Annotated in this window: 56 protein-coding genes and 1 other RNA gene (1 of these 57 only partly in view); 24 read left to right on the forward strand and 33 right to left on the reverse strand. The window is 36.8% G+C overall.

Annotated features, from left to right (window positions below; translation table 11 throughout):
* Positions 1-163: 163 nt before the first annotated feature.
* From ACOH2D_RS08245 to ACOH2D_RS08255, 3 genes are all read left to right on the forward strand, one after another.
* A complete protein-coding gene (locus tag ACOH2D_RS08245; protein ID WP_348037782.1) occupies positions 164-577 on the forward strand; it encodes a GreA/GreB family elongation factor in 414 nt (137 codons plus the stop codon).
* On the forward strand, positions 577-954 hold the full coding sequence (locus ACOH2D_RS08250) for a hypothetical protein (RefSeq protein WP_348037780.1): 378 nt from the start codon (positions 577-579) through the stop codon (positions 952-954). Before ACOH2D_RS08245 ends, ACOH2D_RS08250 begins: the two co-directional genes overlap by 1 nt.
* A 162-nt stretch (positions 955-1,116) precedes the next feature.
* The gene (locus ACOH2D_RS08255; RefSeq protein WP_348037778.1) at positions 1,117-1,944 is read left to right on the forward strand and encodes an NYN domain-containing protein; all 828 of its coding nucleotides are present in this window, start codon (positions 1,117-1,119) and stop codon (positions 1,942-1,944) included.
* A gap of 1,071 nt (positions 1,945-3,015) precedes the next feature.
* Here the strand turns inward: ACOH2D_RS08255 and ACOH2D_RS08260 are convergent.
* From ACOH2D_RS08260 to ACOH2D_RS08300, 9 genes are all read right to left on the reverse strand, one after another.
* Positions 3,016-4,557, reverse strand: a complete 1,542-nt coding sequence (locus ACOH2D_RS08260; RefSeq protein ID WP_449534933.1) for an acyl-CoA carboxylase subunit beta — start codon at positions 4,555-4,557, stop codon at positions 3,016-3,018.
* 182 nt (positions 4,558-4,739) lie between these two features.
* Positions 4,740-6,185, reverse strand: coding sequence for an acetyl-CoA carboxylase biotin carboxylase subunit (locus ACOH2D_RS08265; RefSeq protein ID WP_348037774.1), 1,446 nt, complete (start codon positions 6,183-6,185; stop codon positions 4,740-4,742).
* Positions 6,186-6,359: 174 nt separating this feature from the next.
* Positions 6,360-6,845 (reverse strand): acyl-CoA carboxylase biotin carboxyl carrier protein subunit, encoded by a 486-nt coding sequence (locus ACOH2D_RS08270; RefSeq protein WP_348037772.1) that lies wholly within the window; start codon positions 6,843-6,845, stop codon positions 6,360-6,362.
* Positions 6,846-6,892: 47 nt separating this feature from the next.
* On the reverse strand, positions 6,893-7,561 hold the full coding sequence (locus tag ACOH2D_RS08275; protein WP_348037770.1) for a 3'-5' exonuclease: 669 nt from the start codon (positions 7,559-7,561) through the stop codon (positions 6,893-6,895).
* Complete coding sequence (locus ACOH2D_RS08280) at positions 7,558-9,480, reverse strand: DUF294 nucleotidyltransferase-like domain-containing protein (protein ID WP_449534934.1); 1,923 nt, start codon at positions 9,478-9,480, stop codon at positions 7,558-7,560. The genes ACOH2D_RS08275 and ACOH2D_RS08280 overlap by 4 nt, the downstream gene beginning before the upstream one ends.
* Before the next feature lie 62 nt (positions 9,481-9,542).
* Complete coding sequence (locus tag ACOH2D_RS08285; RefSeq protein WP_449534935.1) at positions 9,543-10,220, reverse strand: PrsW family intramembrane metalloprotease; 678 nt, start codon at positions 10,218-10,220, stop codon at positions 9,543-9,545.
* Between the two features lie 9 nt (positions 10,221-10,229).
* Positions 10,230-10,787, reverse strand: coding sequence for an NUDIX hydrolase (locus ACOH2D_RS08290; RefSeq protein ID WP_449534936.1), 558 nt, complete (start codon positions 10,785-10,787; stop codon positions 10,230-10,232).
* A gap of 202 nt (positions 10,788-10,989) precedes the next feature.
* The gene (locus ACOH2D_RS08295) at positions 10,990-11,949 is read right to left on the reverse strand and encodes an aminotransferase class V-fold PLP-dependent enzyme (RefSeq protein ID WP_449534937.1); all 960 of its coding nucleotides are present in this window, start codon (positions 11,947-11,949) and stop codon (positions 10,990-10,992) included.
* The gene (locus ACOH2D_RS08300) at positions 11,949-13,040 is read right to left on the reverse strand and encodes a M42 family metallopeptidase (protein ID WP_348037760.1); all 1,092 of its coding nucleotides are present in this window, start codon (positions 13,038-13,040) and stop codon (positions 11,949-11,951) included. Before ACOH2D_RS08300 ends, ACOH2D_RS08295 begins: the two co-directional genes overlap by 1 nt.
* Before the next feature lie 100 nt (positions 13,041-13,140).
* On the opposite strand from ACOH2D_RS08300, the gene ACOH2D_RS08305 reads away from it, so the two are divergent.
* The gene (locus ACOH2D_RS08305; protein WP_449534938.1) at positions 13,141-13,815 is read left to right on the forward strand and encodes a DUF4294 domain-containing protein; all 675 of its coding nucleotides are present in this window, start codon (positions 13,141-13,143) and stop codon (positions 13,813-13,815) included.
* Entirely contained in the window at positions 13,815-14,441 is a 627-nt protein-coding gene (trhA, locus tag ACOH2D_RS08310; protein WP_449534939.1) for a PAQR family membrane homeostasis protein TrhA, read from the forward strand. The genes ACOH2D_RS08305 and trhA overlap by 1 nt, the downstream gene beginning before the upstream one ends.
* Positions 14,442-14,452: 11 nt before the next feature.
* On the opposite strand, the gene ACOH2D_RS08315 is transcribed toward trhA, so the two are convergent.
* The 5 genes from ACOH2D_RS08315 to ACOH2D_RS08335 all read right to left on the reverse strand — a co-directional run bounded on the left by ACOH2D_RS08315 (position 14,453) and on the right by ACOH2D_RS08335 (position 18,000).
* Positions 14,453-15,076: a transposase gene (locus tag ACOH2D_RS08315; protein WP_449534940.1), complete on the reverse strand. Its 624-nt coding sequence runs from the start codon at positions 15,074-15,076 to the stop codon at positions 14,453-14,455.
* Positions 15,077-15,119: 43 nt separating this feature from the next.
* The gene (locus ACOH2D_RS08320) at positions 15,120-15,932 is read right to left on the reverse strand and encodes an amidohydrolase family protein (protein WP_449534941.1); all 813 of its coding nucleotides are present in this window, start codon (positions 15,930-15,932) and stop codon (positions 15,120-15,122) included.
* A 162-nt stretch (positions 15,933-16,094) separates the two neighbouring features.
* A complete protein-coding gene (locus ACOH2D_RS08325; RefSeq protein ID WP_449534942.1) occupies positions 16,095-16,523 on the reverse strand; it encodes a DUF4268 domain-containing protein in 429 nt (142 codons plus the stop codon).
* A 74-nt stretch (positions 16,524-16,597) separates the two neighbouring features.
* The gene (locus ACOH2D_RS08330; RefSeq protein WP_449534943.1) at positions 16,598-17,272 is read right to left on the reverse strand and encodes a ZIP family metal transporter; all 675 of its coding nucleotides are present in this window, start codon (positions 17,270-17,272) and stop codon (positions 16,598-16,600) included.
* Positions 17,269-18,000: a class I SAM-dependent methyltransferase gene (locus tag ACOH2D_RS08335; protein WP_449534944.1), complete on the reverse strand. Its 732-nt coding sequence runs from the start codon at positions 17,998-18,000 to the stop codon at positions 17,269-17,271. The genes ACOH2D_RS08330 and ACOH2D_RS08335 overlap by 4 nt, the downstream gene beginning before the upstream one ends.
* Positions 18,001-18,057: 57 nt before the next feature.
* Here ACOH2D_RS08335 and ACOH2D_RS08340 point away from each other — a divergent pair, with 57 nt between their 5' ends.
* Positions 18,058-19,215, forward strand: a complete 1,158-nt coding sequence (locus tag ACOH2D_RS08340) for a THUMP domain-containing class I SAM-dependent RNA methyltransferase (RefSeq protein ID WP_449534945.1) — start codon at positions 18,058-18,060, stop codon at positions 19,213-19,215.
* A 253-nt stretch (positions 19,216-19,468) separates the two neighbouring features.
* On the opposite strand, the gene ACOH2D_RS08345 is transcribed toward ACOH2D_RS08340, so the two are convergent.
* The 5 genes from ACOH2D_RS08345 to rlmD all read right to left on the reverse strand — a co-directional run bounded on the left by ACOH2D_RS08345 (position 19,469) and on the right by rlmD (position 23,320).
* Entirely contained in the window at positions 19,469-19,918 is a 450-nt protein-coding gene (locus ACOH2D_RS08345; RefSeq protein WP_348038260.1) for a GNAT family N-acetyltransferase, read from the reverse strand.
* 61 nt (positions 19,919-19,979) lie between these two features.
* Positions 19,980-20,504, reverse strand: coding sequence for a DinB family protein (locus ACOH2D_RS08350; RefSeq protein ID WP_348036151.1), 525 nt, complete (start codon positions 20,502-20,504; stop codon positions 19,980-19,982).
* Between the two features lie 64 nt (positions 20,505-20,568).
* Positions 20,569-21,303: a DUF6048 family protein gene (locus ACOH2D_RS08355; protein WP_449534946.1), complete on the reverse strand. Its 735-nt coding sequence runs from the start codon at positions 21,301-21,303 to the stop codon at positions 20,569-20,571.
* On the reverse strand, positions 21,275-21,793 hold the full coding sequence (locus tag ACOH2D_RS08360; protein ID WP_348036153.1) for a DUF6452 family protein: 519 nt from the start codon (positions 21,791-21,793) through the stop codon (positions 21,275-21,277). Before ACOH2D_RS08360 ends, ACOH2D_RS08355 begins: the two co-directional genes overlap by 29 nt.
* Before the next feature lie 117 nt (positions 21,794-21,910).
* Positions 21,911-23,320, reverse strand: a complete 1,410-nt coding sequence (gene rlmD / locus ACOH2D_RS08365) for a 23S rRNA (uracil(1939)-C(5))-methyltransferase RlmD (protein ID WP_348036154.1) — start codon at positions 23,318-23,320, stop codon at positions 21,911-21,913.
* A gap of 314 nt (positions 23,321-23,634) precedes the next feature.
* Between rlmD and rocD the strand changes: the two genes are divergently transcribed.
* Both rocD and ACOH2D_RS08375 read left to right on the forward strand, forming a co-directional pair.
* A complete protein-coding gene (gene rocD / locus ACOH2D_RS08370; protein ID WP_449534947.1) occupies positions 23,635-24,885 on the forward strand; it encodes an ornithine--oxo-acid transaminase in 1,251 nt (416 codons plus the stop codon).
* A gap of 2 nt (positions 24,886-24,887) precedes the next feature.
* Positions 24,888-25,334, forward strand: coding sequence for a DUF5362 family protein (locus ACOH2D_RS08375; RefSeq protein ID WP_348036156.1), 447 nt, complete (start codon positions 24,888-24,890; stop codon positions 25,332-25,334).
* Between the two features lie 68 nt (positions 25,335-25,402).
* Here the strand turns inward: ACOH2D_RS08375 and ACOH2D_RS08380 are convergent, their stop codons facing one another.
* Positions 25,403-25,738, reverse strand: coding sequence for a CCC motif membrane protein (locus ACOH2D_RS08380; RefSeq protein WP_348036157.1), 336 nt, complete (start codon positions 25,736-25,738; stop codon positions 25,403-25,405).
* 12 nt (positions 25,739-25,750) lie between these two features.
* Complete coding sequence (locus tag ACOH2D_RS08385) at positions 25,751-26,050, reverse strand: DUF2752 domain-containing protein (RefSeq protein WP_348036158.1); 300 nt, start codon at positions 26,048-26,050, stop codon at positions 25,751-25,753.
* Positions 26,051-26,177: 127 nt separating this feature from the next.
* On the opposite strand from ACOH2D_RS08385, the gene ACOH2D_RS08390 reads away from it, so the two are divergent.
* Positions 26,178-26,369: a hypothetical protein gene (locus tag ACOH2D_RS08390; RefSeq protein ID WP_449534948.1), complete on the forward strand. Its 192-nt coding sequence runs from the start codon at positions 26,178-26,180 to the stop codon at positions 26,367-26,369.
* Between the two features lie 2 nt (positions 26,370-26,371).
* Positions 26,372-26,926 (forward strand): DUF8465 domain-containing protein, encoded by a 555-nt coding sequence (locus ACOH2D_RS08395; protein WP_449534949.1) that lies wholly within the window; start codon positions 26,372-26,374, stop codon positions 26,924-26,926.
* A 150-nt stretch (positions 26,927-27,076) separates the two neighbouring features.
* Here ACOH2D_RS08395 and ACOH2D_RS08400 read toward each other — a convergent pair whose 3' ends face one another.
* Positions 27,077-27,988, reverse strand: coding sequence for a hypothetical protein (locus tag ACOH2D_RS08400; protein ID WP_348036161.1), 912 nt, complete (start codon positions 27,986-27,988; stop codon positions 27,077-27,079).
* 104 nt (positions 27,989-28,092) lie between these two features.
* Between ACOH2D_RS08400 and ACOH2D_RS08405 the strand changes: the two genes are divergently transcribed.
* Positions 28,093-29,235, forward strand: a complete 1,143-nt coding sequence (locus ACOH2D_RS08405) for a cysteine desulfurase family protein (protein ID WP_449534950.1) — start codon at positions 28,093-28,095, stop codon at positions 29,233-29,235.
* Between the two features lie 366 nt (positions 29,236-29,601).
* Here ACOH2D_RS08405 and ACOH2D_RS08410 read toward each other — a convergent pair whose 3' ends face one another.
* Positions 29,602-32,064, reverse strand: a complete 2,463-nt coding sequence (locus ACOH2D_RS08410; protein WP_449534951.1) for a TonB-dependent receptor — start codon at positions 32,062-32,064, stop codon at positions 29,602-29,604.
* Positions 32,065-32,076: 12 nt separating this feature from the next.
* Positions 32,077-33,762: a M23 family metallopeptidase gene (locus tag ACOH2D_RS08415; RefSeq protein WP_449534952.1), complete on the reverse strand. Its 1,686-nt coding sequence runs from the start codon at positions 33,760-33,762 to the stop codon at positions 32,077-32,079.
* A 408-nt stretch (positions 33,763-34,170) separates the two neighbouring features.
* Between ACOH2D_RS08415 and ACOH2D_RS08420 the strand changes: the two genes are divergently transcribed.
* The 4 genes from ACOH2D_RS08420 to rny all read left to right on the forward strand — a co-directional run bounded on the left by ACOH2D_RS08420 (position 34,171) and on the right by rny (position 36,648).
* Complete coding sequence (locus ACOH2D_RS08420) at positions 34,171-34,461, forward strand: coiled-coil domain-containing protein (protein ID WP_348036165.1); 291 nt, start codon at positions 34,171-34,173, stop codon at positions 34,459-34,461.
* Positions 34,462-34,483: 22 nt separating this feature from the next.
* Positions 34,484-34,777 carry a cell division protein ZapA gene (locus ACOH2D_RS08425; RefSeq protein WP_449534953.1) on the forward strand — a complete coding sequence of 98 codons (294 nt, stop codon included), beginning with the start codon at positions 34,484-34,486 and terminating at the stop codon, positions 34,775-34,777.
* 52 nt (positions 34,778-34,829) lie between these two features.
* Positions 34,830-34,936, forward strand: a non-coding RNA gene (gene ssrS / locus ACOH2D_RS08430) — 6S RNA.
* A 134-nt stretch (positions 34,937-35,070) separates the two neighbouring features.
* Positions 35,071-36,648 (forward strand): ribonuclease Y, encoded by a 1,578-nt coding sequence (gene rny, locus ACOH2D_RS08435; protein ID WP_348036167.1) that lies wholly within the window; start codon positions 35,071-35,073, stop codon positions 36,646-36,648.
* Between the two features lie 39 nt (positions 36,649-36,687).
* On the opposite strand, the gene ACOH2D_RS08440 is transcribed toward rny, so the two are convergent.
* The 3 genes from ACOH2D_RS08440 to xerA all read right to left on the reverse strand — a co-directional run bounded on the left by ACOH2D_RS08440 (position 36,688) and on the right by xerA (position 40,308).
* Complete coding sequence (locus ACOH2D_RS08440) at positions 36,688-37,830, reverse strand: sensor histidine kinase (protein ID WP_348036168.1); 1,143 nt, start codon at positions 37,828-37,830, stop codon at positions 36,688-36,690.
* A 289-nt stretch (positions 37,831-38,119) separates the two neighbouring features.
* Entirely contained in the window at positions 38,120-39,307 is a 1,188-nt protein-coding gene (locus ACOH2D_RS08445) for a sensor histidine kinase (protein ID WP_348036169.1), read from the reverse strand.
* A gap of 89 nt (positions 39,308-39,396) precedes the next feature.
* The gene (gene xerA / locus ACOH2D_RS08450) at positions 39,397-40,308 is read right to left on the reverse strand and encodes a site-specific tyrosine recombinase/integron integrase (protein WP_449534954.1); all 912 of its coding nucleotides are present in this window, start codon (positions 40,306-40,308) and stop codon (positions 39,397-39,399) included.
* Positions 40,309-40,687: 379 nt separating this feature from the next.
* Between xerA and ACOH2D_RS08455 the strand changes: the two genes are divergently transcribed.
* The 4 genes from ACOH2D_RS08455 to ACOH2D_RS08470 all read left to right on the forward strand — a co-directional run bounded on the left by ACOH2D_RS08455 (position 40,688) and on the right by ACOH2D_RS08470 (position 43,074).
* Positions 40,688-41,293 (forward strand): porin family protein, encoded by a 606-nt coding sequence (locus ACOH2D_RS08455; RefSeq protein WP_348036171.1) that lies wholly within the window; start codon positions 40,688-40,690, stop codon positions 41,291-41,293.
* A gap of 171 nt (positions 41,294-41,464) precedes the next feature.
* The gene (locus ACOH2D_RS08460; RefSeq protein WP_348036172.1) at positions 41,465-42,076 is read left to right on the forward strand and encodes an outer membrane beta-barrel protein; all 612 of its coding nucleotides are present in this window, start codon (positions 41,465-41,467) and stop codon (positions 42,074-42,076) included.
* Between the two features lie 84 nt (positions 42,077-42,160).
* Positions 42,161-42,583 (forward strand): type II 3-dehydroquinate dehydratase, encoded by a 423-nt coding sequence (aroQ, locus tag ACOH2D_RS08465; protein WP_348036173.1) that lies wholly within the window; start codon positions 42,161-42,163, stop codon positions 42,581-42,583.
* Positions 42,584-42,585: 2 nt separating this feature from the next.
* Positions 42,586-43,074 carry a porin family protein gene (locus tag ACOH2D_RS08470; protein ID WP_449534955.1) on the forward strand — a complete coding sequence of 163 codons (489 nt, stop codon included), beginning with the start codon at positions 42,586-42,588 and terminating at the stop codon, positions 43,072-43,074.
* A 122-nt stretch (positions 43,075-43,196) separates the two neighbouring features.
* Here the strand turns inward: ACOH2D_RS08470 and lpdA are convergent, their stop codons facing one another.
* From lpdA to ACOH2D_RS08495, 5 genes are all read right to left on the reverse strand, one after another.
* On the reverse strand, positions 43,197-44,573 hold the full coding sequence (gene lpdA / locus ACOH2D_RS08475) for a dihydrolipoyl dehydrogenase (RefSeq protein ID WP_449534956.1): 1,377 nt from the start codon (positions 44,571-44,573) through the stop codon (positions 43,197-43,199).
* A gap of 280 nt (positions 44,574-44,853) precedes the next feature.
* A complete protein-coding gene (locus ACOH2D_RS08480; RefSeq protein ID WP_449534957.1) occupies positions 44,854-45,348 on the reverse strand; it encodes a DUF1572 family protein in 495 nt (164 codons plus the stop codon).
* 120 nt (positions 45,349-45,468) lie between these two features.
* Positions 45,469-45,798: an amidohydrolase family protein gene (locus ACOH2D_RS08485; protein WP_449534958.1), complete on the reverse strand. Its 330-nt coding sequence runs from the start codon at positions 45,796-45,798 to the stop codon at positions 45,469-45,471.
* A 552-nt stretch (positions 45,799-46,350) separates the two neighbouring features.
* Positions 46,351-47,472 (reverse strand): GTP cyclohydrolase, encoded by a 1,122-nt coding sequence (locus ACOH2D_RS08490; protein ID WP_449534959.1) that lies wholly within the window; start codon positions 47,470-47,472, stop codon positions 46,351-46,353.
* A gap of 9 nt (positions 47,473-47,481) precedes the next feature.
* Entirely contained in the window at positions 47,482-48,474 is a 993-nt protein-coding gene (locus ACOH2D_RS08495; protein WP_449534960.1) for a transporter, read from the reverse strand.
* Between the two features lie 206 nt (positions 48,475-48,680).
* Between ACOH2D_RS08495 and ACOH2D_RS08500 the strand changes: the two genes are divergently transcribed.
* The 4 genes from ACOH2D_RS08500 (at position 48,681) to ACOH2D_RS08515 (ending at position 54,320) form a co-directional block, all read left to right on the forward strand.
* Entirely contained in the window at positions 48,681-48,959 is a 279-nt protein-coding gene (locus ACOH2D_RS08500; RefSeq protein WP_348036180.1) for a DUF4834 family protein, read from the forward strand.
* 30 nt (positions 48,960-48,989) lie between these two features.
* Positions 48,990-51,446, forward strand: coding sequence for a YfhO family protein (locus ACOH2D_RS08505; RefSeq protein WP_449534961.1), 2,457 nt, complete (start codon positions 48,990-48,992; stop codon positions 51,444-51,446).
* A 91-nt stretch (positions 51,447-51,537) separates the two neighbouring features.
* Positions 51,538-52,827, forward strand: a complete 1,290-nt coding sequence (locus ACOH2D_RS08510) for a glycosyltransferase (protein ID WP_449534962.1) — start codon at positions 51,538-51,540, stop codon at positions 52,825-52,827.
* 35 nt (positions 52,828-52,862) lie between these two features.
* Positions 52,863-54,320 (forward strand): lipopolysaccharide biosynthesis protein, encoded by a 1,458-nt coding sequence (locus ACOH2D_RS08515; protein WP_449534963.1) that lies wholly within the window; start codon positions 52,863-52,865, stop codon positions 54,318-54,320.
* Between the two features lie 207 nt (positions 54,321-54,527).
* Here ACOH2D_RS08515 and ACOH2D_RS08520 read toward each other — a convergent pair whose 3' ends face one another.
* Entirely contained in the window at positions 54,528-55,778 is a 1,251-nt protein-coding gene (locus tag ACOH2D_RS08520; protein WP_348038947.1) for a hypothetical protein, read from the reverse strand.
* 568 nt (positions 55,779-56,346) lie between these two features.
* On the opposite strand from ACOH2D_RS08520, the gene ACOH2D_RS08525 reads away from it, so the two are divergent.
* Positions 56,347-57,216, forward strand: the 5' portion of a protein-coding gene (locus ACOH2D_RS08525) for a sterol desaturase family protein (protein ID WP_449534964.1). The gene runs 132 nt beyond the window's last position; only the first 870 of its 1,002 coding nucleotides appear in the window; it begins with the start codon at positions 56,347-56,349; its stop codon lies beyond the right edge, outside the window.

Here is a 57,216-nt window from a genome sequence, read left to right on the forward strand (position 1 = left end):
AAAATTTAATCATCCAATAGAATGATTAATTGCGAATAACATGTGTCCATTAAAAAACAATAAAAATATACACATGAAATGAGCATGCTAAAAATTTAATCATCCAATAGAATGATTAATTGCGAATAACATGTGTCCATTAAAAAACAATAAAAACACACACATGAAATACGGTAAATTAATATTAGAAAAGAAGGAGTACGTGATGATAAAGCGCTTGTTAAATCTCACTAATGACTATAAGGATTCTACACAAAAAGTATCCTTGACTAAATTTGCAAAGGAAATTGAAAGTGCTGAAATTTTGGACGATGACAAAGTGCCTGAGGATGTTGTAAGGATCAATTCAGAAGTTACCATTGCTACTAAGGATGGTTGGAAATATACCTTTCAGGTGGTTTTACCTGCTGAAAGCAATAATTCTCAAAAGAAAATATCCTTGCTATTACCAATGGGTGCCGCTGTTTTAGGATATGCTAAAGATGACAGCATCAGTTGGACTTTTCCAGGAGGTGATAAGGAGATTGTCATTTTAGATGTGAAACAAAACAATATAACAAAATTAAATATAATATAATGGATTCCACACTCAATTACGGAAATGAAACAGATGACGAAATCGTCAAAAGACAAATGCATCGGGAGCTTCAAACTTGGATTTCGCATTTGGAAGCTATGAATACTGAGGCCGACCAATTAGCTAAAATTGCTTCCAATAAAATTAATGATAAAACATTGTGTGATGGTTTATTGGATAACATCAATGAGAATATTAATCTATTGAATGAATTCTATACCTATCGGAACGTCATGAATAACATTAGGGAATGTGATGAACTGGAATGTGACCAATTCTATATGCTCCAACATGATCAAGTATTTGATAAATACATGGAAGGCGTGGACAATTATCGTTCTGTAAAGGATAAAGTCTATCAAAAACTACTCAATTAGTTTTCCCGTTTTGTCCCATAAAATATAAAATAATCCGTAGCCTGTTTAGGCTACGGATTTTTAATAGCAGTTCTAAAAAATCGCTTTTGGGATAATTTTCCTGCAATTATACACTACCTTTAGCATTATATAACTTCATAAAATAAAAATAATTCCCATTCAATGGATCTTAAACTTGCAGTATTAATAGATGGCGATAATATTCCTTCAGCCTATGTAAAAGAAATGATGGAAGAAATTGCTAAATATGGAAACCCGACTATCAAACGTATTTATGGCGATTGGACCAAGCCACACCTTTCTAAATGGAAAAATTTATTGTTGGAAAACGCCATTACCCCAATCCAACAATACGGCTATACGGTTGGTAAAAACGCAACGGATTCTGCAATGATCATTGATGCGATGGATATTCTATATTCGCAAAAGGTCGATGGATTTTGTTTGGTATCGAGTGATAGCGATTTTACGCGATTAGCAACGCGACTTCGTGAAGCAGGCATGAAAGTTTACGGAATAGGAGAGAAGAAGACCCCAAATCCATTTATCGTGGCGTGTGATAAGTTCATTTATATTGAGATTCTTAAGAATCAAGGCGAAGAGGAAGAAGTTAGCACTTCCAATGAAAAATCAAAATCAAATAAGAGTGATATTGATAAGATATCCTCAAAAGATATTAAATTTATTGCTGCTACTATTGATGATGTTGCAGATGATGATGGCTGGGCTTTTTTAGGTGATGTTGGTGGTATGTTGCAGAAAAAACAGCCGAATTTTGATTCTCGTAACTTCGGATTTCAAAAATTGACGCCTTTAATTAAATCCATTAATGAATTTGAAATTGAGCGTCGTGAAGACTCAAAAGGACATAACAAGTTAATCTATGTCAGGATTAAGCAGAATCAACCTAAGCCAGTACCAAAGCCAACAACAAAGTCAAAACCAAAAAAACATTCAGGAAACAACAAGAAGTTGATTGAAAAACAGTAGATTCTTTATGATTTCAGCTTTTTAGATGTGCATGATAATGAGTTTCGATAAATTCATGAAGCACTTCGAAGCTAAATAATAAGTTGTTTTTTTATTTGGGCGTTTGGTTGCCCGAAAAGGTCAACCACCGCGCTCTCGCCCCTCACTTTTTGGTCCGCTTTTTGGCGTCCCAAAAGAGTTCAAGCAAAGGGCTCCATCACTAACGCAGCCCCGTTAGGACTCGGAAATTTAGGCATTTTGATTTAAATGTCTGATTTCTGAAAAATAAAAAGTAAACTGCTTTTCAGTAAAATGGAACCTCTCTAGGTTTTGCTCCACTGCATATCATCTGTAATCATAAAAAATCAGCGTCATCAGCGTTCTATTCGTTATAATAATTTGGGCGTTTGGTTGCCCGAAAAGGTCAACCACCGCGCTCTCGCCCCTCACTTTTTGGTCCGCTTTTTGGCGTCCCAAAAGAGTTCAAGCAAAGGGCTCCATCACTAACGCAGCCCCGTTAGGATTCGAAGATCCCTAGCATTTTGATTTAAATGTTTGATTTCTGAAAATAAAAAGTGAATGGCTTTTCAGTAAAATGGAACCTCTTTAAGTTTTGCTCCACCGCATATCATCTTTAATCATAAAAAATCAGCGTCTTCAGCGTTCCATTCGTTATAATAATAATAATAATAATAAAAATAATTTGGGCGTTTGGTTGCCCGAAAAGGTCAACCACCGCGCTCACGCCCCTCACTTTTTGAGCCGCTTTTCGGCGTCCCAAAAGAGTTCAAGCAAAGGGCTCCATCGCTAACGCAGCCCCGTTAGAACTCGAAGATTTCTAGCATTTTGATTTAAATGGCTGATATCTGAAAAATAAAAAGTAAACTGCTTTTCAGTAAAATGGAACCTCTTTAAGTTTTGCTCCACTGCAATATCATCTGTAATCATAAAAAATCAGCGTCAACCTCCTGAACGGACGGGCAGGTCAGTGTTCCATCCGATTTTAAAATGAGTTCAGTTGTATTTATGAAACTACTATATAGCCTACTATTTGTAACCATGAGGTAGGAGTTTTGAACTAATCAAAAAACATCACAAAGGAATATTTCCATGTTTCCGTTTAGGGCTATCAACTTTCTTGTCTTTCAACATGGCGAAGGCCTTGATTAGTTTGCGTCGCGTATCTTTTGGTAAAATGACTTCATCAATAAATCCACGTTCTGCTGCGCTATAAGGATTTGCAAAAAGATTGGCGTATTCGGCTTCTTTTTCTTTCCACTTCGCCTCTTTATCCCCAGCAGTATCAATCTCCTTTTTAAAGATGATTTCCGCTGCGCCTTTAGCGCCCATGACGGCAATTTCAGCACTTGGCCATGCAAAATTCATATCGGCACCAATGTGTTTGGAATTCATCACATCATAAGCACCGCCATAAGCCTTTCTGGTAATAACGGTAACTCGCGGAACTGTCGCTTCGCTAAATGCATATAATAATTTTGCCCCATGAACAATGATCCCGCGCCATTCCTGATCTGTGCCTGGTAAAAATCCAGGTACATCTTCCAATACCAATAACGGAATATTGAAACAATCGCAAAAACGGACAAATCGGGCAGCTTTCTTTGAACTGTTAACATCTAAAACACCTGCTAAATACATCGGTTGGTTGGCAACAATCCCAATACTTCGGCCACCTAATCGTGCAAATCCGACAATAATATTTTCTGCATAATCTTTATGGATTTCATAAAAAGAATCTTTGTCAATAATCCCGTTGATTACACTGTGCATGTCATAAGGCTTGTTGGCATTCGCCGGAATGATATCTGAAAGTACTTCTCTGACTTCATCTTCAAGATCATAAGGAAATAGAGGAGAAGTTTCAGTATTATTTTGTGGGAAGTAGCTCAAGAGTTTTTTGATGTCTTCCAAACATTCCACATCGTTGGATGATGTAATATGCGCAACTCCCGATTTAGTTGAATGCGTACTGGCACCTCCTAATTCTTCTGAGGTCACATTTTCGTTCGTCACAGTTTTGACCACATTAGGCCCTGTAACAAACATATAACTGGTATCCTGAACCATAAGGGTGAAATCGGTCATCGCCGGACTGTAAACAGCGCCACCGGCACAAGGACCCATGATGGCAGATATTTGAGGAATTACCCCAGAAGCTTGTACGTTTCGGTAAAAAATATCAGCATAACCACCTAAACTGCGCACACCTTCTTGTATTCGCGCACCACCGGAATCATTCAACCCAATAATTGGTGCACCTACTTTCACGGCCAAATCCATGACTTTACAAATTTTCTCGGCATGTGTTTCTGATAAAGAACCTCCAAACACCGTGAAATCCTGTGCGAAAACATAAACCAATCTGCCGTTTACAGTACCATAACCCGTAACCACACCATCGCCATAAAACAGTTGATTTTCCATGCCGAAATCTTTTGTGCGATGCGTGACTAACGCGCCAATTTCCTCAAACGAACCCTCATCCATCAAATAAAAGACACGTTCTCTTGCGGTCAATTTCTTTTTTTCGTGTTGTTTGTCAATCCGATCCTGTCCGCCACCAAGATAGGCTAGGGCCAGTTTGTCGTTAAGGTCGTTTATTTTAGATTCCATAATATTTTATTTCTCGCAAAAACGCGATATTATTGATTATTTCTCGCAGAGGCGCGGAGGCGCTAAGCTTTTGTGTTTAATGTTAAAACTCTCTGTGCAACTCAGTGAGTTCTCTGAGTAACTCTGTGTTATATTTTAATTTCATTCTTGCATTAAACTTGGTTGCTGAGCTTGTCGAAGTATCAATTTCCACCCGGCACCCTCAATTTCTTCTGATCCTCCAAATAGCGTTTCACCGCGATCAAAGCTGCCAAATGCGCTTCTTTCGCATTATTTTCCTTTAGTTTTTCAGCTGAATAATACTTTTTAACAAAGCTTGTGTCAAAATTTCCAGAACGAAAAGCGTCGTGCTCACAAACAAACGTTCCAAAAGGAAGGGTCGTGTCAATGCCTTCAATGTGATAATTATTAATGGCGTTTAGCATTTCATCAATAGCTTCAGCTCTTGTTTCGCCATAGGTGATTAATTTTGCCAACATCGGATCATAATAAATAGGGATATCCATGCCTTCTTCAAAGCCGTTGTCGACTCTGATGTTTTTGCCAATTGGTAATTGATACGCCTCTAAATGTCCAACGCTCGGTAAAAAATCGTTCAACGGATCTTCAGCATAAACACGCAGTTCCAAAGCATGACCTTTAATTTTTAAATCTTCCTGTTTTAGAGGTAAAACTTCGCCTCGAGCCACACGGATCTGTAATTCGACCAAATCGGTATTGGTAATGAGTTCCGTAACCGGATGTTCAACCTGGAGACGTGTGTTCATTTCTAAAAAATAGAAATTGAGGTTTTCATCCAATAAAAATTCTACAGTTCCAGCACCCACATAATCACAGGCTTTTGCCACTTTTACAGCAGCTTCTCCCATTTCTGCACGTAATTCGGGCGTTAAAACGAAAGAAGGAGCTTCTTCAACAACTTTTTGATGACGCCTTTGAATGCTGCATTCCCGCTCAAAAAGATGAATAATATTGCCATGCATATCGGCCATGACTTGAATTTCAATATGACGTGGCGAACTGACGTATTTCTCGATAAATACGGATCCATCCCCAAAAGCCGAAGTGGCTTCGCTAATAGCACGATTCATTTGACTTTCCAATTCCGAGACTTTTTCAACCACGCGCATCCCTTTTCCACCACCACCTGCAGCGGCTTTGATCAAAATAGGATAGCCAATGGCATTGGCAATGTGTTTCGCTTTCTCAACATCCGTAATCGCTTCATCAATACCGGGAACCATGGGGATGTTATAATGTTTGACAGCCTCTTTGGCGGCCAATTTATTACCCATCATTTCTATAGCCTTGGATTTTGGACCGATAAAAATCAGACCATTGGTTTCGCAAGCTTCTGCAAAAGCAGCATTCTCACTTAAAAATCCGTATCCAGGATGAATAGCGTCAACATTTAAGCTTTTGGCGACTTCGATGATTTTATCGCCCAATAAATAGGATTGATTGGAAGGGCCTTCACCAATTAAAACCGCTACATCCGCATATCTGACATGAGGCGACTTCCTATCAGCAGTAGAATAGATAGCAACAGTTTTGATGCCCATTTTCTTTGCCGTCTTCATGACGCGAATGGCGATTTCTCCTCGATTTGCAACTAATATTTTTTTCATTGAAAAACTTGTTTTTCATTCCTGCGTAGGCGGGAATCTCAATTAAACCAGCGAACACAGGTATCCCTTTTTTTAACCACGAATTCACGAATACTGTTCTATTTGGGATCGTGATTTCTGTTTGTTGTTTATAATCTTCAGTAATTTCACTTGTTTCAAAAAAGACATTTCGTCTTACTCAAACTCAATCAATATTTGATTCTTGTCAACCGCATCTCCTTTTTGGACAGAAATCGATTTGATAAACCCGTCTCTTGGGGAGCTGATGACGTTTTCCATTTTCATGGCCTCTAGGATTAAAAGCGAATCGTTTTCCTTGACTTCATCGCCAACTTTTACATTCATTGCAAGAATCAACCCGGGCATTGGGGCCATGATTTCATTAACCAGTTTCGAACTCCCAAGTTCAAAGCCTAAGTGTTTTATTAAAATATCTAAAGCATTGAATATGTTAATGTTATATATGTTATTATTGACTTTTACTTTATATGCTTTTTTAGTAAAATTACTATCTATTATTTCAGCCTTATATGATTTACCATCCTGTAGTATATGGTATTTCAAATGGGAGGTTTCAATGGTGTCTAACGATTTTATATCCTCATTGGATACTGAAAGTTCCAGTGCTCCATTAACCTTCACTTGGTATGTTTTATTCATAGTGTTTTGTCATTAATGGTTGAAAAGTTACGATTTTATGAGGGATATTAAAACCTATTTGATTTAAGAAAATAATGTTCCAATTTAAAGGATTTCGATTTTTTGAGGAGTGCTGTCGTCTTAAGGAATATGAGAGCGGCAATCAGTGCATCACCGGGCGCGGTATGCCGATCTATCAAATTAATAGCATAGGCCTCTGCAATGTCGTCAAGTGAATATTGGGCGCGTTTATCAATAAAATTGGATTTGATTCGAGTGTTGGCATAGAGATCCATGGTATCGATAACTTTATTTTTCAAATTTGGCAAATCCATTCGGTTCAATGCCGCATTGATCATTTGAATATCGAAGCTCGCATGGTGGGCAATTAATACGGCATCTTCAATATAATTCAGAAATTGCTTCATGGCATCTTCCTCAGAAAATTTCGTTGTCATACCATGTTGGCGAATACCGTGAATAGGGACGCTTTCTGGATTAAAATGGGACTGTTTTAAATAGATTTCCAAGGATTCAGCGACTGAAATCTCATTTCCAACAATAGACACGGCACCGATAGACAATATTCGGTCGATATAGAAATCAAAACCAGTGGTTTCGGTATCCAGAGCGACAAACCGTGACAACTCCAAAGTCTTTTTTTCCTTTTTTTCAAAGTGTTGCAGATACGCTTCCCAATAGTCCGGATATTTCTTTTTTTTGAAGGTCCAGATCATCCCTTAAAATTACTTAGATTATACTTCAGTTTGATGGATTCCTGAACCTTTGCTATGGTTTTAAAACACCGTTTCAATTTCATTTTCTCTTCTTTAGTCAATGCTGCTAATTCGATAAATCGACCGTTATCGTTATGGAGCAAGCCATGTTTTGTGCGGAATTTGAGCAGCGCTTTTGAAGTATAGGAACAGGATAGGTAGAATTCTTTATTCTCGGGAAATAATTCAGCCATTTTTTCAAATCGTTCAGCTGTATTATTAATGTTTTTAATTTGATTGGATAGTGCAAATAGGCGGCCGGCATCTACAATAGGCATGATGGCACGTTTTTTAATGTCGAAAAAATCTTTATACTCACCATCTTGTTCTACCAAAAACTGTCTAAAAAAACCAAGTGGTGAAGCGCTCCTAAGTGCATTCGCTGCAAGCTTGGATAAGAACATATGGTTGTTTTTTGTGATTTCGAATATATGATCCGAGAGTTGGTTGGTAAGATTGGCATCGCCAAAACTGATGTCGAAGTCGAAAAAAATAGAGGATAGCAATATTTCGTCATCACCAGTGTTTGAAGTCCATTGAATAAACTGATTTTTCCATTCGTCCAAACTTAAACACCATTTAGAATTTTTTGCCATGATGTCGGCCGGGCAAAAGTCAAAGCCCACAGCATCCAGCCGTTTATTAACTTTTTTTGCGAGCAACAGGAAATACGCTCTTACATTTTCCAATTCCTCGGCTGCAACATTTTCAAACACGATGGCATTGTCTTGATCTGTCTGCAATAATTGCTCTTTTCTTCCTTGGCTGCCCATGGACATCCAGGCAAACTTCACAGGAGGTTGCTTTTCCATTTTCACTATACAACGCTCAATAGTGCGCTTAATGGTCGCATCATTCAGTTCAAATATTATTTTACTGGTTTGGGTCAAAGGAATATCTTGTTCCACAAAACCCTTTAAAAGCACCATTATTTTTTTGCGGATATGCTTTAATTGTTTTGTGGATTGGGAGCGCTTGATGGCTTTCATCAAAATTGTTGGATTGCTGCCCCGCATCACATTGATGTCGTTTTGTGAAATGACACCTATGATTTTTGAATTTGGGGTACCATCTGCTGTGACACATAAATGACTGACATTGTGCTTCATCATTGTGAGTTGTGCCTGGCTGATGGACACACCTTTTGGGTAACACAAAACAGGCCAGCTCATGATCTGGCTTGCATGGTCTTCGATGCTCTTTTCGCCAGTGACAACCTGGTTGCGTAAATCTTCATCCGTTATAATGCCAATGGGAAGACCATCATCTTCAATGACTATGGATCCAATGTGATGTTGCTTCATCAATTGTGCGATGTCTTTAATTTTAGTGTCCGCCTTGGCTGTAATGACCTTTTTTACGTAGCGCACAGGCTGAAGTTCAAAAAGTTCTTTATCGTTTTCCACCACTTCCAAGCGATTGTCATACAATGAGCCATGGATTTCTTTTGAAAAAGGATTTTCAGTATTGGACGCGAAGCTTTCTATGAGAAAGTCAACAACACCTCTGTTTTGGGTTATTAACGGCTTAAAAGTGGCCAATGGGATGCCGTAAAGGATACTTTCTTCTTCAGTAATGGCATCGGTGGCATAGTTTTCATTGGCAAAAAGAGGTCGGAGTCCGAAAATATCGCCTTCATCAAATCGATCGACCGTTTCCAGTTTTGAATTAATCTCCTTTTCCAGTGCAATGGCACCTTTGTGAATTATATAGAATCTTTCGTGAGGAGCCTCGCCTGCAGCATAGACCTTTTTGCCTTTTTCGAGGTAGGTAATTGTTACTACTTTTGCGATAGCATATAAATCCTCTTTTGAAAGTTGGTCAAAAGGAGGGAAGTTTTTTATGAAATCGGCAATTCTTTCAGCTATGGTATTTTTCATTCCTATAAAATTAATCAAAAAAAGTGGCAATCGATATTCAAATTTTCTTTGTTTACTGTTCTTTATTTAGGTCGGAAATAGGATATGTTTTGATGTCGTCTGATGGCTCTCCTTGAAAGTAAAAATCCTATAAATAGGGACACAAATGCACCGATCCAAATTCCAGGTACAAAATCGATGAACAAGAAAAAGTCATAAGCGCCGTGAAAAAGAACGGCAAGAAATAGGCCCGTGAGATTTAAAACGACCCTGTTTTTGGAAAATTTTGCTTTTCCCATAAAATAGCCCATGAGGATGGCGAAGGTCGCATGCGCAGGAACGGCCGTAAACGCTCTAATAATAGCAACTTCCATTCCACCTTGCAGCACGTACATGATGTTTTCTGTCGCTGCAAAACCCATGGATACCATGACCGCATACACAATCCCGTCAAAAGGTTCGTTGTAGTCTTCATTGGGTTGCGAGTAATAACGGATGATGATGTATTTGCTAAATTCTTCTGACAAACCTACCACAAAAAAGGCTTTGATGAATTGTTCAAAAATGCTATCCTGATTGTTTAAGGGGAGTGGGGTTTCAATAATGATATAAAGTAATGTGGTAATGGTGACGCTGACAATCGCACCTAACATAAAATTGTAAAACAATAATCGGGTGGGTTCTTTTTCATGTTTATCCTTTATATACACGTAAAATATAATCACAAAAACAGGAACGATGGCTAACAAAAATAAGGTCATATTTTTTATTTATGATAGTCTACGTTCGATGGCATAGATAACTTCAAGATAATAAGGGGTGTTACTCGATATGAAATGGCCATTAAGATCACTGTTTTCCAATAATTCTCTAAATTCAGGGATGGATACGAACTTAACCTGTGCCACCTCTTCTTTATCCAAGATGAAATCTTCTAAAGTATAATCAATTTTAGCGATAAACGTATGGTGGAATTCGTTGTCCTTGATGCCGTTGGCATAACTCTGAAAACAGTCGTAAACGCCAATTTTTTCTAAGTTGCTTTCTGAAATCTCAATCCCGATTTCCTCTCGTGTTTCCCGTATAGCGGCGTGCTCAATGTTTTCTCCAGCATCGACGTGCCCGGCTACAGAAACGTCCCATAACAATGGATAAATGGTTTTAGAAGCGGCGCGTTGCGCCAATAATATTTTGGCATTAGCATTATAAAACCACACATGCGCCGTGTTGTGGTAATAGCCTTTGCTGTGGATTTCAGATTTTAGGCAACTCTTTCCAGTGGCTGAGCCGTCTGCATTTATAATGTCGATATATTCGTCGTTCTCCATCTTAAGTCATCACGGATTTTAAACAGTTTACAAATTTGTCGAAATCATTTTCCGTATTAAAAAAATGACAGGATAAACGTACATAAGCACCTCTGAAAGAAACAAATATATGTCTTTCGAGTAAAGCTTTCTTAAACCGTTTAACATCGACCGTTTCAGGTAGTTTAAGCCCGAAAAGATGATGACTTCTGAAAGTATCATCTTAAATATAACAGCCTAAAGCTCGTAAGTCTGCTACAGCTTTCGTCGAAATGTCCTTACAATAGTCTTGTACCGCTTGAGGCGTCCATAGAATAACTTGTTTTAGAGCTTCCAATTGCATTTTGACATAGATGAAACTTCCGCTTTCGCCAACAGCATATCTATTGGCTAAAGGCTTATATTCAGATTGGTATTGCGTCAAATCGGCCAACTTGTGACTGTCCAATCGGTTGGTCCAGTTTTCTTCCAAAGGTTCGCCGTTATCAAAATAAGGACCATAATAAGCATATCCGCAGCCATAGGGTCCGAAAAGCCATTTGTATCCCGCACAAATTAAAGCATCTGGTTGGATGTCTTTGACCGAAAATGGCAAAGCGCCAATGGATTGGCTGCCATCAATAATCAACAATGCATTGTGTTGTCGGGTTTTTGCTCTAATCGCTTTTAGGTCGAATAAAACACCGCTCGACCAATGGATATGTCCCATAGCAACCACAGCTGTTGAATCATCAATAGCATTTAAAATAGCTTCATTCCATAATTTACCGCGATTGGTTTTAGTTTCTGGCGCTTCAACTATTTTTAAATGGGAATGATATTTGTCGGCCAATTTCTTCCAGGAATAATAATTACTTGGGAATTGTTCCTGCATTAAAACGACATTATCTCCCGGATTTAATTTGATGTTATTTGCCACGGTGGCGATTCCGTAAGAAACGGAAGGGATGGTTGTAATTCGTTCGTATTCATTTGTCTCAATAATTTGAGCGAACCTTTTCTTTAACTCAATAACCGGTTCAAAAAAATCAGATGGTGGAATCAAATAGGGCCTGCTTTTTTCCAACACAGCTTCAATCCCTGCTGTTTCCACTGCTTTAAACGACGGCGAAAGACTCGCCGTGTTTAAATAGCAAATGTCATCAGGAATATCAAACAGCTGTTTTTGTTGCAGTGCGTTCATTATTTATCAAAATAACTGAACGTGTCGTTTTCCTTGATGTTTAATAAGGATTCATAAATCAATCGGATGACATTTTCAACATCCTCTTTATGTACCATTTCAACGGTCGTGTGCATATAACGCAATGGTAACGAAATCAAAGCGCTCGCCACACCCATACCGCTATAAGCAAAAGCATCGGTATCGGTTCCCGTCGCTCTAGAGCAGGCAGAACGTTGGAAAGGTATTTTTTGAGCTTCCGCCGTATCTGTAATCAAATCTCTTAATTTTTGTTGCACAGCAGGAGCATAGGCGATAACAGGGCCTAATCCTAATTCCAAATGACCTTCTACTTTTTTGTCGATCATAGGCGTTGTCGTGTCATGCGTTACGTCAGTTACAATGGCCACGTTAGGTTTGATGCGTTCGGCGATCATCTCTGCGCCCCGTAAACCGATTTCTTCCTGAACAGAATTTGTAATATAAAGTCCGAAAGGAAGTTTCTTTTTGTTTTCGTGCAATAAACGCGCAACTTGGGCTATCATAAAGCCGCCAATACGATTATCGAGAGCGCGACATACAAATTTGTCGTTATTCAAAATATGGAAAGTGTCAGGATAAGTGATCACACAACCGACGTGAACGCCCATTTTTTCGACTTCTTCCTTGTTTTTTGCACCCACATCAATCGTGATGTTTTCTACTTTTGGTGTTTCTTCTTTGGCTTTGTCTCGCGTGTGAATGGCAGGCCATCCAAAAACACCTTTAACGATGCCGTTTTTTGTATGGATATTGACAATTTTACTGGGCGCAATTTGATGGTCACTACCGCCATTTCTGATGACGTAAATCAGACCATTATCTGTGATATAGTTGACATACCATGAAATTTCATCGGCATGGCCTTCAATAACTACTTTGTATTTTGCATCTGGATTGATGACACCAACGGCCGTTCCGTAGGTATCCGTTATAAATTCATCAACATAAGGTTTGAGGTAATCCATCCATAATTCCTGCCCTGTCCATTCGTATCCTGTAGGTGATGCATTGTTGAGATAGTTTTCTAAAAACTCTAATGATTTGTCGTTTAAAATGTTCTTTTTTGCCATGGGTAAATATTTTGTCTAAAATTAATAATATTAATAGGATTTTAAGGTTAATGCTTATGTAAATTCTTAATTTTGGAATGATTTTAGCGCCATTGCACTGATGAAGTTGATAACCTACATTTTTATTTTTATACCGTTTTTTCTGATGGCCCAAGTTGAGCCTGAAGAAGATTCCACGGCGGTAGACTACTATTATATTGATGGAGATTCGATTCCTGTGTCTATCATTAATTTGGATCCTGTGGTGTTGATGGGCAAGTTGAAATACGGGAGTAAGGAAGATCGCGTACGTTATTTGATTTTGAAACGACGAACAATAAAAGTATATCCTTACGCTAAACTCGCAGCGGAACGCTTGGTTGAACTCAACAGTCGACTGGAAATCTTAAAGCGAAAAAGTGACCAACGCAGGTATGCCAAGATTATCCAGAAATATATCGAAGAAGAATTTTCGGAAGAATTAAAAAAACTGACGCGAAAAGAAGGTCAGATTTTGGTGAAGCTGATTCATCGTCAAACAGGCCAAACGACTTTTCAGTTAATTAAGGAATTGCGAAGTGGCTGGCGTGCGTTTTGGTTTAATAATACGGCAAGATTGTTTGATATTTCTTTAAAGGAAGAGTTTAATCCTTTGAAAGTGAGCGAAGACTATCTCATCGAGGATATTTTAGAACGTGCTTTTCAGGACGGAAAACTGGAGCGTCAAAAATCAGCATTCCCGATTGATTATTTAGAACTCACTAAAAAGTGGTCCTCCAAAACAGTTAAAAACTAATGCGCATACAATCTGATTTTGAAGAAAAACTAAATGTCTGGACTCATGGATTTGGCGCTGTTTTAGGAATTGCTGGATTAGCCTTATTAGTCAGTTTTAAAGAGCACAAATCAGATTGGAGTTTATTTAGCGTGATTGTTTATGGCGTTTCCATTATCATTCTCTTTTCTGCATCTGCCATTTATCATTCGGTTTCTAGTGAAAAGCGAAAGCATTACTTTAGAATCATCGACCATATCAGCATTTACCTTTTAATTGCTGGTACTTATACGCCAGTGACGTTAATCGCCTTAAATAATAGTTTAGGCTGGCCGTTATTTTGGACCGTTTGGGCAATTGCAGGTTTTGGGCTGATTCTTAAATTGTTTTTTACGGGAAAATTCGAGATTATTTCCACCTTACTTTATTTGGTAATGGGATGGTTGATTGTCTTTGATTTCACTAACCTCTCTGAACTGATTGGTCCCAATGGCCTCATTCTATTTATTGCAGGCGGCGCTTTCTACACATTAGGCATTATTTTTTATGCCGTTCATAAAATCCCTTACAATCATGTCATTTGGCATTTATTTGTGCTTGGTGGCGCCATTTGCCATTATTTGATGATTTTCTTTTATGTGTTGTAAAAGCACATTTCTTATGAGCGGAATTTGTCTTCTCCCCATTTTGAAGGGTTATTGATGATATAATTTGAAATAGTATTGAATGACCGTTCATCTCTAATTATATGATCGTAGAATCGGGTTTGCCATCCAAAATCCAAATTTAGGCGGTTGGCGTGTTTGGTCACGGCAGATTTATAGCCGCCAATGAGGGAGGATACAGAGTTTTTTCCAGGATTTCGAAATCGGTTTTCGCCGATGGATTTTTGGGGATTTTCATTTGTATACGCGTGCACATCCGCATCCACATCACGAAGAGACAAGGCATGCCTTGTCTTTACCTCGGGATCATGACCAAGATCACCACCAAGATCATGACCAAGATCAGGGTTTATGATTATGATGCCATGGATATGGTTCGGCATCACCACAAATTCGCCTAGCGTCATGTTTTTTGAGTGGTTTTTTATTTCGTGCCAAAATACATCTGCTAAAACACCAACATTGCTCAAATTCATTTTATTATTGACGACCTCTCCAAAATAATGCTTTCTATCTTTAGTGCAGATGGTTATAAAATATGCTCCTTCCCAACGATAATCCCAAGTTTGCAAGCGGGCAGATGGGATACGATATTTATTATGAAATTTATCAGCCATTGCATTTACAATTTTAAGGAAGTTATCACATCGGTCACATATTTTAGCGCAATTTACTCACATCAATATTGAATAACTCGGCGGCATTCTTCCAAAAGATCATTTCTTTCTTGTCATCTGCCAATTCCAATTGATCCATAAATTTCAAATAAGACTTCATGTTGCTTATTGGCCAATCGGTGCCATAAAGTAGATATTTTGGATCGCCAGCATAGGTAATCATTTCCTCGATTTCCTTTTTCATGTAGCGCTCAAATTTATCCGAGAAATCGCCCAACACCAATCCAGAAATATCAGCATGGACATTTTTGTTTTTATAAACTACTTCCATACAATCTCTAATCCAAGGATTTCCAACATGGCAGATCACAATCTTTAAATCAGGATAATCGACCGCCAAATCATCAATATGAATAGGATGGGAGTACTTTATTTTTCCGTGTGGTGCGTAAGTGTCGCCCGAATGGAACATGACAGGCACATCAAATTCAATCGCCATTTCATACATGACTTTAAACCGAATATCATTTGGATAAAATGGTTCATAACCTGGATAAAATTTTAGGCCTTTGATGAGTCCGTCGTCAAGAAATTCGCTGAGCTCACGTAAATCTTTATAATCATAATTCAAATAACTTACACCGGCTACAACGCCCAAATTATCCCTGTTACTGATGGCTTCAACGACTTTTTTGGTGCTGGGTCTGTGTTCATTGACTTTGTAGGATGACAATACCAATGAATAGTCCACCTTATTATCGGCCATGGTTTTTGTTAATAGATCGAGGCTATCTTCAAGAGAAACCACACGGTCTTCATGGTAGTTATTAATATGGGTATGGACGTCAATGATCATGGTGAATTAAGTTTTAGTGTTTGTTAACAATATCGAGAAAATTTGAGAGAAAGGCAAATTAGTAGGCAGTCTTCAGTCTTCAGTAAGGAGTTGGAATTTAATTTAGAATTTATTTTCAGATTTTGACATCGGTCATCTGTCATCCGTCATTTGACATTAATTTTACGCATCAATAAAATCCTTATAGTCTTCAAAGAAATCTTCAAAAAGAGCCATTTTTTCATTGAAAAATTCCATGACATCTCGCCAATTATTCTTGTTGTGAATGGATACTTTCTGATTTAAGGGAACATAGATTCTTGAGATTTCCTTGCCGTTTTCTAAGAAATATTCTTCTTCATAAACCACTTCTGGTAAAAACTCCTCAGTTAGAATAGTCTTTAGAGATTGTAGTTTATCCCAGTAGTTGATCCGGTTTTCTAAATCGTCTTCAAGATCTAAAGTGACTAATGCCGATTTCGTATCAAAATGGAATTTGAAGGCAAATCCTTTGAGTTTGGTATCGTAAAGAATCCACTTTCGAGGAAAGGACTTCCCGAAACTGATCCAAAAATCTTCTCTTAATTTTCTTGAGTCTTCTTTGCTAAACATGTTTTCAGTCTTCAGTCCTCAGTCTGCAGTGTGCAGCTGTGATTATTTCTGTCTTCTGTCATCGGTCATCCGTCTTATATCAAATAAGCCACCACAATCCCCAACATTATTACAACGAGTTTGGAAAGGTTAAACCTGTGATTTTCATTGCTTTCAAACAAAATGACTGTCGAAATATGAAAAAAGATACCAATAACAATCCCATTAATGAAAAATAGATAATTTCCAACAAACGGAACGGTGTTGGAAACCAGCGTCCCCATTGGCGTCATGAGTGCAAAAGTGATCAAAAATCCGACAATTTGCTTTTTGGTAAATTTCGATTGTACCAAATAGGTGGTAATCAAAGCAGCAATAGGAATTTTATGGATGATGACTCCGTAAACCATATCATTGTGTTGATGGATAGGGAAACCTTCCAAAAAACTATGAATACATAAACTGATGAACAGCACCCATGGGAATCCTGATTCTGCATCGTTTATATGCACATGGCCATGCTCAGCACCTTTAGAGAAAAATTCCAGTAAAATTTGGAAAAGTATCCCCAACATAATAAACAACCCCGTTGTTTTAGCATCTAGATGGTTGTAAACTTCAGGTAATAAGTCAAATAGGGTCAGTGCCAATAGGAAAGCACCACTGAAGGATAATAGTAACTTGGTGTATTTTGGTTTTTTATTTTTAAAAATCACCACCAACAAAACACCGATAACAACTGCTAAAAAGGGTAGAAGGTACTGCTTCATTTAAAAATCATAATTAAGCGTTCTGACGTGCCTTTGTGAAACTTTCGCAATTTATAATCGCCAAAAACATCTAATAAATAGACGCCTGCTTGTTCAAAAAGTTCTTCAAAATCTGCTAAAGTCTTTGCTCTAACGCGTTCTTGAAAGTGATAATCCTTACCCGCGTCCGTAAAACGGATATCCTTGATGATATGATTATCTTCTACATATCTTTTCTGATGAAAATCAATGCCGCCTATAGTTTTGACATCTTCAGGAACTAAATTTTCAATGACAACATCAACATTCATAAAATCAATAACACCAAAACCAGATTCGTTTAAATCGTCTCTAATGGCTTTAATCGTGTTGAGATTGTCTTCTGACTTGTCAAAATACCCGAAACTTGTAAACAAATTAAAAACCGCATCAAATTGCTCATTGAAGGGTTTACACATATCGTGCACTTCAAAATGAAGCGTTTCATTTTCGTATTGTTTAGCGTAGGCAATGCTGTTTTCTGAAAGGTCAACTCCGGTCACATCATAGCCTAAAGAGTTAAGATATAGGGCGTGGCGACCTTTTCCGCAGGCAAGATCCAGTATTTTACCCTGTTCAGGTAGGTTCAAATATTGGGTCAAATTGTCCATGAATTGATGGGCTTCGGCGTGATCCCTATCCTTGTAAAGAATGTGGTAATAGGGTGTATCAAACCATGAAGCGTACCATTGTGTTGTCTCTTTTGTCATTATAAATTCGTCTGACTGCAAAAATACTTTATTTTTGCAATCTATATCATGAGAACAATGGATAATAATTTTAATATGGTTGCCAAAACCTTATTTGGCTTTGAAGAGTTACTGGCGAAGGAGTTAACCCAATTGGGAGCTACAGAGGTTAAAATCGGCGTGCGAAATGTAAGTTTTGTAGGCGATAAAGGTTTTATGTACAAAGCTAATTTGGCGTTAAGGACTGCTATCAAAATTTTGATGCCCATCCATAGTTTTCGGGTAAACAATGAAAAGGATTTGTATGACCAAGTTTATAAAATGGACTGGGCGCAATATGTTAAGCCAACAGGAACGATTGCTGTTGATGCAACCGTGCATTCCCATTTGTTTACACACTCATTATATATCGCTCAAAAGACTAAAGATGCGGTCGTCGATAAATTCAGGGACACTACGGGCGAACGCCCAAACGTGGATTTGAAGTTTCCTGACTTAAAAATCAACGTGCATATTGATAGGAATATGTGCAATATTTCATTGGATACTTCTGGAGATTCACTTCATAAACGTGGTTATAAAATCGCGACCAATATTGCACCTATCAATGAGGTGCTAGCAGCAGGATTGATCATGTTGTCAGGTTGGGACGGGCAAACCAACTTTATGGATCCGATGTGTGGTAGTGGCACTATTTTAATAGAAGCAGCAATGATTGCTTGTAATATCCCGCCGAATTTGATGCGTAAAGAATTTGCTTTTGAACGTTGGCAAGATTGGGATGTGGAATTATTTGAAAAAATAGAAGAATCTCTTCTAAGCAAAACCAGAGATTTTCATCATAAAATTATCGGATATGACAAAGCGCCAAGTGCCGTAACCAAGGCAAAAGAAAATATCAAAAATGCACAATTAGAAGATTTTATTGAAGTGCGCCACGAAGATTTCTTTAAGACCCAAAAAGCTGGCGATGAGAAGTTACATATGGTGTTCAATCCACCTTATGGAGAGCGTTTGGATATTGAAATGGAATCGTTCTATAAAAGTATTGGCGATACCCTAAAACAAAGTTATCCAGGAACAGATGCTTGGTTTATAACCTCCAATCTTGATGCATTGAAACATGTAGGCTTGAGACCTTCGCGTAGAATTCATTTGGTAAATGCTAAACTGGAAGCCAGATTGGTTAAATATGAGATGTACGAAGGGAGTAAAAAGGGGAAGTATATGAATTAATAAGAATTAAGACCGCTTCGCTTTTAGAATCAAGAACATAGACTGAAGTCGTTAAGTTTCAAAATATAGGCTTGAGATTTAAAAAAGAAAAGTCATTTTCACAACGAACATCACTAGGTCTTACTAAAAATGTCTTTGTGAAATAAAATGGATTTTAATCGGACCTCAATGAATAAGGTTATTGGTTTCTTTATAATTCAAAATCTTTACTGCGATGGTATGAAATTAAGGAGAGCTTAGAGAAATTAATTCTTTAAGCGCTTATTTTATTCTTCATTTGCATTTGATAAAGATCAAAGTTTTTCGCCCAGAAATCCTTTTCAACTTTTTCTAATTCAAATCCCATTTTTCCGTAAAATTTGTGGACAAGTTGCGATGTTCTGACCATTATGAATTCAATACTTGGGTTGGCATTTAAAAGATTAATCCGGTATTGAATTAATTCTTTTCCGATGCCATTCCCTTGTGATTTTGGATTAATCATATCCCACGAAATTCGGGCTAGTTTTTCTTCTGGAAAGTAGTTGATTCCACCAGCTCCGATAATTTCAGAGTTTTGTTCATAAACGAAATAATCCTCCACCTCATTTTCCAAATATTTTTCAAAATCGCTTTCCTCTGAAGGATCGAAATATTCGGGCGTATTCTTCCTTAACAATTCAATTACTTTTGATTTATCTTTATTTGTATATGCTCTAATCATTATTTTTTATTAATGACGTATCTCAAATTCGAATCAATTCTGATGTTTTAATTTTAACAGATCAATACTTTTCTTGGAGTTGTTTGGTATGATGTTCCGCATGATAAGCCGTCCACATCAAAATTTCACGAATAGGCATTTTTCCCATAACTGGATGCGGAAGAACCAAGGTGTCCAAATTTCTGTCAGATATGCGTCGGATTTTATATTGTAACTTCTTGCTTTCTACTTGCAATCGGGTCAATAAATAGCGCTTATCTTGAAGTGTTGGAACTTTTAATTTTTTGGGAGGATTGGTTGAATACTTTTTAAATTCTTCCAACTGTTCGAGATAACTGCTCACGATGGTCTCATAATCCCGGATTTCGGCCGTGGTTGTTCCTAAAGTGTATTTGAACAAAAAGCGTGGCATACTCAAAACATCGTTTAAAGGTTTGATGCTTTTTAAAAGATGCAAGGCGTGCTGACCTGTAGTCCACTTATTTTCAGGCCCCAAAGTCCATTTGTCATTCTCTTGTTTTTCTAGCCAATCGAGAAGCGTGTGATACTTTTCTTCTAATAAATCGGCAATTTCATCTTGGTGCATATCCTATGATTAATATGCAAAAGTTAAGTAAATTTCTGAATAAATGGATGTGAAAGTATAGGAATTAATCGGCGACAGCTATTTTTTTGTTTTTCTTAAAAATAGGGATCAAATAGGAGACATTATAGCCAAATCCGAAACCAAACCGGCCACTATCAAAGGTTCTGTTAAATCCTGGGATATATAAATTTTCAAAATTGCTGGGTTGATCTTCGGATATCAAACCTTTAAGTTGGACATTAATCCCTACAAATAGATTAGTAAGAACTTCCGCCTTGATACCAATGGCCAATTCTAGCCAAATCGCTGATAAACCTTTGAATTCCTGTAAATCTGAAGATGTGAAAGGAGGGTAATATTGATCGGTCGTGTAAACTGTATAACTGTTCAGATTTTGACTAAAGGTGCTGGCGCCGACTCTCAAACCTGTATAAATAAGGTTTTCCATATCGAGCCAGTTTCTGTACATATTATAATCTATTCCAGCTTTAAAGTAACTGCCTTTAGCAGTCAGATCTAAATAGTCATTTCTTAAAGTTCGTTGTTCTGTTCCTAATTCTCCAGCCAAATATAGCTTTTGGGTCAATCGGTAATCGCCGGAAATTTCAAAACCCTTGTAATCATCATCAATAAGCGTGCGCACCAATTTGCCTACGTCGCCACCTAAACGCAAACCATATTTTTGTTTGACGACAATGGTGTCATTTAGTTTATTGTCCTGGTTTTCCTGAGCAAATGATGTTAAAGGCAACACCATCAAGAGCATCAGGTTAATGATAAATATTGATCTGCGCTGCATTTTCATTGTTTATGGTGGTGTTAATAACTTCGACGTTGATAATCCAGTTGCTTGCGTCAGTTTCGCGAGTTGCACTAAGGTCATTAAAAATGGTTTTATAGCCACATGCTCTAGAAACATAAATAAGTTCAGGCGTATAAGTGACTTCGATAATATCAGTATTGGCTAGTGGAATCGAATCGGAATCTCTAGTTAACAGGAATTTGGTCGTGTTATTATTGTTCAAAGCATCCAGTCTTAAAGGTAATACGATGGAGTCTGTAGTCCTATCAAATACAATATTCTTCAAATCGTCTTCTGCTTTGACAGTCAAGTGTCTTACTGTTTTAGTCTCTGCTCTAGCATCAATATTATAAAAACGAATAATCAGATGCGGTGTAGTTGGGGTTGTAGAAGCGCAAATATCATCACGCTCACAACTCCATAGACTTGCTAAAATGAGAAATGAAAGGAGAACTTTTAAGGTCTTATGGGCTTTTTTATATTTCAATTTTCTGTTATTTCTTGTTAGAATTCAGTTGGCAGTTTTCAGTCGGCAGTCTTCAGTCGGCAGTCTTCAGTCCTCAATTAGCAGTCAAAAATCGTTAATCAACAATCTTCAATCTTTCTATCTTTTTTCCAAAAGCACCACATTCTCTACATGGTGTGTTTGTGGAAACATATCAACAGGCTGCACTTTAGTCACTTTATAAAACTCTTTCATAAGCTCCAAATCCCTCGCTTGCGTCGCGCTGTTACAGCTGACATACACAACTTTAGCAGGAGCGATGTTGAGAATCTGTTGCACGACATCTTTATGCATCCCATCACGCGGTGGATCTGTAATAATCACATCGGGATGGCCATGTTGGCTGATGAAATCAGCATTAAATACATTTTTCATATCGCCCACATAAAACTCAACGTTGTCAATGCCGTTTAATTGTGCATTTTCCTTTGCAGCGGTTATGGCATCAGGAACAGATTCAACACCAATAACTTTTTTGGCGTTTTTAGCAACAAACTGAGCAATGGTTCCTGTACCCGTATATAAATCGTACACAAGTTCGTCGCCTTTTAGGTCGGCAAATTCGCGGGTTATTTTATAAAGTTCGTAAGCTTGCTCAGAATTGGTTTGGTAAAAAGATTTCGCATTGATTTTAAATTTCAAACCTTCCATTTCCTCATAGATATGATCTTCGCCTTTGTAGCAAATGACTTCCTGATCATAAATGGTATCATTCGCTTTACCATTGATAACGTATTGCAAGGAGGTTATTTCCGGGAATTTATCGCCAATATAATTCAATAGTATTTCACGGTTTGCTTTATCTTCCTTAAAAAACTGAAAAAGCACCATGATATCTCCAGTAGAAGAGGTGCGCAGCATCATCGTCCGTAAGAAACCGGTTTGATTACGCGTATTGAAAAACTCAAGACCATGTTTTACTGAAAACTTTTTAACTGCATTTCTAATCGCATTGGATGGATCAGCTTGCAACCAACATTTTTCAATGTCAAGAATTTTATCCCACATTCCTGGAATATGAAAACCTAAGGCGTTTTTATCACCTAAATCTTCAGTGGATCGAATTTCATCTAAAGTCAACCAGCGGCTGTCACTAAAAGAAAATTCCATCTTGTTTCGATAAAAATAATCTTTGGAAGAACCTAAAATAGGGGTTACCGGAGGAAGTTCTAAATGACCAATCCTTACCAGGTTGTTTTCAACCTCTTTTTGCTTGAAGTATAATTGGTGCTCATAGCCCATATCTTGCCACTTGCAACCGCCACAAACCCCAAAATGCTGGCATCTTGGTTCCACACGCTTATCTGAATATTCATGAAATTTTATGGCTTTTCCTTCATAAAAGGATTTGCGCTTCTTAAAAGTTTCAACATCGACCAGATCTCCTGGAACAACATTTTCCAAAAAAATGACCGCTCCATCTGGAGATTTTGCCACTGATTTTCCTTTTGCTCCAGCATCAACCACCAGAACATTCTCAAAGATTTGTTTTTTATTTCTTCTTCCCATGTCGCAAAAATAGTGAAACCAATTGCGATTTGCGAATTAGAAATTGCGATTTTGTCATTGGAAAATTAAATTCTTAAATGAAGCCTTAAAATCAGCTTTAAATATTTTTTGGAGGTCTAATTATTTCATAATTTTGGAGTTCTCAGGGATGATTTCTCTCCCACGCTGCTTTTTCGAGCAATATCGAAAGAATAAAGGTACAGAAGGAATGGTTATTTAACTCGCTCAGCGAGATGTAATTATTAATGTTTGCCACCGATTTCAGTTGTCAAACGATGTCTTTATGAGACATGAACCTTTTAAATTCTTATAAAATGGCTGTTTTAGACCAATTAACTTCGCAACAAGCGATCGATTTAGAAAACAAATATGGTGCACACAATTACCATCCACTACCTGTAGTATTGAGTAGAGGAGAAGGTGTGTATGTTTGGGATGTTGAAGGAAAAAGATATTACGATTTCCTGTCTGCTTATTCCGCTGTTAACCAAGGCCATTGTCATCCGGTAATTGTCAATGCGATGGTAAAACAGGCACAAACCTTAACCTTAACCTCACGTGCGTTTTACAATGATATGTTAGGGAAATTTGAAGCCTATGCCACCAAATATTTTGGATATGACAAAGTGTTGCCTATGAATACAGGTGCAGAAGCTGTAGAAACGGCACTTAAAATATGTAGAAAATGGGCCTATGAAGTGAAAGGTATTGCTGATCATCAAGCCGAAATAATTGTTTGTAAAAATAATTTCCATGGAAGGACGACGACGATAATTTCGTTTTCAAATGATCCGGTAGCGCGTAAAAACTTTGGGCCTTTTACGGAAGGTTTTATAAAAATTGAATATGATAATCTACAAGCACTAGAAGATACATTAAAGAACCATCCAAACGTTGCAGGATTTTTAGTAGAACCTATTCAAGGCGAAGCGGGCGTATATGTGCCAAGTGAAGGGTATTTGTCAAAAGCGAAAGCGTTATGTGAACAATACAACGTTTTATTTATGGCCGATGAAGTACAAACCGGAATCGGCAGAACTGGAAAGCTTTTAGCGGTAGATCACGAAAATGTAAAACCGGACATTTTAATTTTAGGGAAAGCCTTAAGTGGTGGCGCCTATCCGGTAAGTGCGGTATTGGCTGCTGATGCGATTATGAATGTGATTCAACCCGGTAACCACGGCAGTACTTTTGGCGGAAATCCTGTAGCTGCAGCTGTTGCAATGGCTGCTTTGGATGTGATCAAAGATGAACACTTAGCGGAGAACGCCGAAAAACTAGGACAGATTTTTAGAAGTGAACTGAATGCTTATATCAAAACAAGTAGCATTGTGCAATTGGTAAGAGGCAAAGGCTTGCTCAATGCCATTGTTATTAATGATGATGAGGATAGTGATACCGCTTGGAATATTTGTTTGGCCTTGCGCGATAACGGATTATTGGCAAAACCAACCCATGGTAACATCATTCGTTTTGCGCCACCATTAGTAATGACCGAAGAACAGCTTTTAGACTGTGTCAGCATTATTAAAAGGACACTTCAACAATTCGAAACCAATTCGTAATTATGGAAGAAAAATCGGCTTTTGACACTTTTGAATTGAATCTTCCGCCTGCAATATTAGGATTTTTAAAGGAAACTTCTACCTGGACTTATATTTTATCAATTATAGGTTTTATAGGTATTGGTTTGATGATTTTGGCTGGTATAATTTTCAGTATTACTATGGGAGGCATGCTTGGCGGCAATCCTTATGAGAGTTTAGGCATTGATATGTCTTATTTTGGAATGATCTATATTTTACTGGGATTGATTTACTTTCTTCCCGTGATGTATCTTTTTAATTTTTCAAGAAAAATGAAGCGTGCTTTAAGTCTCAACACTAATGAAGATTTGACTGCTGCATTTTCTAACTTGAAATCACATTATAAGTTCTTGGGTGTTTTTACGATTGTCATTATCAGTTTGTATGTTTTGATTGTAGTGATTGCCATGATTTCAGCAACAATGTAAATTGTGAAAAAACGGATAAAAAAAAGCGACTAAAATTTTTAGTCGCTTTTTTTATGTCTGAATGGAAATTATTCTACCACACCTTCATTAAGACCTTTCATCCACTGTTCCTGCATGTCTTGAATCCCCTCGGTTCCTAAGCTGACGTACATCCAAATCACTGTTATCAAGAAAATAGCATTTAATATAACACCGATTATAGCAAGGATTTTTCCTGTTTTTACATTTTGAAATCCAGTGTATAATTCTGGGTTTGTCGCATAAAGAGCAGTCGCTTTATTGGCCAGAACTATAGCGATGATGCCTAAAGGCAAGCCAATAATACCATAGCAGCAGCAGGTAACTATAGATAAGATTCCAAAGACTAAAATAAGGGTTGCGTTCGGGAGTTGTTGTTTTTCCATGTGATTGGATTTTTAGTGGTTTATTTTGATTAGATAACTGGTAACTACGATAATAACATTTAAGACAATTAAACCCATCTTGATGTTATAATCATATTTGAACTTTTTAAAGAGGTTAAATATAAGAAAAAGCGCCAATAAAAAAAGTGTGTAAATCGCGGGGTAAATTTTAAAAGCCAGCAAAAACTCACCTTTAAATAGAAACAATGTGGAGCGTTGAATACCACAACCCAAGCACTCTATCCCAAAGAGTTGTTTGTTGAGACAAGGCAACATGAAGTCTTCGGGATTGATGAAATTGTAAAAAGTCATGCACAAATGTATAAAAAGAAAGGACTTAACAAATAGAATTTTTAAGCTTAGATTTACCAAAAATCAAAGGTATTTCGATTCAAAATGTTTAATTTCGTCATTTCGTGTAAATAACTTATTTATGAATATGTCAAGAGTAATCAATGTTCTATTAATAATTATTGGTGGTTTTATTGCCATTTATGCCAAGGCTGGAGTAGAGCAAAATCAATATGTACTGATTGGAGGCATTATGATTTTGATGATGGGCGTGTACCGCATTTCAAAAAGGATTCCGAGTAAATACGATCAAGAAACACCTTCTGATAACGAACATTAGTCATGAGTTTTAAAAAAGGAGATAAGGTAACTGTTTTGGACGAAGCCATTTCTGGAACGGTTTCAAAAATTGACGGCTCAACCATTTTTATTGAGACCGAAGATGGCTTTCTTATGGATTTTAATGCCAACGAATTGCTCAAAATGGAAGGGAAGGACACTTTGAAATCCAACATTTTTGCTGAGCATTCGGTGCGCGAAGTGCTTTCCGAAAAGGAGCAGCACATCAAACGGAAATCTGTAAAGGTAAAACCGAAAGAGCGCAACCAGCCTACCATGGAAGTGGATTTGCATATTTATAATCTCACAGATAACCAGCGAAACTTATCGAATTTTGACATGTTGACCTTACAATTAAATACGGCTACACGTCAATTGGATTTTGCCATCGGCAAACGCATTCAAAAAATTGTGTTTATTCACGGCGTTGGCGAAGGCATTCTTAAAATGGAACTGGAAACACTTTTTAGTCGTTATGACAATATAAAATTCTACGATGCCGATTTCCAGAAATATGGATTAGGAGCGATGGAAGTCTATATCTATCAAAATGGATAGGCCTTAACGGCTTTCTGTTGTTGCCATAATCCATCTGTTTTCCAATAAGTTTCACAATTTTGAACGCACTTTAGGTTCCTAATAGCCTTTAGGATAAAGCCTTCGCGACTATTTTTCTGAAAAAATAGGTTGCGAGAATATCGAGATTTTTTAGTCACTTTCAATCATGATACTGTAAGTGTAGGTTCCAAATTCAATTTCAGTTAAGCTAATAACATCCAAGTTGACATTATTAATATAAAACTTGATCGTGTAGGTGCGTTTGTATCTGTTTTTATTGAGTTTTTGATAATCGTAAGTATCCTTGGCTTCTTTGTCAAGATATCTTGGAACTCCAGGCGTAGGAGAACTACTATCACGATCGTCCATAGGATTTCCATTTAAATTTGCGTCTTCGTGACGTGTCAAAACACCGTCGCCGTCGTCGTCATTATCTAAATAATCAGGAATGCCATCGCCATCTGTATCTTGCGCTTTGGAAAGACCATCAATTTTATTGTAATTGTGTTTTTCATCTTTAGTTAACACATTATCGTTATCATCATCCGCATCTAAATAGTCAGGAATGCCATCGCCGTCAGAATCGGTTGGATTTGTTGCAGGATTGTTATCGCCATCTAAATTGGCATCTTCTACGTCTGCAGGAATGCCGTCATCGTCATCATCAACATAAGTTGTGATAATAGTGACGGTACCAGAATTTGCCGCATAATCTTTAAGAATATGGGTAGTGGCATCAGGCAATAGATTACAAATTAAATTTTCAGGACTGCCATCATAAGTACGGTAATTGAATAGGGTAGTCGTACCATTAATGGTCAAAGTGGTTTTGTAATTATTTTTCGGAGGATTGAAAATGGAGTCAGTTCTGGAGTTTTTTGGAAATATTAAGCTTAAAGACTCTGAAGGATTTTTTTTGGTGTCATATAAAAAGTAATTCCCAGCACTTAAATTGCATATAGACAGCTCTTTATCAAAATCCAATTTCACATCAATGACGTCGCCATCATCACAAGCAGAAACCAACAAACAAAAGCATAATAAGTACAGTAATTTTTGCATTTCAAACAATTTAGCAACAAAAATAAGGCATTTGGTAATTTATAAGGTCGCATCTACGAAATAATTTTATTTGGAGTATTTTTGCTTTTTGAAAGGAATTTAGAATGAGACAAGTATATTTTGATAATGCAGCAACAACCCCAATGCGTGATGCTGTTATTGATCGTATGACGCAGGTTATGCGCTCACAATATGGCAATGCATCCTCAACACACAGCATGGGACGTTCTGCCAAATCGTTAATTGAAACCTCCAGAAAAAAAATTGCGTCATTTTTTAATGTCAATGCCTCTGAGATTGTCTTTACAGCTGGTGGTACGGAAGCGGACAATTTGGTTTTGCGAAGTGCGGTCCGGGATTTGGGGGTTACTGAAGTCATTACCAGTAAATTAGAACATCATGCCGTTTTGCACACGGTCGAGCATCTTCAGAGCGAATATGGCATTACCATTAGCTATGTAAAATTGCTCGAAAACGGTGTAATTGACTTGCATGATTTGGAGCGTTTATTACAATCTTCCAACAAGAAACTGGTCAGTTTGATGCATGTCAATAATGAAATTGGGAATAAATTGGATCTTAAAAAAGTGGCAGATCTTTGTAAAAAGAATAACACTTTATTTCATAGTGATACGGTGCAATCAGTAGGGCATTATCAATTGGATTTACAAACCATTCCCGTGGATTTTATAGCAGCAAGTGCGCATAAGTTTCATGGTCCAAAAGGCGTTGGTTTTGCTTTTATGCGAAAAGGTTCAGGCCTCAAAGCTTCTATATATGGCGGCGAGCAGGAGCGTGGGTATCGCGCAGGTACCGAAAGCATTCATAATATAGTAGGCATGGAAGAAGCTCTGAAATTAAGCTATGCCAATTTAGAACAAGAGCAGAGTCAAATCCTCGAATTACAAAATTATTTTATTGATCGATTAAAAGCGTTGTCTCCAAATATGGCATTTAACGGCAACTGTGAAAATCCGGATCAGAGCACTTATACTTTGATTAATGTGTGTTTGCCAATTGCTCCAGCAAAAGGAGGAATGCTTCATTTTCAGTTGGATTTGAAAGGAATAGCCTGTTCTAAAGGTTCAGCGTGTCAAAGTGGGAGCAATCAAAATTCGCACGTGCTTTCTGAAATATTAAGTGCCGAAAATTTAATGAAACCTTCCGTGAGATTTTCATTCTCTAGTTTCAATACCAAAGAAGATGTGGATTACGTGATTGATATCTTAAAAGAATTTGTTGAATAAAAATTACTTTATCCGCTTTTATAGGAATTTATAATTGAAACGCAGACCTGCCCTTCAGTTCTGGCTGGTGATGCTGATTTTTACAGATTTTCACTGATTTCAATTAGATTCAAATAACACAAAATCTCATAAAACACTCTTTGGGAATTAGGTATTTAGTTTTTGGATTTTTCAATGGAACGCTGATGACGCTGATTTTTTATGATTTGCACTGATTTTATAGACATGTGCATAAAGTTGTCGAGATCACTAATTCACACGAAAGTATATATTACTACATTAAGAAATTCGTATACAATTATGCAACTCTGCGTCTCCGCGGCTCCGCGAGAGAATATTTGCGGCTCCGCGAGAGAAAGATAGAACCTAAAATCTCATCGATACCCGCACATTAAACACCCGCGGACTCAAATAATTAGGAATCGCATATTGACGTTTGCTATACACATCCCGTACCCAAGTATTCGTGATGGAGTTTTGCACATCAAACATGTTAAACACTTCCACGCCAACGGTCAATTCTTTAAACATGCTTTTCCATTGGGCATTATCGGCTACTTCTCCAACGATAACAACATAAGAAAAACCGACATCAGCACGCTTATAAGCCCGTAGTCGGTTTTGATACTGATAAGGATCGGCGTAACTAGGAGAACCTCCAGGAACTCCTGTATTGTATACTAAATTCAGATACACTTTCAATGCAGGAATGTTGGGTACATAATCCTGAAACAAAACTCCGAATTTTAAACGCTGATCGGTTGGTCTTGCAATATAGCCTTGGTTTTCAATGTTTTCTTCGGTTTTTAAATACCCAAAACTAAACCAAGACTCCGTGCCTGGCACGAATTCGCCATTCAATCTTAAATCTAAACCATAGGCATAAGCTTCCGCGTTATTTCTGGCACGATAACGAATCCTAACATTTTCTAAAGTATAAGGATTCACATCAGTCATATGTTTATAATAGGCTTCTGAAACCAATTTAAAAGGACGATCCCACATTTTAAAACTGTATTCATTGCCAACAACAAGATGTATTGATTTTTGAGCCTTCACATCAGGTCTTACAGTACCGGATGAATCTCTAAGTTCTCTATAAAAAGGCGGTTGGTAGTACAAGCCACCAGCCACTCTAAAAAGCATGTCCTTCTCCCAATCTGGTTTGATGGCAAATTGCGCTCTCGGACTAAAAACGGCTTGCGTTTTACTTTCAATCCCATCGCCATTTACCGTCCAGTTATGCGCTCGAACTCCAAAATTATAAAACACCTCCTTGTTCCCTAATTCTGAACGTTTGCTCCATTGGGCATACGCTTGAAAGCGGTCAATTTGCACATAATTGGTAGCGCGTACATTCTGAAAAGCAACCAAAGGTCCTTGATAGGGCAGATAAGGTTGATCATTGAAGAAGCCTAATTTTGGTGGATTAATGGAAAAACCAGCGGAATCAATCACTTCCCATTCTACCAAACGATCACGGATATCTTCATGTGTATATTTTATGGACCATTCAAAGGTGTTATTATCAATCTGATAATCGCCTTTATGCTCAACGTTCATGATTAAGGCGTCCAAATCATTTCGACCATGGGTTAATTGGGAACCGATACCTTCGCTAAATTCAACTTTGCCTAAATTTTCATCGCCAATATTGCTGTTTACCTCACCCAAGCGGTATTGCGACAAAATATCAAAATACTCTTCTTCTGTGGTGTGAAATGTGGAGGCAATCAATTTTAAGGTTAAATCCTCACTGGCAAAATAATTCGCTTTAAAGGCTCCAAAATACGTGTTGTACGCATCTTTTTCCTGGCCTTCATAATACACCAATAAAGCCATCGGATTGGCTATGGTTCCAAAATTGGTTTGTCTGTTTCTAGGTTGGAAATCATAGGTATTGCTGGAGATATTACCTAAAAAGTTGACCTGGAATTTATCGGTAAACTTATAGGTCAAATACGTTTGGATGTCTGCAAATACGGGTTTTACATTCCCTTCAGTTTCTAAGGAGTTTAGCACTAAACTATTGTCTCTGTAGCGCAACCCAATAATGCCCGATAATTTTGAATCTTTTGATACCGCTTCCGCAGAAATGCTACCGCCTAATAACGAAATGTCGGCATTCATGCCAAATTTCATCGGATTTCGATAGGTTATATCTAACACTGAAGATAGTTTATCGCCATATTTCGCTTGAAATCCGCCTGCCGAAAAATCGACGTTTTGCACCAGATCAGAATTGACAAAACTTAAGCCTTCTTGCTGTCCAGAGCGTACCAAAAATGGTCTGTACACTTCAATGTCATTGACGTAAACTAGATTCTCATCAAAATTACCACCGCGCACCGAATACTGAGTACTCAATTCGTTGGAAATATTGACTCCTGGTAAAGTTTTTAAAATATTTTCAACGCCAGGTTGTGCACCTTTGATCGAGCGAAGTAAGGCAGGAGCAATGGTGGTCACGCCATCTACAGATTGTCGATGTGTACTATTAATGATAACCGTTGCAATTTGCTCGACATTTAAATTCATTACCGGATTGAACTCTATTTCCTGCCCGTTTTTAAGATTGAATTTTGCGACCACACGTTTAAAGGAAATATGGGTGAATTCAACAGTGAGATTAACCTTTATTGGAACTTTTAATTCATAAAAACCATTGTCATTAGTCGTTGTTCCCGAGTTGTCCGATTTAATGCTGACATTGGAAACGGGCATATTAGCTTCATCCAAAATAATTCCCCTAATCGTTGCGGTTTGTGACCATCCCAAAAATGGAAGTATTATAAGGACGAAACGCAAAAAGTGAGCATATAGTTTCAAATGGTTGGTGTTTTATTTTCTGAAAAAAGTTGCTTCAAATGTAGAACTATTTCCAACATTATCTGTGACCACGAGTTTCAATTCATTTTTGGTGTCTGTCGCCACATTGTCATTAAAATCAAAGGTCAAGGTATTGGCCTTGTACTCATATTCCACCAAAATCCATTTTCCATTAATGGTAGCTCTATAATTACTGATACCTGAAAGATCATCCGTGATTTTGAATTTTAGATAACGGAAATTGCTTAGCCATTTCCCATCCTGAAAGTTGGTTGCGGAAATTTTTGGCCCTTGTGTATCTCTAACCAAGGTATAAGTTCCTAAAGCGTTTGAGGATGCTGATAATATATTGCCGTTTCTTTTGGTATTGAGATAACTCGGGTATCTTTTATTGCCAATCAATTCGGCAATATAAAGTTTGTCTTTATCGGCATCCTTATGGTTGCTGACATCATATTGTATGTTCACATTTTTTTGAAGCGGGATGATATCCTTATGCAAATAAAGTGTGTCATTGCTGACCTTAAAATCAATAAAAGTGTCCTCATAAAAGCTGTTGGAAGGAAAATAAACGGTCACATTTTTTTCGTTCAAATTCGTGGGGTGCTCAGAGAAAATATAGGTTTTGGTACTTGTATCAACAACTTTAGGTGCTTTGGACATTTTTTTCCCATTAATAGGAATCGTAACCCACGACTCGTTGCCATGAAAATCTTTAATTTTGATTTTATAAACTGAAGCCGTGCTGTCGGCTATAGCAACATAGCCATCATTATCCAAATGATTATAAAGACTCAGCACATTTCCTTTTTCCACAAACAACTTCTGAACCCAACTTCTTTTAGTTTTCAACAGCTCGTAATCAATAAATCTGTTGATATGTCGGGTTTCAGTGAATGCAAATCGGTTAAAATCCATTTCAAACTTTTTGTTCCCATTATAAAAAGTTGTCAACCCATTGATACCATTCTGATTAACCGCTAAATCCTGTTGGTCATAACTAATCACGCCAAAGCCTATATCGCCATAAGCATTAATACTTTCAACCGTATAATCTTTGTTTTTGTTTGGGATGAGACGCAGTTCAACGCGACCACTTTGACCATTTACAAAAGAATCATCGTTTTTGGTATAGGCGTAAACAGTGGTGACGAAAGGTGTTTTTTTGTCGTGGATTTTAAATCCGAAAAGTAAGGGATTGAGCACGCGTTCTTGCTGATCTCTAATCTCAAAATGCAAATGCGGTCCGCCAGAACTTCCCGTATTACCAGAATAGGCAATGATTTCATCCTCTTTAACTTTTATTTCATCAACCTCTGGAATGATTTCAACCTCATAGGATTCATCATGATATTGCTTCGCTTTTACATAAGCTTCAATGATGGGCGCATAACTTGATAAATGGCCATAAACAGAAGTATAACCATTGGGATGTGTAATATAAATCACTTTTCCGTAACCATAATGAGACACTTTAATACGACTTACATAACCTTCAGCAACGGTATACACATTGAGACCTTCTCTTTGTTGGGTTTTGATATCCATACCGGCATGAAAGTGATTGGTTCTCAGCTCGGCAAAGGTTCCGGAAGGAATCAATTCAATGTCTAAAGGACTTCTGAAATAATCTTGAGGATAGTCAACTTGTGAAAAGGCAAATGTGGTAAAAAACAGGGATAAAAAAAGAAACTTCATAGCTAGATTTGAATGGCTAAAAATATTAAAAAAAGTTAGGAGTGCCTAAAGTTTGAAGGCTTTAAAGTTAGTCGTGGTTAAATAGTTTTGTTCGATTTGAAACTGATGGATAAAAACGAGTTTTTTAGGTTTTAATTGTTAGAACGTATCAACTTATTGCCATCGAATGTATATAACTCGAAACTTAAAAGTGCACTTAAAGCAATCCGATTTACAGGTACAACCTTGCCATCATAAAGCGAAATGACAACACTTTTTTAATCTTTTTGAGGTCGTTAGCTAATTGATTATTAGATGTTTAAGTTACCTCACCTCACTTGTTGCTTATTTTTTCAAAATTTTTGATAAAACTATTGTGATTTCTGCTCAGGTATGTTAACTTTGTTACATCAGTATTGAAATTTGTAAATGGGTAAATTTGAGGATATTGTTGATTCTTTAGAGAATAAGATCAGTAAAGTTTTACACAAGCAAGAGGTTTTAAAACAAACCAATGCGAAGCTGTCTGAAGAATTGGCCGTTTATCAGCAAAAGATTATTCAACAACAGGAAGCATTGCGTTCTTGGATTGAGAAATATGAAGCTCTTAAAATTGCAAATTCAATGTTGGGCAGTGATGAAAATAAACGAGAGACAAAGCTCAAGATAAATACATTAATAAAAGATATAGATCATTGTATAGCACAATTATCTCAGTAATGTAATTTAAGTATAGTATTTAATGTCAGAACAGCTAAAGATTAAGCTTTCCATAGCGAACAGAATGTATCCATTGACGATTGCACCTGATCAGGAAGAAGGATTGCGAAAAGCCGCTAAGAATATTGAAGCTATGATTAATCAGTTTGAGCAAAATTATTCCGTTAGAGATAAACAAGATGTTTTAGCCATGTGTGCTTTACAATTTGCGTCTCAAGTGGAACAAAAAGCAATAGATAAAGACAATGTTAGTGAAGATGTTAAAAATAGATTAACCGCTTTGGACGATCTTCTTCATTCACATTTAATCTCTTAACGTTCTTTTAAATAAATAGGTTACTGCCTACATTAGTTAATTTTTTTGATAAACTCAACGTTAATTCTTTAAAAAGGGTGAGTTTAAGTTGTAAAAATGAGCTGCCTTGAGCAGATTTTTGATCAGCTTGTTAGCCCTATACTTGTTTTTAAGGGGTTTATACAAAATTCGAAACTGATGTAGGCTTTTTTTTTGGTTAAATTTCACAGCTTTTAAAAGAGGTGTGTGATTAGGCCAGCCCCGTTTTAATGGGATGTTTGAATTTTTTCAATTTTTTTTAAACTAAACTAAACATGGATACGAACACAATTTTATTAATTGTTGGTGGCGTAGTATTAGGCGTAATACTAGGATATATTGTAGCAAAAACACTGGAAAGAAGCAATGCTTCTAAACTTATTCAAAATGCAAAGGAGGAAGCGAATTCCATTATAAGACAAGCGAATTCAGAAGGTGAAACCACAAAAAAAGATAAGCTTCTGCAAGCCAAAGAGAAATTCATTGAGTTGAAATCTGAGCACGAGAAAACTATTCTATCCCGTGATAGAAAAATAGCCGAAGCTGAAAAGAGAACGCGTGACAAAGAATCTCAAGTGTCTAATGAATTGGCTAAAAACAAGAAATTATCTCAAGAAATAGAAGAGAAAATCAAGGATTACGATTTTCGCTTGGAGTTTTTAGAAAAGAAGAAAGATGAAGTTGACAAGGCTCATAAAAACCAAGTAAAACAACTTGAAGTTATTTCGGGATTGTCTGCTGAAGATGCTAAAGCACAGCTGGTAGATTCACTTAAAAATGAAGCTAAGTCTGATGCCATGGCCTACATTCAGGATACCTTGGAAGAGGCAAAACTTACGGCACAGCAAGAAGCTAAGAAAATCATTATAAATACCATTCAGCGTATTGGTACGGAAGAAGCGATTGATAACTGTGTTTCTGTATTTAATATTGAATCCGATGATGTTAAAGGTCGTATTATTGGACGTGAAGGTCGAAATATTCGTGCGATAGAAGCGGCTACAGGTGTTGAAATCATTGTAGATGATACCCCGGAAGCCATTATTCTTTCGTGCTTTGATTCTGTAAGACGTGAAGTTGCACGTTTATCGCTTCATAAATTAGTGACGGATGGAAGAATCCATCCAGCTAAAATTGAAGAGGTTGTCGAAAAAACTAAAAAGCAAATAGAACAAGAGATTATTGAAGTTGGTAAACGTACCGTAATTGATTTGGGAATTCATGGACTGCATCCTGAGTTGATTAAATTGGTGGGACGTATGAAATACCGTTCTTCTTATGGTCAAAACTTATTACAGCATTCACGTGAAGTTGCTAAACTTTGTGGCGTGATGGCTGCGGAACTGGGGTTAAATGCTAAAGTCGCCAAACGTGCTGGATTACTTCATGATATTGGCAAAGTGCCAGATTCAGAAGCCGATATGGAAACGCCACACGCTATTTTAGGTATGCAATGGGCTGAAAAATATGGTGAAAAACCAGAAGTTTGTAACGCCATTGGAGCGCATCACGACGAAATTGAAATGACCACTTTATTGGCGCCAATCGTTCAGGTATGTGATGCTATTTCAGGAGCAAGACCAGGTGCAAGACGTCAGGTTTTAGATTCTTATATCCAACGTTTAAAAGACTTGGAAGATGTTGCGTTTGGATTTAATGGCGTGAATAAAGCTTATGCTATTCAGGCAGGACGTGAATTGAGAGTATTGGTAGAGAGTGATCGTGTTTCTGACGAACAGGCGGCTAATTTATCGTTTGAGATTTCTCAGAAAATACAAACAGATATGACGTATCCAGGACAGGTTAAAGTAACCGTAATACGAGAAACAAGAGCGGTTAATATTGCGAAATAAACACCGCTTTTAATGGAAAATAAAAAAGTCTGGCAAATGTCAGACTTTTTTGTTTTTGACATAAATCGTAAAAGTAGTGCCCTCATTTATAGTGCTCTCTACCGTAATTTGGCCACCAAAACTTTCAATTTGATTTTTTATTAAATAGAGACCAATGCCTTCTGCATCTCTATTATGATGAAAGGTTTTATACAATCCAAAAATGTCATTACCGTATTTATCCAGATCAATACCGATGCCGTTATCTGAAATGATAAGTTTAAATTCCTGTTTGTCATAAGCACAATCAATGGTGATTACGGGATCTCTGTCTGGATGTTTGTATTTTATGGCATTAGACAAGAGGTTCTGAATGATGCTTTCGAAATAGGAGTAGTTATAATAAAGGAATAATTTTTCGTTTATTTTATTATGGACGGTGGCTTTATTTTCAGTAATAACAAACTTAAGAACCTCTAAAATATTATTTATCTCTTCGGTAATAAAGATCTTTTTAATGAGATTGGTTTTCGTGTTTTGCTCACGTACAACATCGTGAAGGTTCACAATGGTTTTTGTCAATGAATGGGAAAGCATCCTTAAATGTGCCATTATTTCTTCCTTTTCATCGGGAGTTTCGGTTTCATCATAAAGCTCCAATAAACTTTCAAAATTTGCCGTATGCTGTTTTAGATTGTGCGTAACAATGTGCGCAAAATTCTTTAGCTTGTTGTTGTGTTCAGTAACAATTGCTAAGGAGGCGTTAATTGTGTCCTGATCTTGTTTTTGTGTCGTAATATCAGTGTGTGTGCCAATAATTCTTTTTGGCTCGTTATTTGGCCCCCATTCTACAATCTTGCCTCTATCACGGATCCATTTGTAAGTGCCATTTTCACATAGTATCCGATGCTCATTTTCATACATGGATTTTAATCCATTGAGATGGTCTTGAAAATCTTGATGATATTTCATTCTATCATCGGGGTGTACACGTTCATTCCAATAATTGGTATCCGCACCAACAAAAGTTTCTGAAACTCCAATAATTTTTCTTGAACCTTCTGAGAAGAACAACCGATCAGATACGGCATCATACTCCCACATTCCAATGTCGGAATACTCCAGTGCTAATTGCCATTTGAGATTGTCCACAAATGTCGAGTTTAGATTTAACTTTTGTAATCCCGATTCTGGTGAAGTCATAGCATTTGTTTAAAATCGGCATCAGGTGTACACCTAAATTTACGCCAATAGGGTTAAATTTGTTAAATGCTATAATAAACTATATAGGGAATAGTTAAAGTTAGGAATTTTTAATGAATTTTAAAATTTTATTTCACCTATCTCATATTTTCTGAAGGAGGCACAATTCTCTGTTACATAGTACATTATAAATTTGGGATCAATGTCTAACAATGAAAGTGAAAGGGTTTAAGAAAGAATGCTCTCATCACTAATGAGAAGTAAATTTTGAAGAAATCATTAAAAAATATTAGTTTCTACTATTGTAAACATAGGCTGATTTTGAAACGCTCTGGTCTTTTTTCTTCTCCGCAATAGTGATGATAAACTTAGTGCCTTCATCAACAATACTCTCCACGGTTATTTCGCCACCAAGAGCTTCAATTTGGTTTTTGGTGAGATAAAGGCCAATACCTTCAGCATTGCTATTGTTGTGAAAGGTTTTGTAGAGCCCAAAAATATCGTGGCCATATTTTACAAGATCAATCCCTAGTCCATTGTCTTCAAGCGTAATTGTTATGCTTGTTGGGGTGGTAAAGGCATCAATTGTAATGACGGGTTGTCTTTCAGGATGTGAATACTTTAGCGCATTGGAAGCCAAATTTAAAATAATGCTTTCCAGATAGGTTTCATTACTATATAACACGAGTGCATCACTAACCTTATTTTTTATAATAACGTTCTTTTCGACGATATCCAATTCTAATAAATCAATAACCTTGTTGATATAATCGTTAAGCCTTAACGGTTTGATTTCAAGTTTTGCTTGAGATTGTTTAGAAACGACCTCACGAAGATTATCAATAGTTTTGGTCAGAGAATCAGAAACGGTCATTAAAAGATCGACAATTTCATCTTTATAATCCTCATTATTTGCCTCTTTATAAAAGCTCAAAAGACTCTCGAAATTTCCAGCGTGTTCTTTCAGATTATGGGAGACAATATGCGCGAAATTGGCGAGTTTTTTATTCTGATTGCTAATGACACTCAAATCTTGTCTTAAGCGCTCTTCGTCTTCTTTTCTTTGGGTAATGTCAATGGTTGTGCCAATGAAAGTTTTAGGTGCATTATATTCATCAAAAGCTACAATTTTACCAAAATCCAAAACCCATTTATAAGAGCCTTCCTTGTATAAAATACGATGTTCACTTTTATATTCTGGGGTAATATTTTGGATATGATCGTCCACAGCTTTTTGAAGGCTTTCCAAATCTTCGGGATGTATGGCTTCTCTCCAGTGTCTTTTAAGCAAGTCTAATTCTGAATTCTCGTAACCATGAATAATTTTTGAGGCTTCAGAATAATGCATTTTATTATTTACCATATCCCATTCCCATATCCCTATAGACGAATTGTCTAAGGCATATTTGTATTTATAAGTTTTTAAATCCTCTTCACTGGCAAGAGAGATATTCGGTTTGTTTGTAGGTGGGTTCATCCCTTTAGAGAGTGTTGGGTAAAAAATGTGTATAAGGGCGAAATATAAGAAAAAATGCGATAATTGGAAAGTTTAATCGCTGAAACGCATTATTTTCTTGGATGGAATCTTTTCAACACATCTCTTAAATGTGAACGATCCACGTGCATATAAATTTCAGTAGTGGTTATACTTTCGTGTCCCAACATGAGTTGAATGGCTCTCAAATCGGCGCCGTTTTCCAATAAATGGGTGGCAAAGGAATGCCTAAACGTATGTGGGGAAATGGTTTTTTTGAGCTCTATTTTTTCAGCGAGCCTTTTTATGATGGTAAAAATCATGGCTCGTGTGAGCTGTTTTCCTCTGTGATTTAAAAAGAGGGTGTCTTTATCTTCTTTTTGAACGTTTATTTTTGAACGGACTTCATCTTTATAAATGCTAATGTATTTTTGGGTGGACTCATCAATTGGAACAAAGCGTTGTTTATCTCCTTTTCCAGTGACTTTAATAAACCCTTCATCAAAGAAAAGATCGGAAATTTTGAGATTGGTCAATTCGCTAACGCGCAGACCACAACTGTAAAGTGTTTCCAAAATGGTGCGATCGCGCTCTCCAATTCGGACGCCGTTATATTCCTTGGTCAGTTCGATTGCTCCAATGAGTTTGTCTATTTCGGCAAGACTTAAGGTATCTGGAAGTTTTTGACCAATTTTTGGCGATTCAATATGATCTAACGGGTTAATCTTTCTATAATCTTCAAAGACTAAATATCCAAAAAAACTTCGCAACCCTGAGGTGATCCGCGCTTGAGATCTGGCATTAACTTTTTTAGAGGTTTCATATATAAACTGTTGTAACGCGGTGTGCTCAATCTCAATTGGCGAGATGATCATTTCATTTTCTTCTAAAAATTTAATGAGTTTCTTAATATCGAAAGTGTAGTTGGCGATGGAATTTTGAGACAAACCCCGTTCAATCTTCAGATAGAGTTGATAATCATTCAGAGCATCATGCCATTTCATGAATTGTGATTTTAGGTTTTAAAGAAAGTTATAATTTTTTCTTTGCAATCTGCAATATTACCAATTACAAATAAACTGGAAGCAAGTTTATACATTGTAATTATTGTATTTATGATGGAAGTTTAAAAGTCACCTATTTTTTGAGGCAACACAGACTAACCATTTCCGTTAAAAAAAATGCGTTTGAAGTCAATATGGCAGGAGGTAGGCCTAGATATTTGCCCTCATAGATATGGTCTTATAAATTTCAAAACAGTCCATCTAGTAAATGAAACGTTAAAATTCAATAAATGGTGTTAAACTCTGTTAAGAGGAAATCTTGTAAGGCGTTTCTTAACGTATATCAAATTATAACTTATTATAACTTAAAAACTTATTTATGAAAAATTTATTTTTAGCAACATTAGTGACTATTATAAGCGCCACCTCCATTTACGCGCAGTCAGACAACACCACAACGCAATTTGGTGTAAAAGGTGGTGTCAATCTTTCTAATATTACGGGAGACGATGTTGGAGATCTCGATTCCAGAACAAGTTTCCATTTGGGATTATTTTTGGAAATCCCAATCAGTGAGCGTTTCTCTTTTCAACCAGAGGTTTTGTATTCAGGTCAAGGATTTAATTTGAATGATAAGGCCGAATATAAATTGGATTACATTCAAGTTCCTTTAATGGCTAAAGTATATCTTATAAAAGGTCTTTATGCAGAAGCAGGTCCACAATTCGGATTTAAAGTAAAGGAAGAAGTTGACTATGATTCTGGAGCGATGGGCACGGTTGAAGTAGATCCAGATGATTCTGTGATCAAAAATTTTGATACCAACTTGGCGCTAGGAGCAGGGTATAAATTTGACAATGGTTTTTCGCTTTCAGCACGCTATAATCTTGGATTAACCAGTATTATTAAGGATGACGCGTTCCTTATTGGAGATGCAGATGTTAAAAGTGCTGTTTGGCAATTTGGTGTTGGATTTTCATTTTAACGACAACTGAAACGCTATCAGTATTATACAAACCGAAGTTAGACGCTTCGGTTTTTTTATGCGGTGAAAACTCTTGAAACATCAGTAAATACTTCAGTTTTACTTTTTTTAAAAGTAATTATAGGGCTACTTTTGCACCTTCAAATTTACTAATAACTTAAATTAACAAAAATGAAAAAAGTAATGATTATGGCTGCAATTGCAGTTTTTGGATTATCAAATGTCAATGCTCAAGAAGCAGAAACTACTTATGGTTTTGAAGAAGGCGGGATTATTTTAGAAGGTGGTCTTGGATTCAACAGTACAAATAACAAAAACACTGACACAAAAACGAACGGATTCTCAATTAATCCTAAAGTTGGCTATTTTTTAACTGAAGATTTTGCAGTAGGAGTACAAGGATCATACAACTCTGCAACCACTGAAGTTAGAGGAACTGATGTGAGCGATAACAAGTCATTTGGTGCTGGAGTTTTTGCACGTTACTACTTTTTAGATTTAGGTAAGCGTTTTAAGACTTATACAGAACTTGATCTTGGTTATGCATCCAGCAAAAATAAGATCACTGACGTTAAAGCCGATGGCTTTGGTGCAGGCCTTAATTTGGGCATTAACTATTTCGTAACTGAAAATATCGCTATTTCTTTTGGTCTTGCTGATGTATTGTCATATTCATCTGCTAAAGTTGATGGTGGTAAAGCAGTTTCAGGTTTTAACGGAAACATCAACGTGTTCAATAACTTTTTTGACACTGCACAATTTGGTTTGTTGTTTAAATTATAAAATTAAACACCTCACTTTATATACTAAAACCACCAACATGCTTGGTGGTTTTTTTATGCGTTTATATTTTTATACTTTTATATCATGAAAAAACTGATCATCATAAATGGCCCAAACTTGAATTTATTGGGCACCCGAGAGCCCGAAGTTTACGGAAGTCTCTCTTTAACTGGATTTTTAGAAGAAATAAAAGCCAAATATCCTCATGTTGCAATTGATCATTTCCAATCTAATATTGAAGGCGAACTGATTTCAAAAATTCAGGAAGTTGGTTTCAGTTATGATGGCATTATTTTGAATGCTGCCGCTTATACGCATACTTCGGTGGGGATTGGAGATGCGGTAAAGGCGATCACAACGCCGGTAGTGGAAGTACATATTTCGAATACTTTTGCTCGCGAAGATTTTAGACATCATTCCTATATTGCGGCAAATGCAAAAGGTGTGATCGTTGGATTTGGATTGCAGAGTTATGAATTGGCCATCCAAAGCTTTTTGAATGCTTAGATATGACTTGTAAAATTATCATTTTAGCCCTATTCCATATAATATCTTCGTTTGTACTCAGTGCTCAAAATGTTGACACTAGATTTGGAGTGAAAGGTGGCTTGAATAAGACTTTTATTACTGTGGATCAGCAGAATTTGGGTGTTTATGTAACTTCTGAAACTGGATTTTATGGCGGGGTGTTTGTAGAATTCCCAATTGATGATTTTTTGAGTATCCAGCCTGAAGTTTTATATATTTCAGTGGGTGATTTCAATTTTTTGAATGTGCCGATTTATGCGAAATATGAAGTTGCTAATAGATTGCACTTCATGGCAGGGCCAAGTGTGAACTATTTTTTTGATTTTTACACTAACAAACTTAAGATTGGTGCAGACCTTAGTTCCAGCTATGAACTCACACAGGCTTTAGATGTTCACATCAAATTTGCCTTAGGTATTGATGAATTGGCACCAAATGGTTTGTTTTTAGGGTTGGGATTAAAAATTTAAAAGAAATTACAAAATATTCAAAACCCAAATTCCAATAGCATAAAAAAAGCGATTCAAATATTGAATCGCTTTTTTATTATTTTACTTTGAACTTCGAGCTTCGTACTTCTAACTCCCCCAGCTTATAAATGAATCACTTCGCCATAAGCCGCAGCAACTGCTTCCATGACCGCTTCACTCATCGTTGGATGCGGATGTACAGTTTTCAACACTTCATGTCCTGTAGTCTCTAATTTACGTCCTAAAACGGCTTCAGCAATCATATCAGTTACACCTGCACCAATCATGTGGCAGCCTAACCATTCGCCATATTTGGCATCAAAGATCACTTTTACAAAACCATCTGTAGCTCCAGATGCACTGGCTTTACCTGAGGCAGAGAAAGGGAATTTGCCGACTTTAATATCGTAACCTTTTTCTTTGGCTTCTTTTTCGGTCATTCCAACACTTGCAATCTCAGGAGTGGCATAGGTACAACCAGGAATATTCCCATAGTCCAAAGCCTCAACATTTTGTCCTGCAATTTTTTCTACACATAAGATACCTTCTGCGGAAGCGACGTGAGCAAGCGCCTGTCCAGGTACAACATCACCAATAGCATAATAGCCTGGGATATTGGTTTGGTAATAGCTATTGACTAAAATTTTATCTCGGTCAACTGCAATGCCTACTTCTTCCAATCCAATATTTTCAATATTAGATTTGATACCTACAGCTGAAAGAATGATATCTGCTTCAAGAGTCTCTTCTCCTTTGGCAGTTTTTATAGTTGCAACAACACCTGCTCCAGAATCATCTACTTTAGTAACTTCAGAAGAAGTCATGATATTGATACCTAATTTCTTAAACGATTTTTCCAATTGTTTTGAAACCTCTTCATCTTCAACAGGTACCACATTTGGTAAAAATTCAACAATGGTCACATCAGTTCCCATCGATTTATAAAAATAGGCAAACTCAACACCAATAGCGCCAGAACCTACGACAATCATCTTTTTAGGTTGCTCTTTTAAAGTCATCGCTTCTCTGTAGCCAATCACTTTTTTGCCGTCTTGTTTTAAGCTTGGCAGTTCTCTTGATCGTGCGCCAGTTGCAATAATAATATGATCTGCACTATATTCTTTACCATCAACATCAACTTTCTTTCCAGGTTTAAGTTTTCCAAAACCTTCAATGACGTCAATTTTATTTTTCCTTAGCAAAAACTGAACACCTTTGCTCATGCCACCGGCAACATCGCGGCTTCGTTTTACAACTGCTGAAAAATCTCTGTCCGCTTCTTTTACAGAAAGACCATAGTTTTCAGCATGTTTAAGATATTCGAAAACCTCTGCCGATTTCAACAAGGCTTTCGTTGGGATACAGCCCCAATTTAAACAAACCCCACCAAGACTTTCTTTTTCAATAATTGCAGTTTTGAAACCTAATTGTGATGCTCTAATAGCAGTAACGTAGCCACCAGGACCACTTCCAAGAACAATGATATCGTATTTACTCATGAGAATTTTTTAATCGTGATTATAAGCTACGAAGGTACAAAAAGTAAATTTTAAATAGCAAATTAGAAAAATCAAAAAAGTGAATAGTTTTTATGCCGTGAATTGTGAGGAGATGTTGGTTGTGAAGTTGTGGGTTGTGGAGCTGGGAGCCGGCGAGATGATTTAAAGTTTCCTCCTCCACATAAGCTATTGTCGAGGAAATTCAATTTCAACTTCAATTTCAACTTCAACTTCAAGTTCGATTTCAAGTTCGATTTCAATTTTAATACTGAAATTACGGTTAAATATTTTTTCGTTTAGGAATGGATAAAGAAATCCATTGATCGCCTTTAAGCATTTTACCAACATAAGCCATTTGCCCAATATGGTAGGCGTAGTGCGCCAATTGTTTAATTAGGGCGTCGGTTACCGTAAAGGATTCTTTTCGGATATATATGATTTTATTGAGATCCTCCTTTTTTAATGGAGAAATTGCATCAAACACACAGTTCCAACCTTTTTCCCATTGGGCCAAAAGCTCTTCTTTAGTCCTATAGGATGCTTCAAATTCCTGATCGCGTTGGCGCCATTCTTTTTCGCCATCTTCTGTTAAAAAATTCGTCGAGCGGCTCAACATATTGCCCACCAAATGTTTTACAATAATTGAAATACTGTTGGAATCTTCATTGGGCTGATAGTTAATATCCTCAAATGTTAGTTGAGCCATAGTTTTATCTCCAGCAGTTTTATACTGCTGAAACTGCTTTATGATTCCGGATATGTGCTGATTTATCATATAATAAAGTTAGATGAATTATTATAAATAAAAAAATCCCCGTGAGCATGAGGACAGACAGGGATTTTAAAGTTTTAAATAAAGCTATTCAGTTCGAATCGATAGCATGATTGCAAAAGTCTAATCGTTTTCTGCCACCATTTCACCATCAATAAAAACCATTTTCACTTTTGTTAAATATTCAAAAGGATCTCCATCAAAAAGAACTAAATCAGCATCTTTACCTTTTTCGATACTTCCAACGCGGGCATCAATTCCTAATAATTTAGCGGGATTTAAAGTAATCGTTTTTAGAGCCTCATCAAAAGAAAGTCCATGTACCACAGCTTGACCTGCCTCAAATAAAACAATTCTTGTTTTTGGTACGTAAGCTTCATATCCACCTTCAATACTTACAGGAATACCTGCCGCAGTCAATATGGCGGCGCTTTCTCTGGTCATATTTGCCATATCTCCACCATTTCGTGCCATCGTCGCATGTAATATGATTTCCGCTTTCGCTTCTTTTAGTTGTGGTATTAAACGATACGCTTCCGATTTAGGGCTGAAGAATTAGCTTGGGTTAGTTTCAGAAAAATTAAAATAGTTTTTTCCCATGGAATTCTTTGATTTAGTTACACAAATAAAAATATTAAGAGAATAATTTGAAGGGTAAATTACAACTAATATTGTGAATTATAATAATAATATTTTCACAAATATTTTAAGTTATCTTGGAGGTTTTCAGAGTTAAACTATCAAAAAACCATTTAATGTGCTTTTAAACTGTATTTAATAAAATAAACTTAATCGCCAAAATATCTTATTAGATCTCAATTTACTGTAAAAAGAAAAACCTCGAGCGTCAAATGACCTTCGAGGTTTTTAAAAATCAAATTATGGGAGATGGTTTTTAAATCTGAAGAAGTCCATCAAGCTTTTCTCTGTAAAGCTCAATGTGTTCTCAGCGAATTTCTGTGATACATCTTTTGGTATTTGGAATTTTAAGTTTTGTAATTTCAATTAGGAGATATCCTTCTTCACTGTTTTTCGTCTCTTAAAAACTTCAGGTTTAAAATGTTTCCAAATTTGATGAATGGCTAGATTGTCTTCCAACTCTGGAGTCCTAGCACAGTTTTGGATCCCTTTCTTGGTAAATTCATCATAATATTCATTGAAAATTATTGCAGTCACTCCTTTGTTCTGATATTCGGGAAGCACCCCAATCAAATAAAACAGAACGTCTTTACTGTGTTTCTTGGCATGTAAGATATGTCTGAAGCCAAATGGAAATAATTTGCCATTTGTTTTCTGTAAAGCTCTCGCAAATGAAGGCATGACAATTGCAAAGGCTATCAAATTATCATCTTTATCAACTACAAACTTGATGTATTCTGGATTTACGAAACTGATGAATTTCTTTTTAAAATATTCCTTTTGGATATCTGTAATTGCAACAAAAGAAGATAAAGCAGCGTAGGATTTATTAAAAAGATCAAACATTTTATCAACATGCGGCATGACTTCTTCAGTTTTGGTAAACTTTAAGGGTCTTAGTTGATAGCGTTTTTTGATCAGTTCTTGTGCTTTAAGAAAGAATTCTGGCTTAACATTAGAGAATGGAAAACGACTTTCAGAATATAGTTTTTCGTCTGTATAGCCTAATTCCCTAAAGTGATCGACATAATACGGATAATTGTACCAAGTAATCATGCTCCCGACAAATTCATAGCCTTCAGTCAATAGCCCCACTTTATCCAAATTTGAAAACCCTACAGGACCTTCGACATAATCCAGGTCATTTGCTTTACCGATTTCATGAACTTTCGACAATAAGGCTTTGGTGACTTCCACATCATCAATCACATCAAACCAACCAAAACGCATCTTCTTTTGTTTTTGCTGATTGACCTCTAGCCAATTGATAATTGCGGCGACTCTGCCAACGACCTCATTGTTTTTATAGGCCAAAAAGAATGTAGCCTCAGCGTCATTAAATATTGGATTTTTCTTTTTATTGAACGTATCCAATTCTTGTTTGATTATGGGCGGCACCCATTTGTCACAATCTTTATAAAGCTGAAAAGGAAATTTAACAAAGGTCTTTAAGTCCTTAGGGGAATGCACTTCTTTAATTGTAATCATAAAGTAGTCTTATAATTTGCTCTTTTTTTTTGATTTTTTATTTTTCTCAAAATCAATTTCTTTTTGTTTCTGAATTTTTCGCTCTTGAAGTCTTAACTCGTCATCAGCGGGACTACCGTTGTCAATAACTTTGTCCTTATGAAAATCCAAGCGGTAGGACATTCCGAAATTAACTCCAAAAACAGAAGGGGTATCCTTAGTATTAAATGTTAGAGCAGTGTCCAGTTGAAAATTTTTGTTCCATAGATAAGCGCCACCAAAGCGGAATAGGTTATCTGCATAAAAATCACTTTGGATACCTTGGGTTTCTCCAAAAACAACCCAATGTTCATTTAAAGAATGGGTTAAGGTAAATATGTATTGGAAATCTGAATAATCAGTACCTATGCGATCTTTGATCAAATTAATGACAAATACCCAACCGCCTGCAAAATTGTTTTGAGATATCACGGCTATTTTTGGACTGAAACCTTCAATTCCTGGACCAGTGTAAGGATTGTTTTTAGTGTCAAAATTAGCACCTGCATAAACCGCTACTGCAGGAATCAAGGATTTCCATTTGAATTGTCGGTTAGCTTTCCAGCTGTATAAATTTGGTTTTTCTTCTTTTGCATTCCGGTAAGGATCATAAATCATATACTTTGCACCCACAGTAAGGTTTTTAAAGTTAGCCCGTTTATTTTCTAGAGGAATAGAGGAGGCATTTGAAGTATAGGTATCATTTTGGTAAGTACCTTGTACGTTGATTTCAAGATCTTCAAAAAGCAGACCGTAACGTGCACCGAAATCAACCCCAAAGCCAGAAACGTCATATTTTAAAGGCGTGTGTTTTTCCTTCACAAAATAGGGTCCCGCTTCAAATTGAATAACATTGGTTCCCACCGAAAAAGCACTTTGGGATACCCCTGGTCTATTGGAATTAATGACCTCCGTATATTGACTAAAAGCGAATTGGCTGGCACTGAAAATTAAAAAGACTATGTAAAATTTGATAGGTTTCATTTTCGTAATTATTTGGTTCAAAACTACATATTTTTTTTGGTTTTGAATTGATTTTAATCATTTGAAAGCAGGAGCTTAAAATAGACGAATCAGTCCATCGTAACTGTTCAACCGCCCTAAACATGGATATTTTATGTATTATTTAAGTAATTATAACCGTTTTTCAAGACCAAGAATTGTATTTTTGGAAAAAATTTAATTTCATCATGCAAATGGCATCCTTTACTGGTTTTTTAAGAACCATTTTGATTATTTTATTGGTATGGTATGGGGCAAAAATTCTTACACGGATTTTTGCACCTTATTTTCTGCGTTATGTGTCAAAAAAGGTAGAAGAACGTTTTGGAGGACAGTTTCAACAGCAGCAACAACCAGACAGAAACCGTCCTAAAGAAGGTGAGACCGTTATAGACAAAATGCCACAACAGCACCAATCTTCCAATAAAAAAGTAGGCGAGTACGTCGATTACGAAGAAATTGATTAATTTGCCACAATTAAACAACCTCAATTCTTCATGGCATTGTCATTCAAAAAGTTCCTCCCACATCTTTTAATAGTAGTTGGTTTTATTGCACTCTCATTGGCTTATTTCAATCCTGTGTTGAGTGGAAAGCAGATTTTCCAAAGTGATATCATGCATTATATCGGGATGTCCAAACAGCAAACCGATTTTAGAGCAGCAACTGGCGAGGAAACCTATTGGACCAACAGTGCGTTCGGTGGTATGCCTACCTATCAGTTAGGAGCGAAATATCCTCACAACTATATCAAGAAATTAGATACTGCACTGCGTTTTCTGCCAAGACCGGCAGATTATCTTTTTCTTTATTTTATGGGATTTTATATCCTATTGTTAACGCTCAAAGTCGATTTTAAACTGGCGGCACTTGGTGCTTTAGCCTTTGGTTTTTCTACCTATCTTATTATTATTTTGGGGGTCGGTCATAATAGTAAAGCGCACGCTATTGCTTATATGCCTTTAGTCTTGAGCGGGATTCTGCTCGTCTTTCAAAAGAAATATATCTTCGGGTTTTTGCTAACCACAGTTGCCATGGCGCTTGAGTTAAGTGCTAACCACTATCAAATGACTTATTATTTGTTTTTGTTAGTGTTGATTTTAGGGGCGGTTTACCTTTTCGACGCTTATAAAAAGAAGCTCTTACCACATTTTTTTAAATCGGTAGGGATTATGTTTTTTGCGGTTCTCCTAGCTATCGGATTGAATGCAACTAACATTATGGCTACCCAAGAGTATGTCAAAGAAAGTACTCGTGGCAAGAGTGAATTGACCATTAATTCTGATGGGTCTCCAAAGGATGTCACTTCTGGTTTAGATAAAGATTATATTACAGAATATAGTTACGGATTTTTGGAGACCTTCAATCTTTTTATTCCCCGACTTCTAGGTGGTGGGAATGGCGAAGATGTAGGTAAGGACTCAGAAATGTATAAATTTTATACTTCAGTTGGTGCAAGTCCTGTGGAGGCCTTACGTGAAGTTAAACACATCCCAACCTATTGGGGGAAACAGCCTATTGTTGAAGCTCCAGCCTATGTTGGTGCCGCAGTGTTGTTTCTTTTTGTCTTTGGACTTTTTATGGTGAAAGGCCGATTGAAATGGTGGCTAGTAGGTGGCACGATCATGTCCTTACTATTATCCTACGGAAAGAATCTAGGGTTTTTAACTGATTTCTTTATCGATTACGTGCCGATGTATAACAAGTTTAGGGCGGTAACTTCCATTCAGGTAATTTTGGAGCTTTGTATTCCTATACTTGCGATTTTCGGGTTAGTGCGCTTGTTCAATGATTTCGAAAAAGGGGAAGAGAAACTGAGAGCCTTAAAAATTGCTACTGCAATTACCGGAGGTGTTGCCATCTTCTTTTTGCTATTTAAAGGGTCCTTTGATTTTGTTGGTATGCGAGATGGCCAATATAAGCAAGGATGGGGCGAATATGGTCAAAGTTTTATAGACGCTTTAAGAGCAGATCGAAAATCAATGTTTACCTCTGATACACTTCGTACACTCATACTCGTGCTACTTTCTGCAAGCGGAATCTGGCTGTTTTTAAAGAAAAAACTGTCTCAAAATGCGCTCATTATTGTATTTGCGGTTTTGATTCTTTTTGATTTGGTGAGTGTTGATCTTCGATATGTGAATCCAAATGATAAGGATAAGTTTGTATCAAAACTACAAATTAATAATCCATTTCCTAAGTCAGATGCGGATGTTGAGATTTTAAAGGATGTTTCACATTATAGGGTTTTAGATCTAACCGTTAATCCGATTAATAGCGCACAGGCTTCCTTTTTTCATAATTCTATTGGTGGTTATCATGCAGCAAAACCAAGACGTATTCAAGAATTGTTTAGCTATCAATTAGAGAGAAATAATTTTGAAGTTATAAATATGTTGAATGCGAAATATTTCATACAATTAAATAAAGACAACAACCCAGTTTCAATCAAAAACGCTGATGCCAACGGCAACGCGTGGTTTGTTTCCGAAATTGAAAAGGTCAACTCCGCCAATGAAGAAATGACAGCTTTAGATAGTTTGGACACCAAGATAAAAGCGGTTACAACACAAGATTTGGCTACTACGATTTTTAAAACGGACTCGACTGCAACGATTACTATTTCAGAATATCAACCCAATTACTTAAAGTATAGCTCTAACAATAGTAATGATGGATTTGCTGTCTTTTCAGAAATTTATTACGCTGATGGATGGAATGCCTATATTGATGGAAAGTTACAACCACATTACCGTGTGGATTATGTACTGAGAGGTATGCCAATTCCAAAAGGACAACATACGATTGAGTTTAAATTTGAGCCGCAGGTTATCGAAACAGGAAGTACGATTGCATTGGCGAGTTCTATTCTGTTTGGTTTATTAGTTATTGGAGGCGTCATATTTCTGCGAAGGCAGGAATCTCGTAAATCAAACGATGAAATTATCGATTAATTGGAATCTGAATATAAACCACATCTGACTTAGATTAATAAGATTAGTTTCTCTGATTCTAAAGGATTTCCACTTTCGTGGGAATAATATTATGCAAAAAAAAGTACTCATCATCACGTATTACTGGCCACCTGCGGGAGGTCCTGGAGTGCAGCGTTGGTTGAAATTCGTGAAATATCTTCCAAATTATGGGATTCATCCCGTCGTTTATGTTCCTGAAAACCCGAGTTATCCAATGCTTGATGACACCTTGATGACTGAGGTTCCTAAGGATGTTACCATTTTGAAGCAACCTATCAAGGAACCTTATAGATTCGCTGAGTTTTTATCTAAAAAATCATCTAAAACCATTAGTTCTGGGGTTATTCCGAAGGAACAGAAACAAAGTCTCATTCAGCAACTGATGCTCTATGTCAGAGGAAATTATTTTATTCCAGATGCTCGAAAGGCTTGGGTAAAACCTTCGGTCCGTTATTTGTCGGAGTATATTCAAAAGGAAAATATAAAAATTGTCATTACTACAGGACCGCCGCACAGCCTGCATTTGATTGGTTTACATTTAAAAGCGCAATTAGGGATTAAATGGATTGCTGACTTTAGAGATCCATGGACGACTATTGGCTATCACAAAAAACTGAAATTGAGTGCCAATGCAGCCAAAAAGCATGAGGATTTGGAAGTCAAAGTGCTTACAACTGCAGATCATATTATTGTAACGAGTGAAAATACAAAAAAAGAATTTGCCACAAAATCGAAGCAATCCATTAGCATAATTACCAATGGCTACGACTATCAGCAACTTCCAAAAACAATCAAAGATCAAAAGTTTTCTGTGGCACATATTGGATCCTTATTGTCTGAACGTAATCCAAAGCTATTATGGAAAGTGTTGGGCGAACTTATCCAAGAAAATGAAGATTTTAGTCAGGAGTTCGTCTTAAGATTGATTGGTGTGGTTAGTGATGATGTGCTCAATGAAATCAATAAGTTTATTCCGGCAAAAAATATAGATATCGTCGGTTATGTCAGTCATAAAGAGGCCTTGATGTATCAGCGACAGTCACAAGTATTATTGATGATTGAAATCGATTCTGAGGAAACCAAAGCCATTATTCCTGGAAAACTATTTGAGTATATGGTTGCAGAAATGCCTATTATATCATTGGGTCCAAAAGGTTCAGATGTTGAAAATATTATAAAATCGACCAACACAGGCCGCTATTTTTATTACGATGCTGAAGCAGAATTAAAGGAACATTTACGGTCTTGTTTCTCGAATTTTAAGAATGCGACATTGTTTTCATATCCTATTGGATTGCAACAGTACAGCAGAAAGTCGCTGACCAAAAAATTGGCAGATCTGATCACAAACTTGTCTTAATCCTCAAAATTCTTATCTTCGGGTTTTAAACCTCTATGGGAATAATCATTAGCCAATCTTTTAAGAACACGATTACCACATACTTAGGCTTTGCCATAGGTGCTTTGAATACCTTGTATTTGTATGTGTTCTTTATTTCGGATGTGCATTATGGTTTAATTTCCTTTATGTTGTCAACCGCCAATATTATGATGCCTTTATTGGCATTTGGAGTTCACAACACCATCATTAAGTTTTATACCACATTCAAAACCAAAAATTCGCTCAATAGTTTTTTGACCTTGATGCTTTTTTTGCCATTGGCGCTCATCATTCCGACAGGGTTAATTGGGATTTTTGCTTATGATGCCATTGCTGGCGCCTTGTCACAAAAAAATGCTATTATTGGAGATTATGTCTGGTACATTTATTTTGCGGCCATTGCTATGGCCTATTTTGAAGTCTTTTTTGCGTGGTCAAAAACCCAAATGCAGACGGTTTTTGGGAACTTCATGAAGGAAGTATTTCCGCGGATTGGCGTAACGGTATTGCTCTTTTGTGTTTATTTCGAATGGTTTTCAGTGGAAACCTATATTGCTGGCGTGGTTGGCATCTACGGATTACGGATGTTAATTATGATGTTTTATGCATTTACGATCCGTTTGCCTGTCTTTAAATTTAATAAGGTGGACCGATTGAGTTCTATTCTAAAATATTCTTTTTTGATTATTATCGCTGGATCTATTGCCACGGTTATTTTAGACATTGATAGCTTTATGTTAGGACTTTACATTCCTATCGAAAAGGTCGCCTATTATGGGGTGGCGATCTACATTGCAACAGTTATCGTAGTGCCATCAAGAGCAATGCAGCAGATTCTACAACCATTGACGGCAAAATACTTGAATGAGAATAATAAAGGGGCTCTTGAGGATTTATACGTCAGAAGTTCGCAAACCTTATTCATTATTGGAGGCCTTATTTTCCTGTTGATTGTATTGAATATCAATTCACTTTATGAAACGATTCCGCCACAATTCAGCGGCGGACTTTATGTTGTTTTTTTGGTGAGTATGGCTAAACTTTATGATTGTTTGATGGGATGTAACAATGTCATCTTATTTAATAGCGATTATTATAGGATAGTGTTATTATTTGGTGTGATTTTGACTATTTTGACCATCGGATTGAATATGATTTTTATTCCGATGTATGGCATCAATGGTTCGGCATTTGCGACATTTTTGGCCGTTACTTTCTATAATTCCATTAAAATCTACTTCGTAAAGCGCAAGTTTAATATGATGCCTTTTACCATGGATACGGGAAAGGCCAGTCTATTAATCATTGTGTTGATCGGTGCTTTCTACTTTTGGGAGTTTCCATTTCATCCGTTGGTAAATATTGCGTTAAAATCAATATTGGTTACCTTAGTGTACGTAGGGTTCGTTTTTAACATGAATGTTTCAGAAGATATTAGCGCGATGTTGCGAAAGTATTTGCGGCTGAAGTAGTTTTTCAGTCGGCAGTTTTCAGTCTCATTCCTCAGTCTTCAGTCTCAGTTTCAGTCTTCAGCTGGCAGTTTAAGTCCTCATTTTTGGTTCGTTATTAAAAGAGGACTCCGTGCGACTCTGTGTTACAGTCCTTTTTGAAAAAGGAAAATCCCGCAAGGTGCTTTGAGGCATACTACTTGCAGGACTTAACCAACCAAACTTTATAACTTATAAACTCCCTCTACTTTGTCTGGATGTTGATCTTGACGATGAACCCTGACTATTCGTTTGAGGGCTTGTGCTATTACTATTTTGAGCTGCGCTGGTTTTACTACTAGCGCTTCGCTCGACATTAGATGTGCGAGATTGTACAGTATTTGGTTTTCTTTGATCTGAATTTTTATTAACATTGGCAGATCTTGATGGCGCCGATCTTACAGTCTGTTCTCGTGCACTTGTTTGATTTGAAGCCGTTTCGTAAGTTCTACTTGTTCTCATATTTCGACCTGAATTAACTGCTTCAGTACTTCTAGAACTGTTTAAATTTGAACTTCGGGCATTGTTTCTGTTCGGTTGTTCTCTGTTTTGCATTGCATTTTGATTTGCATCTCTCCCAGAAGCTTCTCTATTAACAGTCCGCGAACTCCCATGGTTAACGATTGAACTTTCAATATTTCTTCTATTGCCATTAACCTCACGTGACGCTGAACCTGACCCTCTCGAAGTTGCAGCATTACTGCGTCGTGGTGTAGATTCCTGACGGTAACGATCACTTGCACTATTGTTCGTTGCTACCGTATTTCTTCTTCCAGAATTAACAGATTTTTGAGGACGTGGTGAATATCTCACTGGTTCTCTGTAATTATTGACATACGGTCTGTAGTAGTGATATCTTACAGGTTTGTAATATTGTCTATAAGGTTTTGCGTATACTACGCGATATTCATAGACCGGAATCGTGTAATAACGATGCCATGGTCGGTAAATATAAGCTCTGTTATATACGTTGATATAGCCTGAATAATGTGTGAATCGGTGATGATTGTCATAATAAACATATAAACCGCCTACACGATTGACGCGTCCATAATTGTTATAATTAATATTGACGTTTCCTGCTTGTGTAATTCGTCCATAATAATCATAATAGATGGGTGTGTTTTCAATTTGTATTATGGCACCATAATCATCATACTGTACATACGGACTGTAGTCATAGCCTGTGTTGAAGCTGAAGGAGACATTAGGTGTGTTGATGGATACGCCTGCTCTAGGACCAAAATCTGGCACATAAAAATCGAATTGGCCATCAGGGAATACAGAAAACTCAATACCACCCTCTGTGAAAATAAATGAATTACCATAGCCATTATTAGGGCCGTTTTGGAATGAATTGTCTCTAATGACGTCGGTGGTTTTTGCATTTACCGCTGTCCCAATGAGGAGCACTGCAGTAAAAAATAGGGCTAATTTTTTCATGAGTTTTTATTTTTTGTTCAACATGTTTGACAGGATACAAACAATGTGCCAAAAAGTTAGGGTAGAGGGTTTTGCCATGATTATGAATAGGTTAATTATTTATTGCTTTTGAAAATCAATAAAATTTCTTCCGGAACAAATGCTTTTATGAAGGAAGATAATTTCGAGTCTTAAATTGCATTCGACAAAACTTCAATTTAGATCTTGTAATGAAATTTATAAGGAGTAATGAAAAGTATATGATTTGACCATTTAAATCTCATAAAAATACGGAGTTCAATGAATGTATTTGTTGAATTTTTACTTAAAATTAAGTAAAGCAAAAAAGTTAAATCTGTTGCTTAGTAGATTATATAAATTTTAAAACTTTATAAGAATCAAATTTAAATTATATTATTTGTATAAAATAACTCTGATTGTCGTAATAAATAATTGACTGTTAGCATTATAAAGATGAAGCAGCGGCTTTAAAATTAATTGTAGATATTTTCTGATGCCGAATGTTTATTACATATCTTTTCCGGCTCAACGCGAAGTCTAAATATTTAGACTTTTTTAATATCATTCTATGGATTTTACCAATCCCCTTGTATATGGGGTTCCTTGCTTTTTAGGCTTAATATTATTAGAACTTACTTATAGTAAAACACATGATCATAAAGACCTTTACAACTGGCGAGATCTATTTTCGAGTATTGGGATGGGTGTTGGGTCAACGCTTATAGCACCGCTGGTTAAAACCGTAACCATTATTCTCCTTTTTAGTTTTGTTTATGATCTGTTTAATCCTTTAGTAGACGGGGTGCGAATGAATATCATGGGTTATGAATCTTTTGGATATGCCTGGTATATTTGGATACTTTGTATGTTGTGTGATGATTTTGCCTATTATTGGTTTCATCGTCAAAACCATATGGTTCGATTTTTTTGGGCCGCACATATTGTGCATCATTCTTCCGATAATTTTAATTTGGGTACAGCGGTCAGAAATGGGTGGTTTACTATTTTTTACAAACCCTTGTTTTATGTTTGGATTGTAGCGATCGGTTTTCCACCAGAAATGCTTGTGGTATGTTTAGGGATCGAGGCGCTTTGGCAATTTCAGTTGCATACGGTATTTATTCCGAAATTGGGTTTTATAGATAAAATTTTGAACACCCATACCATGCATCAGGTGCATCATGCTTGTAATCTGGAGTATATGGATAAAAATCATGGCGGAATTCTAAATGTGTTTGATAAAATTTTTGGAACCTGGCAACCACTTGACGAATCTATTGAAATTTCTTATGGTGTCACAAGTCCGCCGGAATCTTTTAATCTGTGGGTCATTTTGACTCATGAATATGCTGATATTTGGCGTGATGTCAAGAAGTCAAAAAATCTAAAGCACAAGTTTATGTATGTTTTTGGACCTCCTGGATGGAGTCATGACGGC

Source organism: Gelidibacter sp., assembly GCF_053579655.1.

What these genes read in the sequence shown, in the direction of transcription:
- ACOH2D_RS08245 (WP_348037782.1), top strand. Translation starts at nt 164, where the DNA reads ATGAAATACGGTAAATTAATATTAGAAAAGAAGGAGTACGTGATGATA.
- ACOH2D_RS08250 (WP_348037780.1), top strand. Translation starts at nt 577, where the DNA reads ATGGATTCCACACTCAATTACGGAAATGAAACAGATGACGAAATCGTC.
- ACOH2D_RS08255 (WP_348037778.1), top strand. Translation starts at nt 1,117, where the DNA reads ATGGATCTTAAACTTGCAGTATTAATAGATGGCGATAATATTCCTTCA.
- ACOH2D_RS08260 (WP_449534933.1), bottom strand. Translation starts at nt 4,557, where the DNA reads ATGGAATCTAAAATAAACGACCTTAACGACAAACTGGCCCTAGCCTAT.
- ACOH2D_RS08265 (WP_348037774.1), bottom strand. Translation starts at nt 6,185, where the DNA reads ATGAAAAAAATATTAGTTGCAAATCGAGGAGAAATCGCCATTCGCGTC.
- ACOH2D_RS08270 (WP_348037772.1), bottom strand. Translation starts at nt 6,845, where the DNA reads ATGAATAAAACATACCAAGTGAAGGTTAATGGAGCACTGGAACTTTCA.
- ACOH2D_RS08275 (WP_348037770.1), bottom strand. Translation starts at nt 7,561, where the DNA reads ATGATCTGGACCTTCAAAAAAAAGAAATATCCGGACTATTGGGAAGCG.
- ACOH2D_RS08280 (WP_449534934.1), bottom strand. Translation starts at nt 9,480, where the DNA reads ATGAAAAATACCATAGCTGAAAGAATTGCCGATTTCATAAAAAACTTC.
- ACOH2D_RS08285 (WP_449534935.1), bottom strand. Translation starts at nt 10,220, where the DNA reads ATGACCTTATTTTTGTTAGCCATCGTTCCTGTTTTTGTGATTATATTT.
- ACOH2D_RS08290 (WP_449534936.1), bottom strand. Translation starts at nt 10,787, where the DNA reads ATGGAGAACGACGAATATATCGACATTATAAATGCAGACGGCTCAGCC.
- ACOH2D_RS08295 (WP_449534937.1), bottom strand. Translation starts at nt 11,949, where the DNA reads ATGAACGCACTGCAACAAAAACAGCTGTTTGATATTCCTGATGACATT.
- ACOH2D_RS08300 (WP_348037760.1), bottom strand. Translation starts at nt 13,040, where the DNA reads ATGGCAAAAAAGAACATTTTAAACGACAAATCATTAGAGTTTTTAGAA.
- ACOH2D_RS08305 (WP_449534938.1), top strand. Translation starts at nt 13,141, where the DNA reads ATGAAGTTGATAACCTACATTTTTATTTTTATACCGTTTTTTCTGATG.
- trhA (WP_449534939.1), top strand. Translation starts at nt 13,815, where the DNA reads ATGCGCATACAATCTGATTTTGAAGAAAAACTAAATGTCTGGACTCAT.
- ACOH2D_RS08315 (WP_449534940.1), bottom strand. Translation starts at nt 15,076, where the DNA reads ATGGCTGATAAATTTCATAATAAATATCGTATCCCATCTGCCCGCTTG.
- ACOH2D_RS08320 (WP_449534941.1), bottom strand. Translation starts at nt 15,932, where the DNA reads ATGATCATTGACGTCCATACCCATATTAATAACTACCATGAAGACCGT.
- ACOH2D_RS08325 (WP_449534942.1), bottom strand. Translation starts at nt 16,523, where the DNA reads ATGTTTAGCAAAGAAGACTCAAGAAAATTAAGAGAAGATTTTTGGATC.
- ACOH2D_RS08330 (WP_449534943.1), bottom strand. Translation starts at nt 17,272, where the DNA reads ATGAAGCAGTACCTTCTACCCTTTTTAGCAGTTGTTATCGGTGTTTTG.
- ACOH2D_RS08335 (WP_449534944.1), bottom strand. Translation starts at nt 18,000, where the DNA reads ATGACAAAAGAGACAACACAATGGTACGCTTCATGGTTTGATACACCC.
- ACOH2D_RS08340 (WP_449534945.1), top strand. Translation starts at nt 18,058, where the DNA reads ATGGATAATAATTTTAATATGGTTGCCAAAACCTTATTTGGCTTTGAA.
- ACOH2D_RS08345 (WP_348038260.1), bottom strand. Translation starts at nt 19,918, where the DNA reads ATGATTAGAGCATATACAAATAAAGATAAATCAAAAGTAATTGAATTG.
- ACOH2D_RS08350 (WP_348036151.1), bottom strand. Translation starts at nt 20,504, where the DNA reads ATGCACCAAGATGAAATTGCCGATTTATTAGAAGAAAAGTATCACACG.
- ACOH2D_RS08355 (WP_449534946.1), bottom strand. Translation starts at nt 21,303, where the DNA reads ATGCAGCGCAGATCAATATTTATCATTAACCTGATGCTCTTGATGGTG.
- rlmD (WP_348036154.1), bottom strand. Translation starts at nt 23,320, where the DNA reads ATGGGAAGAAGAAATAAAAAACAAATCTTTGAGAATGTTCTGGTGGTT.
- rocD (WP_449534947.1), top strand. Translation starts at nt 23,635, where the DNA reads ATGGCTGTTTTAGACCAATTAACTTCGCAACAAGCGATCGATTTAGAA.
- ACOH2D_RS08375 (WP_348036156.1), top strand. Translation starts at nt 24,888, where the DNA reads ATGGAAGAAAAATCGGCTTTTGACACTTTTGAATTGAATCTTCCGCCT.
- ACOH2D_RS08380 (WP_348036157.1), bottom strand. Translation starts at nt 25,738, where the DNA reads ATGGAAAAACAACAACTCCCGAACGCAACCCTTATTTTAGTCTTTGGA.
- ACOH2D_RS08385 (WP_348036158.1), bottom strand. Translation starts at nt 26,050, where the DNA reads ATGACTTTTTACAATTTCATCAATCCCGAAGACTTCATGTTGCCTTGT.
- ACOH2D_RS08390 (WP_449534948.1), top strand. Translation starts at nt 26,178, where the DNA reads ATGTCAAGAGTAATCAATGTTCTATTAATAATTATTGGTGGTTTTATT.
- ACOH2D_RS08395 (WP_449534949.1), top strand. Translation starts at nt 26,372, where the DNA reads ATGAGTTTTAAAAAAGGAGATAAGGTAACTGTTTTGGACGAAGCCATT.
- ACOH2D_RS08400 (WP_348036161.1), bottom strand. Translation starts at nt 27,988, where the DNA reads ATGCAAAAATTACTGTACTTATTATGCTTTTGTTTGTTGGTTTCTGCT.
- ACOH2D_RS08405 (WP_449534950.1), top strand. Translation starts at nt 28,093, where the DNA reads ATGAGACAAGTATATTTTGATAATGCAGCAACAACCCCAATGCGTGAT.
- ACOH2D_RS08415 (WP_449534952.1), bottom strand. Translation starts at nt 33,762, where the DNA reads ATGAAGTTTCTTTTTTTATCCCTGTTTTTTACCACATTTGCCTTTTCA.
- ACOH2D_RS08420 (WP_348036165.1), top strand. Translation starts at nt 34,171, where the DNA reads ATGGGTAAATTTGAGGATATTGTTGATTCTTTAGAGAATAAGATCAGT.
- ACOH2D_RS08425 (WP_449534953.1), top strand. Translation starts at nt 34,484, where the DNA reads ATGTCAGAACAGCTAAAGATTAAGCTTTCCATAGCGAACAGAATGTAT.
- rny (WP_348036167.1), top strand. Translation starts at nt 35,071, where the DNA reads ATGGATACGAACACAATTTTATTAATTGTTGGTGGCGTAGTATTAGGC.
- ACOH2D_RS08440 (WP_348036168.1), bottom strand. Translation starts at nt 37,830, where the DNA reads ATGACTTCACCAGAATCGGGATTACAAAAGTTAAATCTAAACTCGACA.
- ACOH2D_RS08445 (WP_348036169.1), bottom strand. Translation starts at nt 39,307, where the DNA reads ATGAACCCACCTACAAACAAACCGAATATCTCTCTTGCCAGTGAAGAG.
- xerA (WP_449534954.1), bottom strand. Translation starts at nt 40,308, where the DNA reads ATGAAATGGCATGATGCTCTGAATGATTATCAACTCTATCTGAAGATT.
- ACOH2D_RS08455 (WP_348036171.1), top strand. Translation starts at nt 40,688, where the DNA reads ATGAAAAATTTATTTTTAGCAACATTAGTGACTATTATAAGCGCCACC.
- ACOH2D_RS08460 (WP_348036172.1), top strand. Translation starts at nt 41,465, where the DNA reads ATGAAAAAAGTAATGATTATGGCTGCAATTGCAGTTTTTGGATTATCA.
- aroQ (WP_348036173.1), top strand. Translation starts at nt 42,161, where the DNA reads ATGAAAAAACTGATCATCATAAATGGCCCAAACTTGAATTTATTGGGC.
- ACOH2D_RS08470 (WP_449534955.1), top strand. Translation starts at nt 42,586, where the DNA reads ATGACTTGTAAAATTATCATTTTAGCCCTATTCCATATAATATCTTCG.
- lpdA (WP_449534956.1), bottom strand. Translation starts at nt 44,573, where the DNA reads ATGAGTAAATACGATATCATTGTTCTTGGAAGTGGTCCTGGTGGCTAC.
- ACOH2D_RS08480 (WP_449534957.1), bottom strand. Translation starts at nt 45,348, where the DNA reads ATGATAAATCAGCACATATCCGGAATCATAAAGCAGTTTCAGCAGTAT.
- ACOH2D_RS08485 (WP_449534958.1), bottom strand. Translation starts at nt 45,798, where the DNA reads ATGGCAAATATGACCAGAGAAAGCGCCGCCATATTGACTGCGGCAGGT.
- ACOH2D_RS08490 (WP_449534959.1), bottom strand. Translation starts at nt 47,472, where the DNA reads ATGATTACAATTAAAGAAGTGCATTCCCCTAAGGACTTAAAGACCTTT.
- ACOH2D_RS08495 (WP_449534960.1), bottom strand. Translation starts at nt 48,474, where the DNA reads ATGAAACCTATCAAATTTTACATAGTCTTTTTAATTTTCAGTGCCAGC.
- ACOH2D_RS08500 (WP_348036180.1), top strand. Translation starts at nt 48,681, where the DNA reads ATGCAAATGGCATCCTTTACTGGTTTTTTAAGAACCATTTTGATTATT.
- ACOH2D_RS08505 (WP_449534961.1), top strand. Translation starts at nt 48,990, where the DNA reads ATGGCATTGTCATTCAAAAAGTTCCTCCCACATCTTTTAATAGTAGTT.
- ACOH2D_RS08510 (WP_449534962.1), top strand. Translation starts at nt 51,538, where the DNA reads ATGCAAAAAAAAGTACTCATCATCACGTATTACTGGCCACCTGCGGGA.
- ACOH2D_RS08515 (WP_449534963.1), top strand. Translation starts at nt 52,863, where the DNA reads ATGGGAATAATCATTAGCCAATCTTTTAAGAACACGATTACCACATAC.
- ACOH2D_RS08520 (WP_348038947.1), bottom strand. Translation starts at nt 55,778, where the DNA reads ATGAAAAAATTAGCCCTATTTTTTACTGCAGTGCTCCTCATTGGGACA.